Source organism: Spirillospora sp. NPDC000708 (assembly GCF_040299565.1).
In the GTDB taxonomy this organism is placed as follows: Bacteria; Actinomycetota; Actinomycetes; order Streptosporangiales; family Streptosporangiaceae; genus Spirillospora.
This window is the reverse complement of sequence record NZ_JBEPCJ010000029.1, coordinates 54678-109934: the sequence shown is the minus strand read 5'-3', so window position 1 is coordinate 109934 and position 55257 is coordinate 54678. Positions and strand designations below refer to the sequence as shown.

General features: G+C 73.7%; 57 protein-coding genes (2 of these 57 running past the window's edge). 15 read left to right on the top strand and 42 right to left on the bottom strand.

Translation table 11 applies throughout. The features are described 5' to 3' along the window. The 15 genes from secD to pgsA form a co-directional block, all read right to left on the bottom strand. Nucleotides 1-1400, bottom strand: partial view of a protein translocase subunit SecD gene (gene secD / locus ABT299_RS21950; RefSeq protein ID WP_387030529.1) — the 5' portion only. 397 nt of this gene lie to the left of the window's left edge; only the first 1400 of its 1797 coding nucleotides appear in the window; its start codon is at nucleotides 1398-1400; the stop codon falls past the left edge of the window. Nucleotides 1401-1448: 48 nt separating this feature from the next. Further along, entirely contained in the window at nucleotides 1449-1952 is a 504-nt protein-coding gene (gene yajC / locus ABT299_RS21945; RefSeq protein WP_190856553.1) for a preprotein translocase subunit YajC, read from the bottom strand. A 175-nt stretch (nucleotides 1953-2127) separates the two neighbouring features. Then, the gene (gene ruvB / locus ABT299_RS21940) at nucleotides 2128-3198 is read right to left on the bottom strand and encodes a Holliday junction branch migration DNA helicase RuvB (RefSeq protein ID WP_190856552.1); all 1071 of its coding nucleotides are present in this window, start codon (nucleotides 3196-3198) and stop codon (nucleotides 2128-2130) included. A gap of 115 nt (nucleotides 3199-3313) precedes the next feature. Further along, nucleotides 3314-3919, bottom strand: a complete 606-nt coding sequence (gene ruvA, locus ABT299_RS21935; protein ID WP_500251816.1) for a Holliday junction branch migration protein RuvA — start codon at nucleotides 3917-3919, stop codon at nucleotides 3314-3316. Then, nucleotides 3916-4551 carry a crossover junction endodeoxyribonuclease RuvC gene (ruvC, locus tag ABT299_RS21930; RefSeq protein WP_190856609.1) on the bottom strand — a complete coding sequence of 212 codons (636 nt, stop codon included), beginning with the start codon at nucleotides 4549-4551 and terminating at the stop codon, nucleotides 3916-3918. The genes ruvA and ruvC overlap by 4 nt, the downstream gene beginning before the upstream one ends. Nucleotides 4552-4632: 81 nt before the next feature. After that, the gene (locus tag ABT299_RS21925) at nucleotides 4633-5787 is read right to left on the bottom strand and encodes a GNAT family N-acetyltransferase (protein WP_500251815.1); all 1155 of its coding nucleotides are present in this window, start codon (nucleotides 5785-5787) and stop codon (nucleotides 4633-4635) included. Between the two features lie 173 nt (nucleotides 5788-5960). Further along, nucleotides 5961-6713 (bottom strand): YebC/PmpR family DNA-binding transcriptional regulator, encoded by a 753-nt coding sequence (locus tag ABT299_RS21920; protein ID WP_500251814.1) that lies wholly within the window; start codon nucleotides 6711-6713, stop codon nucleotides 5961-5963. A 4-nt stretch (nucleotides 6714-6717) separates the two neighbouring features. Then, complete coding sequence (gene pdxT, locus ABT299_RS21915; RefSeq protein WP_190856548.1) at nucleotides 6718-7341, bottom strand: pyridoxal 5'-phosphate synthase glutaminase subunit PdxT; 624 nt, start codon at nucleotides 7339-7341, stop codon at nucleotides 6718-6720. Between the two features lie 130 nt (nucleotides 7342-7471). Next, nucleotides 7472-8086 carry a DUF6928 family protein gene (locus ABT299_RS21910; RefSeq protein WP_500251813.1) on the bottom strand — a complete coding sequence of 205 codons (615 nt, stop codon included), beginning with the start codon at nucleotides 8084-8086 and terminating at the stop codon, nucleotides 7472-7474. Between the two features lie 195 nt (nucleotides 8087-8281). Further along, nucleotides 8282-9202: a pyridoxal 5'-phosphate synthase lyase subunit PdxS gene (pdxS, locus tag ABT299_RS21905; protein WP_151539464.1), complete on the bottom strand. Its 921-nt coding sequence runs from the start codon at nucleotides 9200-9202 to the stop codon at nucleotides 8282-8284. A gap of 120 nt (nucleotides 9203-9322) precedes the next feature. Beyond that, nucleotides 9323-10354, bottom strand: a complete 1032-nt coding sequence (locus ABT299_RS21900; protein WP_500251812.1) for a DUF3048 domain-containing protein — start codon at nucleotides 10352-10354, stop codon at nucleotides 9323-9325. A gap of 170 nt (nucleotides 10355-10524) precedes the next feature. Continuing rightward, nucleotides 10525-11064 (bottom strand): hypothetical protein, encoded by a 540-nt coding sequence (locus ABT299_RS21895; RefSeq protein WP_500251811.1) that lies wholly within the window; start codon nucleotides 11062-11064, stop codon nucleotides 10525-10527. An 11-nt stretch (nucleotides 11065-11075) separates the two neighbouring features. Beyond that, a complete protein-coding gene (locus tag ABT299_RS21890; protein WP_190856544.1) occupies nucleotides 11076-12248 on the bottom strand; it encodes a glycosyltransferase in 1173 nt (390 codons plus the stop codon). Next, the gene (locus ABT299_RS21885; protein ID WP_190856608.1) at nucleotides 12245-13138 is read right to left on the bottom strand and encodes a phosphatidylinositol mannoside acyltransferase; all 894 of its coding nucleotides are present in this window, start codon (nucleotides 13136-13138) and stop codon (nucleotides 12245-12247) included. The genes ABT299_RS21890 and ABT299_RS21885 overlap by 4 nt, the downstream gene beginning before the upstream one ends. A 127-nt stretch (nucleotides 13139-13265) precedes the next feature. Beyond that, complete coding sequence (gene pgsA, locus ABT299_RS21880) at nucleotides 13266-13988, bottom strand: phosphatidylinositol phosphate synthase (RefSeq protein ID WP_387030543.1); 723 nt, start codon at nucleotides 13986-13988, stop codon at nucleotides 13266-13268. Between the two features lie 320 nt (nucleotides 13989-14308). On the opposite strand from pgsA, the gene ABT299_RS21875 reads away from it, so the two are divergent. From ABT299_RS21875 to ABT299_RS21860, 4 genes are all read left to right on the top strand, one after another. Beyond that, nucleotides 14309-16477 carry an elongation factor G-like protein EF-G2 gene (locus ABT299_RS21875; RefSeq protein ID WP_387030546.1) on the top strand — a complete coding sequence of 723 codons (2169 nt, stop codon included), beginning with the start codon at nucleotides 14309-14311 and terminating at the stop codon, nucleotides 16475-16477. Between the two features lie 201 nt (nucleotides 16478-16678). Continuing rightward, the gene (locus ABT299_RS21870; protein WP_433136564.1) at nucleotides 16679-17485 is read left to right on the top strand and encodes a polysaccharide deacetylase family protein; all 807 of its coding nucleotides are present in this window, start codon (nucleotides 16679-16681) and stop codon (nucleotides 17483-17485) included. A 9-nt stretch (nucleotides 17486-17494) separates the two neighbouring features. Further along, on the top strand, nucleotides 17495-17950 hold the full coding sequence (locus ABT299_RS21865) for a hypothetical protein (RefSeq protein WP_190856540.1): 456 nt from the start codon (nucleotides 17495-17497) through the stop codon (nucleotides 17948-17950). After that, nucleotides 17947-18891: an HTTM domain-containing protein gene (locus ABT299_RS21860; protein WP_500251810.1), complete on the top strand. Its 945-nt coding sequence runs from the start codon at nucleotides 17947-17949 to the stop codon at nucleotides 18889-18891. Before ABT299_RS21865 ends, ABT299_RS21860 begins: the two co-directional genes overlap by 4 nt. Before the next feature lie 40 nt (nucleotides 18892-18931). Here ABT299_RS21860 and ABT299_RS21855 read toward each other — a convergent pair whose 3' ends face one another. After that, nucleotides 18932-19348 carry a thiol-disulfide oxidoreductase DCC family protein gene (locus tag ABT299_RS21855; RefSeq protein ID WP_500251809.1) on the bottom strand — a complete coding sequence of 139 codons (417 nt, stop codon included), beginning with the start codon at nucleotides 19346-19348 and terminating at the stop codon, nucleotides 18932-18934. A gap of 48 nt (nucleotides 19349-19396) precedes the next feature. Beyond that, on the bottom strand, nucleotides 19397-20020 hold the full coding sequence (locus tag ABT299_RS21850) for an HIT family protein (protein ID WP_387030552.1): 624 nt from the start codon (nucleotides 20018-20020) through the stop codon (nucleotides 19397-19399). A gap of 171 nt (nucleotides 20021-20191) precedes the next feature. On the opposite strand from ABT299_RS21850, the gene ABT299_RS21845 reads away from it, so the two are divergent. Beyond that, complete coding sequence (locus ABT299_RS21845; protein WP_387030555.1) at nucleotides 20192-20758, top strand: Asp23/Gls24 family envelope stress response protein; 567 nt, start codon at nucleotides 20192-20194, stop codon at nucleotides 20756-20758. A gap of 35 nt (nucleotides 20759-20793) precedes the next feature. Here the strand turns inward: ABT299_RS21845 and ABT299_RS21840 are convergent, their stop codons facing one another. Continuing rightward, entirely contained in the window at nucleotides 20794-21417 is a 624-nt protein-coding gene (locus ABT299_RS21840) for a hypothetical protein (RefSeq protein ID WP_387030558.1), read from the bottom strand. Between the two features lie 92 nt (nucleotides 21418-21509). Further along, entirely contained in the window at nucleotides 21510-22076 is a 567-nt protein-coding gene (locus ABT299_RS21835) for a TetR/AcrR family transcriptional regulator (protein WP_500251808.1), read from the bottom strand. A gap of 96 nt (nucleotides 22077-22172) precedes the next feature. Here ABT299_RS21835 and ABT299_RS21830 point away from each other — a divergent pair, with 96 nt between their 5' ends. Further along, nucleotides 22173-23315, top strand: a complete 1143-nt coding sequence (locus ABT299_RS21830) for a hypothetical protein (protein ID WP_500251807.1) — start codon at nucleotides 22173-22175, stop codon at nucleotides 23313-23315. A 54-nt stretch (nucleotides 23316-23369) separates the two neighbouring features. On the opposite strand, the gene thrS is transcribed toward ABT299_RS21830, so the two are convergent. The 3 genes from thrS to ABT299_RS21815 all read right to left on the bottom strand — a co-directional run bounded on the left by thrS (nucleotide 23370) and on the right by ABT299_RS21815 (nucleotide 27782). After that, nucleotides 23370-25355, bottom strand: coding sequence for a threonine--tRNA ligase (gene thrS / locus ABT299_RS21825; protein WP_387030564.1), 1986 nt, complete (start codon nucleotides 25353-25355; stop codon nucleotides 23370-23372). 302 nt (nucleotides 25356-25657) lie between these two features. After that, entirely contained in the window at nucleotides 25658-27127 is a 1470-nt protein-coding gene (locus ABT299_RS21820) for a sugar porter family MFS transporter (RefSeq protein WP_500251806.1), read from the bottom strand. Nucleotides 27128-27266: 139 nt separating this feature from the next. Next, nucleotides 27267-27782: a cysteine dioxygenase gene (locus ABT299_RS21815; protein WP_190856533.1), complete on the bottom strand. Its 516-nt coding sequence runs from the start codon at nucleotides 27780-27782 to the stop codon at nucleotides 27267-27269. 304 nt (nucleotides 27783-28086) lie between these two features. Between ABT299_RS21815 and ABT299_RS21810 the strand changes: the two genes are divergently transcribed. Together ABT299_RS21810 and ABT299_RS21805 are read left to right on the top strand one after the other, a co-directional pair. Then, entirely contained in the window at nucleotides 28087-29334 is a 1248-nt protein-coding gene (locus ABT299_RS21810; protein ID WP_190856532.1) for a sensor histidine kinase, read from the top strand. 22 nt (nucleotides 29335-29356) lie between these two features. Beyond that, entirely contained in the window at nucleotides 29357-30037 is a 681-nt protein-coding gene (locus tag ABT299_RS21805) for a response regulator (protein ID WP_190856531.1), read from the top strand. Between the two features lie 32 nt (nucleotides 30038-30069). On the opposite strand, the gene ABT299_RS21800 is transcribed toward ABT299_RS21805, so the two are convergent. Next, nucleotides 30070-31026: a quinone oxidoreductase family protein gene (locus ABT299_RS21800; RefSeq protein ID WP_500251805.1), complete on the bottom strand. Its 957-nt coding sequence runs from the start codon at nucleotides 31024-31026 to the stop codon at nucleotides 30070-30072. Nucleotides 31027-31073: 47 nt separating this feature from the next. Next, complete coding sequence (locus tag ABT299_RS21795) at nucleotides 31074-31820, bottom strand: SDR family oxidoreductase (RefSeq protein ID WP_190856529.1); 747 nt, start codon at nucleotides 31818-31820, stop codon at nucleotides 31074-31076. A gap of 45 nt (nucleotides 31821-31865) precedes the next feature. Between ABT299_RS21795 and ABT299_RS21790 the strand changes: the two genes are divergently transcribed. Next, nucleotides 31866-33089, top strand: coding sequence for an acyl-CoA dehydrogenase family protein (locus ABT299_RS21790; protein ID WP_500251804.1), 1224 nt, complete (start codon nucleotides 31866-31868; stop codon nucleotides 33087-33089). Continuing rightward, a complete protein-coding gene (locus ABT299_RS21785; protein WP_500251803.1) occupies nucleotides 33086-33871 on the top strand; it encodes a TetR/AcrR family transcriptional regulator in 786 nt (261 codons plus the stop codon). Before ABT299_RS21790 ends, ABT299_RS21785 begins: the two co-directional genes overlap by 4 nt. Nucleotides 33872-33930: 59 nt before the next feature. Here the strand turns inward: ABT299_RS21785 and ABT299_RS21780 are convergent, their stop codons facing one another. Further along, nucleotides 33931-34971, bottom strand: coding sequence for an ROK family transcriptional regulator (locus ABT299_RS21780; protein ID WP_500251802.1), 1041 nt, complete (start codon nucleotides 34969-34971; stop codon nucleotides 33931-33933). A 73-nt stretch (nucleotides 34972-35044) separates the two neighbouring features. Here ABT299_RS21780 and ABT299_RS21775 point away from each other — a divergent pair, with 73 nt between their 5' ends. Then, on the top strand, nucleotides 35045-36223 hold the full coding sequence (locus ABT299_RS21775; protein WP_500251801.1) for an MFS transporter: 1179 nt from the start codon (nucleotides 35045-35047) through the stop codon (nucleotides 36221-36223). On the opposite strand, the gene ABT299_RS21770 is transcribed toward ABT299_RS21775, so the two are convergent. Then, nucleotides 36212-37048 (bottom strand): helix-turn-helix transcriptional regulator, encoded by an 837-nt coding sequence (locus ABT299_RS21770; RefSeq protein ID WP_500251800.1) that lies wholly within the window; start codon nucleotides 37046-37048, stop codon nucleotides 36212-36214. The two genes, ABT299_RS21775 and ABT299_RS21770, sit on opposite strands and share 12 nt — an antisense overlap. A 95-nt stretch (nucleotides 37049-37143) precedes the next feature. Here ABT299_RS21770 and ABT299_RS21765 point away from each other — a divergent pair, with 95 nt between their 5' ends. Beyond that, on the top strand, nucleotides 37144-37989 hold the full coding sequence (locus tag ABT299_RS21765) for an SDR family NAD(P)-dependent oxidoreductase (protein WP_500251799.1): 846 nt from the start codon (nucleotides 37144-37146) through the stop codon (nucleotides 37987-37989). 60 nt (nucleotides 37990-38049) lie between these two features. On the opposite strand, the gene ABT299_RS21760 is transcribed toward ABT299_RS21765, so the two are convergent. The 8 genes from ABT299_RS21760 to ABT299_RS21725 form a co-directional block, all read right to left on the bottom strand. Continuing rightward, nucleotides 38050-38253 (bottom strand): cold-shock protein, encoded by a 204-nt coding sequence (locus tag ABT299_RS21760; RefSeq protein ID WP_067639228.1) that lies wholly within the window; start codon nucleotides 38251-38253, stop codon nucleotides 38050-38052. Between the two features lie 236 nt (nucleotides 38254-38489). Further along, complete coding sequence (gene kynU, locus ABT299_RS21755) at nucleotides 38490-39758, bottom strand: kynureninase (RefSeq protein WP_500251798.1); 1269 nt, start codon at nucleotides 39756-39758, stop codon at nucleotides 38490-38492. Then, nucleotides 39755-40861, bottom strand: coding sequence for an amidohydrolase family protein (locus ABT299_RS21750; protein WP_500251797.1), 1107 nt, complete (start codon nucleotides 40859-40861; stop codon nucleotides 39755-39757). The genes kynU and ABT299_RS21750 overlap by 4 nt, the downstream gene beginning before the upstream one ends. Before the next feature lie 25 nt (nucleotides 40862-40886). After that, on the bottom strand, nucleotides 40887-41459 hold the full coding sequence (locus ABT299_RS21745) for a 3-hydroxyanthranilate 3,4-dioxygenase (protein WP_190856521.1): 573 nt from the start codon (nucleotides 41457-41459) through the stop codon (nucleotides 40887-40889). Continuing rightward, nucleotides 41456-41890: a Rid family hydrolase gene (locus ABT299_RS21740; RefSeq protein WP_190856520.1), complete on the bottom strand. Its 435-nt coding sequence runs from the start codon at nucleotides 41888-41890 to the stop codon at nucleotides 41456-41458. The genes ABT299_RS21745 and ABT299_RS21740 overlap by 4 nt, the downstream gene beginning before the upstream one ends. Continuing rightward, nucleotides 41887-42633, bottom strand: a complete 747-nt coding sequence (locus ABT299_RS21735) for a 2-keto-4-pentenoate hydratase (RefSeq protein WP_500251796.1) — start codon at nucleotides 42631-42633, stop codon at nucleotides 41887-41889. The genes ABT299_RS21740 and ABT299_RS21735 overlap by 4 nt, the downstream gene beginning before the upstream one ends. Further along, nucleotides 42633-43448 (bottom strand): fumarylacetoacetate hydrolase family protein, encoded by an 816-nt coding sequence (locus tag ABT299_RS21730; RefSeq protein WP_190856518.1) that lies wholly within the window; start codon nucleotides 43446-43448, stop codon nucleotides 42633-42635. The genes ABT299_RS21735 and ABT299_RS21730 overlap by 1 nt, the downstream gene beginning before the upstream one ends. Nucleotides 43449-43458: 10 nt before the next feature. Further along, complete coding sequence (locus ABT299_RS21725) at nucleotides 43459-44895, bottom strand: 2-hydroxymuconic semialdehyde dehydrogenase (RefSeq protein ID WP_500251795.1); 1437 nt, start codon at nucleotides 44893-44895, stop codon at nucleotides 43459-43461. 115 nt (nucleotides 44896-45010) lie between these two features. Here ABT299_RS21725 and ABT299_RS21720 point away from each other — a divergent pair, with 115 nt between their 5' ends. Continuing rightward, complete coding sequence (locus ABT299_RS21720) at nucleotides 45011-45940, top strand: LysR substrate-binding domain-containing protein (protein WP_190856516.1); 930 nt, start codon at nucleotides 45011-45013, stop codon at nucleotides 45938-45940. On the opposite strand, the gene ABT299_RS21715 is transcribed toward ABT299_RS21720, so the two are convergent. Continuing rightward, nucleotides 45941-46819, bottom strand: a complete 879-nt coding sequence (locus ABT299_RS21715; RefSeq protein WP_500251794.1) for an alpha/beta hydrolase — start codon at nucleotides 46817-46819, stop codon at nucleotides 45941-45943. 84 nt (nucleotides 46820-46903) lie between these two features. Further along, a complete protein-coding gene (locus ABT299_RS21710; protein ID WP_500251793.1) occupies nucleotides 46904-48481 on the bottom strand; it encodes an ABC-F family ATP-binding cassette domain-containing protein in 1578 nt (525 codons plus the stop codon). 73 nt (nucleotides 48482-48554) lie between these two features. On the opposite strand from ABT299_RS21710, the gene ABT299_RS21705 reads away from it, so the two are divergent. Beyond that, complete coding sequence (locus ABT299_RS21705) at nucleotides 48555-49223, top strand: TetR/AcrR family transcriptional regulator (protein ID WP_500251792.1); 669 nt, start codon at nucleotides 48555-48557, stop codon at nucleotides 49221-49223. Between the two features lie 79 nt (nucleotides 49224-49302). On the opposite strand, the gene ABT299_RS21700 is transcribed toward ABT299_RS21705, so the two are convergent. From ABT299_RS21700 to ABT299_RS21680, 5 genes are read right to left on the bottom strand one after another with little or no spacing between them, the layout of a single operon-like run. Further along, nucleotides 49303-50055, bottom strand: coding sequence for an amino acid ABC transporter ATP-binding protein (locus tag ABT299_RS21700; protein ID WP_190856602.1), 753 nt, complete (start codon nucleotides 50053-50055; stop codon nucleotides 49303-49305). Nucleotides 50056-50111: 56 nt separating this feature from the next. Next, complete coding sequence (locus ABT299_RS21695; RefSeq protein ID WP_500251817.1) at nucleotides 50112-51050, bottom strand: amino acid ABC transporter permease; 939 nt, start codon at nucleotides 51048-51050, stop codon at nucleotides 50112-50114. Nucleotides 51051-51063: 13 nt separating this feature from the next. After that, nucleotides 51064-52014 (bottom strand): ABC transporter substrate-binding protein, encoded by a 951-nt coding sequence (locus ABT299_RS21690; protein ID WP_500251791.1) that lies wholly within the window; start codon nucleotides 52012-52014, stop codon nucleotides 51064-51066. Further along, entirely contained in the window at nucleotides 52011-52820 is an 810-nt protein-coding gene (locus tag ABT299_RS21685) for a nitrilase-related carbon-nitrogen hydrolase (RefSeq protein WP_500251790.1), read from the bottom strand. Before ABT299_RS21685 ends, ABT299_RS21690 begins: the two co-directional genes overlap by 4 nt. Then, on the bottom strand, nucleotides 52817-53755 hold the full coding sequence (locus ABT299_RS21680) for a substrate-binding domain-containing protein (RefSeq protein ID WP_387030607.1): 939 nt from the start codon (nucleotides 53753-53755) through the stop codon (nucleotides 52817-52819). The genes ABT299_RS21685 and ABT299_RS21680 overlap by 4 nt, the downstream gene beginning before the upstream one ends. A gap of 129 nt (nucleotides 53756-53884) precedes the next feature. Between ABT299_RS21680 and ABT299_RS21675 the strand changes: the two genes are divergently transcribed. Further along, the gene (locus ABT299_RS21675) at nucleotides 53885-55219 is read left to right on the top strand and encodes an aminotransferase class I/II-fold pyridoxal phosphate-dependent enzyme (RefSeq protein WP_387030609.1); all 1335 of its coding nucleotides are present in this window, start codon (nucleotides 53885-53887) and stop codon (nucleotides 55217-55219) included. Here the strand turns inward: ABT299_RS21675 and ABT299_RS21670 are convergent. Continuing rightward, a protein-coding gene (locus ABT299_RS21670; protein WP_500251789.1) for an NUDIX domain-containing protein crosses the window boundary here: on the bottom strand, nucleotides 55167-55257 show its 3' portion. Its footprint extends 446 nt past the window's final position; only the last 91 of its 537 coding nucleotides appear in the window; its start codon lies beyond the right edge, outside the window; its stop codon occupies nucleotides 55167-55169. The two genes, ABT299_RS21675 and ABT299_RS21670, sit on opposite strands and share 53 nt — an antisense overlap.

Sequence of the window (55257 nt, the reverse complement as noted above, 5' to 3'; positions counted from 1 at the left end):
ACGATCAGGCCGATGATGTGCGGCAGCGACAGCCGGAAGCCCATCCCCTCGCCGAGGATCACCACCGCCTCATAGGTGATCACGGAGGCGACGATCAGGCTGGACACCGCCACGAGGCCGAGGCCCCGGTAGTACAGCATGCAGTAGAGGACGACCAGGCCGAGGCCGATCGCGCCGGCGATCAGGCCGCCGGTCAGCTGGTCGGAGCCCAGCGTGGACGACACCTCGTCGATGGAGCTCTGCTTGAACTCCAGCGGCAGCGCCCCGTACTTCAGCACGTTGGCGAGGTCGGTCGCGTACTGCTGGGTGAAGCTGTCGGCGGGGCCGTCGATGCTGGCGCTGCCGCCGGTGATCGCGCCCTGGTTGATCTGCGGCGCGGAGACCACCTGGCCGTCCAGGACGATCGCGACCTGCGACTGCGGCGAGGACGAGTCGCTCTGGTACGCCTTGGACGCGTCGGTGGTGACGTCGCCGAACTGGCGGGCGCCCTTGCCGTCGAACTTCAGCGCCACCGACCAGCTCGCCTGGCCCTGCTGGGAGTTCGGCGGCATCGCGGTCGCGCTCTTGACGTTCTCGCCGAGCACCCGGACCGGGCCGAGGATGTACTTGCCGACCTGGCCGTTCTCGACCTTCTGCGCGCACGCCGCGACGAACTTGCGGTTCGGGTCGTTCGCGCCCGGGGCGTGGCGGTCGCCGCTGTAGCAGTTCAGCGACTCGAACTGCTGAATGACCGCCTTGTCGGTGACGCCCGGGTAGGTCTGGGTGCCGGTGGACGGCGCCGGCGACACCAGCGGCGACGACGGCGACGCGGACGGGGACGCCGTGGGGGACGGCGAGCCCGAGCCGGACGGGTTCGGCGTCGGCGCCGCCAGCGCGTCCGACACCGCGCGCTTGCGCGGCGTGGCGGACGCGGACGGGGACGCCGACCCCGAGGGCTTCGCGGTCGGCTTGCCGGACGGGCTCGCCGTGCCGGACGGGCTCGCGGACGGGGAGGGCGTGGCCCCGCCCGCCGTGGGCTTGCCGTCGGTGTAGGCGAACACCTGCCGGAACTGGAGCTTCGCGGTCGTGCCGATCAGCCCCACGACGCGGCCCTGCCCCTCGCCGGGCACGTTCACCACGATGTTGTTGCTGCCCTGCTTGGCGACCTCGGCGTCGGACACGCCCAGACCGTTGACCCGCTGCGTCATGATCTTGACGGCCTGGTCCATCAGGTCCGCCGGCGGGTTCTTGCCCTTCTCGGTCTTGGCGGTGAGCGTGACGGTCGTCCCGCCCGCCAGGTCCAGGCCGAGTTTCGGCTTGGTCTGCCCTTGCAGGAGCGCGACGCCGGCCAGGATCGCGATGACCGCGAAGAGCGCGAAGAGCGTGCGCCCGGGCTTGGGAACGTTGCTAGGCGAGGCCACTGGTCGTTTTCTTCCCGTCCTTGAGTCGTTGCCGGAGGCGTGTCAGGCCTAGGGCTTCTCCCCGGCCTTGGCCTTCGCCTTGGGCTTGGACTCCTCGGCCTCGTCCTCGTCGCCGAGGTCCGCGTCCTCGACGCGGTCGGCGTCCTTGGACAGGTCCACCTCGGACGGCTCGTCCTTGGACAGGTCGACGCGCTCGTCGTCCTCGTCCGCCTCGAGCTCGTCGTCGTCGGCCTCGTCGTCCAGCTCCTCCGGCTCGTCGTCCTTGAGGACCTGCATGACGGCCTGCTTGACGAAGTGGACCTCGACGCCCGGCGCGATCTCCAGCAGGAGACCGTCGTCGTCGACGGAGACCACGGTGGCGCGGATGCCACTGGTCGTCAGCACCCGGGCTCCCGGTTCCATGGCGCTCTGCATGTTCATCTGCTCCTTGCGCCGCTTGCTCTGCGGCCGGATGAGCAGGAAGTAGAAGACCACGGGGACGGCGAGGAGCAGCAGCAGGTTGAAGCCCCCGCTGCCGCCGGACGAAGCCGCCAAAATCATGTCGCTGCCCATTACTGGGGCATCCTTCCGATGTGGTTTGCCCAGCCTGTGACCGGATCGGCCACCCCATGGGGAACGCGGGCTGGAGACGGTGGAACCAAGTCCCGGAGTCTAGAGAGTACGCGAGACCCCGGCAACGACGTGACGATCCGCGACGCCGGGAAGTTCCCATCCCGTTACAACATGATCACTGTTCGGGCCGATCGGCGTCGTCGTCCACCTCGAACAGCGTACCGGCCATCGGCGACGAGGGCGGCTGCGCGACGCCGAGATGCGCCCACGCGGCGGGCGTCGCGATGCGCCCGCGAGGCGTCCTGGCCAGCAGGCCCTGCCGGACGAGGAACGGCTCGGCGACGACCTCGACCGTCTCGGGCTCCTCCCCCACCGACACCGCGAGCGTCGACAGCCCCACCGGCCCCCCGCCGAACTTGCGCAACAGGGACCCCAGGACGGCGCGGTCGAGCCGGTCCAGACCACGCTCGTCCACCTCGTAGAGTCGCAGGGCGGCCTCGGCCAGGTCCCGCGTGATCACGCCGTCCGCGCGGACCTCGGCGTAGTCGCGGACGCGGCGCAGCAGCCGGTTGGCGATCCGGGGGGTCCCCCGCGACCTCCCGGCGACCTCGGCGGCGCCGTCGTCGGTGATCTCCACGTCCAGCAGCCGCGCCGACCGCCGGACGATCACCTCCAGCTCGGCGGGCTCGTAGAAGTCCATGTGCGCGACGAACCCGAACCGGTCGCGCAGCGGCCCCGGCAGCATGCCCGCCCGGGTCGTCGCGCCGACCAGCGTGAACGGCGCGATGTCCAGCGGGATCGCGGTCGCGCCCGGCCCCTTGCCCACGACGACGTCGACCCGGAAGTCCTCCATCGCCATGTAGAGCATCTCCTCGGCGGGCCGCGCCAGCCGGTGGATCTCGTCCAGGAACAGCACCTCGCCCTCGGCGAGGGTGGACAGCACCGCCGCGAGGTCGCCGGCGCGCTCGATCGCGGGCCCCGAGGAGATCCGCAGCGGCTGCCCCAGCTCCGCCGCGATGATCATGGCGAGGGTCGTCTTGCCGAGCCCCGGGCCGCCGGACAGCAGCACGTGGTCGGGCGTGCGGCCGCGCCGCAGCGCCCCGTGCAGCACCAGCGACAGCTGCTCGCGGACCCGCTCCTGGCCGACGAAGTCCTCGAGCCGCTTCGGCCGCAGCGCCGCCTCGATCACCTGCTCCTCGGCGCCGTCCGCGTCCGCCGAGACCAGCCGGTCCGCCTCGCCGCTCATCGCCTCGCCTCCGCTCGGCGGCGAACGGCCTTTCCACGCCGCCGCTTCCCTCGTCGCTCCGGGCGCACGCTCCCCGCGCTCCTCGGTCCGGCGACGACGCGGCCGTTCGCGCGCATCACTTGGCGAGCTTCTTCAGCGCGGACTTCAGCAGCGCCGCGACCGGGGGCGCCTCGGCGCCGTCGAGGTCGGCGGCGACGGCGTCGACGGCCGCGTCGGCGTCCTTGGCGGACCAGCCGAGGTTGATCAGGCCCATCTGGACCTGCGTGCGCCACGCCTCGGCCGCGGCGGGCGCCCGCACCTCCGCGGCGCCGTCGCCGACGGGGCCGCCGAGCCGGTCCTTCAGCTCTAGGACGATCCGCTGGGCGCCCTTCTTGCCGATCCCCGGCACCTTGGTCAGCGCGGTCAGGTCCTCGGCGGCGACGGCGCGGCGCAGCGCGTTCGGGGTGTGCACGGCGAGCATCGCCAGCGCGAGGCGGGGGCCGACGCCGCTGGCGGTCTGCAGCAGCTCGAAGACCGCCCGCTCGTCGTCGTCGGCGAACCCGAACAGGGTCAGCGAGTCCTCCCGGACGACCAGCGAGGTCGGCACCTTCGCCTGGTCGCCGACCCGCAGCCCGGCGAGGGTGGCGGGCGTGCACTGCACGGCCAGGCCGACGCCGTGCACGTCGATCACCGCGCCGTCCGGCCCGGCGGCGGCCACCTGGCCGCTGACGAAGGCGATCACTGGGCACTTCCTCCTCTGCTCGGGTCCTTCGGACGAGAGCCCCGGGGCGCCGGGGGGCCTCCCGCGGGGGCGGCGGCGTTCCGGGCGGCGAGCCGCTCGCGCTCGGCCCGCGCCAGATCCTCGATACGCGAGACGCGCGCCCGCGCCAGCCGCCGCTGCGCGCTACCCCGCCACACGTGGCAGATGGCGAGGGCGAGCGCGTCGGCCGCGTCCGCGGGCTTCGGCGCCGTGTCGAGGTGCAGCAGGCGGGTGACCATGGCGGTCACCTGCGCCTTGTCGGCGCGGCCGTTGCCGGTGACGGCGGCCTTGGCCTCGCTCGGGGTGTGCAGGGCGACCGGCAGGCCGCGGCGGGCGGCGGCGAGCATCGCGATTCCGGCGGCCTGCGCGGTGCCCATCACGGTGCGGACGTTGTGCTGGGAGAACACCCGCTCGACGGCGACGGCGTCGGGGCGCAACTCGTCCATCAGCGCCTCGATCCCCCGCTCGACGCCGAGGAGGCGCAGCGCGTGGTCCTCGTCGGCGTCGGTCCGCACCACCGACACGTGCACCAGGTGCAGCCGCTTGCCGGGCGCGCCCTCGACGACCCCGACCCCGCACCGGGTGAGGCCGGGGTCCACCCCCATCACCCGCACGGCCGCTCCTTCGATCATGTGTTCGGCCGAACACGCTACCAACTCAGGATGACATCGTTCACGTGCGCCGGGCGTGTCCCGCTAGAAGTAGTCGAGGGAGAACGGCGTGGCCGCGAACGCGGCGGAGAGCGCCCCCGCGTCCCCGCCGCCGAGCAGGCCGGCGCGGCGGAGGGTCGCCACCGGGACGCCGGCGTAGAGGGCGGACAGGCCCCGCACGTCCAAGCGGACGGCGGCGGCGTCCTCGCGGGAGCGTTCCAGGCGCCCCGCGCCGTCCTTGATCTCCAGGCGCCAGTGGCCGGAGTTCCCCGGCCGCTGCGGGTCGTCGATCTCCAGCGGGACCGCGGCGGCGACGCCCTCCGGGTACCCGCGCGCCTCGATCGCGGCGGGCGCGTCCACCACCCGCAGCATCCACTGGCTGCGCCGGACGATCTCCTTCTCCCGCTCCCCCGGCAGCCACAGGACCGGGTCCATGGGCGAGACACAGGCCTTCACCGTAGGAGCCGTCGAGGAGCCGGACCCCACGATGGCCCAGAGCGCGCGCAGCGTCCGCTCGGAGGCGGCCACCGCCCGGATCACCTCCAGCGCCGCGTTCCCCTCGGCCCAGCGGTAGGCGAGGAACCCGTCCTCGGCCAGGTAGCAGTACTCGTCGGGGGTGTCGAGGAACGCCGGCCACATGGACTCGTGCCAGCCGATCGGCCCGCAGTCCCCGGCGGACGCGTGGACGCGGCCGATCACCGCCGCGACCTCGGCGGCGTCGCCGGGCCCGGCGCGGCGCACCGGCACCCGGTCGGCGGCGATGCCGCGCAGCGCCTCCGCCGGGATCTCGATCGTGTGCTGGGCGCCCGCGTGCTCCCAGCCGAGCGACCGGTAGATCCGCGTCGTCGCCGGGTACAGCATCGCCAGGGCGTGCCCGAAACCGGCGCAGCGTTCGAGGACCTCGGTCATCAGGCGGCGCCCGAGGCCCCGCCCGCGCTCCTCCGGCGCGACGGTGACGCCGCCGATGCCGCCCGTGGACACGGCCCGGCCGTGCCACCACTGGGTCATGTCGTGGATGCGGGCCGTCGCCACGATCCGCTCGCCGTCGAAGCCCGCGAACTGCCGTCCCGCCGCCAGCACCGGCGCGGTGCGGCGCAGCGTGGCCTCCCATTCGGCGTCCGGCAGCGGCCCGAAGGCGCGGGCGCGGATGTCGCGGGTGGTGGCCATCTCCTCGGCGGTGGCGAGTACGCGGATCTCCATGATCCCCGACCGTAGACCATGGCGCGGACCGCCCGGGAGGCCGAACGCCGCCGCGCCCTTCCGGGCGGCGGCGGCGTTCACGGCATGCGGCACGGCTCAGGCGTCGAGCTTCTCCATCACGTCGTCGGCCACGTCATTGCGATCCTCGCCCCAGTGGGCGCCACGCCACGACGCTAGTCCAGCGAAGCGAGAACGTCGTCCGAGACGTCGAAGTTGGCGTAGACGTCCTGGACGTCGTCGGAGTCCTCCAGGGCGTCCAGCAGCCGGAAGACCTTCCTGGCGTTGTCCTCGTCCAGCGGGACGGTCACGCTCGGCAGGAACTTGCTCTCGGCCGACTCGTAGTCGATGCCGGCGTCCTGCAGGGCCTTGCGGACGGCGACGAGGTCGCCGGCCTCGCTGACGACCTCGAAGTTCTCGTCGTCGAGCTCGTTGACCTCCTCGGCGCCGGCGTCCAGGACGGCCATCATCAGGTCGTCCTCGGAGGTGCCCGCCTTCGGGACGATCACGACGCCCTTGCGGTTGAACATGTACGACACCGAGCCGGGGTCGGCGAGGGAACCGCCGTTGCGGGTGAGGGCCACCCGGACCTCGGACGCGGCGCGGTTGCGGTTGTCGGTCAGGCACTCGATCAGCACGGCGACACCGCCCGGGGCGTAGCCCTCGTAGGTGATGTTCTGCCAGTCGGCGCCCCCGGCCTCCTCACCGGCGCCGCGCTTGCGCGCGCGCTCGATGTTGTCGTTGGGGACGGAGTTCTTCTTCGCCTTGTAGATGGCGTCATAGAGGGTGGGGTTGGCGTCGGGGTCGCCGCCGCCCGTGCGGGCCGCCACCTCGATGTTCTTGATCAGCTTGGCGAAGAGCTTGCCCCGCTTGGCGTCGAGGGCCGCCTTCTTGTGCTTGGTCGTCGCCCATTTGGAATGGCCGGACATTCAGTCAATCCTCCTTGCGCATCGCCCGGCGCACCAGATCGGCGAAGTAGTGGTGCACGCGGAAGTCGCCCGTCAGCTCCGGGTGGAAGGAGGTCGCCATGAGACGACCCTGGCGGACGGCGACGATCCTACCGGCGTTCGGCCCGCTCTCGGCGCGTCCGAGGACCTCGACGGCGTCGCCGACGGACTCCACCCAGGGCGCGCGGATGAAAACGGCGTGGTACGGCGTGTCCCCCATACCGGTCAGCGGGACGTCGGACTCGAAGGAGTCGACCTGCCGTCCGAAGGCGTTGCGCCGCACGGTCATGTCGATGCCGCCGACGGTCTCCTGCCCCGCCACGCCGTCCCTGATCCGGTCCGCCAGCATGATCATGCCGGCGCAGGACCCGTAGGCGGGCAGGCCCCCCTCGATCCGCTTGCGCAGCGGCTCCAGCAGCTCGAACGCGCGCGCCAGCCGCCACATGGTGGTGGACTCCCCGCCGGGCAGGACGAGCCCGTCGATCCGGTCGAGCTCCTCGGCGCGCCGCACGTTCAGGGTGCGCGCGCCGGCCTGCTCGAGGGCGCGGGCGTGCTCGCGCACGTCGCCCTGGAGGGCGAGGACGCCGATCGTCGGTACGGCAGCAGTCACGTGGGTGAACACCTCTCGGGGTCGCGCTGGCGCGGTATGGGCAAAACCCTGGACGTTCCTTACAACGTGGCAGGGCGCGGTGGATCTTCCCCGGGGCGCTCCGGGCACCCTGGGGCGGGCTCGCGTGAGATCACGCGTGCTTGAAGCGGCGGAGCGGGAGCTCCAGCGGCAGGAAGCCGTCCTTGCCCCGGTCGGCGATGCCGCGCCCGAACATGTGGGCCGCGGCGAGGGCGAGCCCGAACTCCTCGTGGTCGAACGGGAGCGGGACGTCCGGGGCGCCCGCGTCGATGGCCCGCCAGAACGGGCGCTCCGCGGCGAGCCGCTCGCCCTGGTCGACGACGACGCCGTCCTCGGCGGTAACGAACACGTCGCGGCGCAGCTCGCCGGCGGTGTACCAGCGGAACCAGCAGCCGCGGATGACCGTGTGCAGGACGAGCACGCCGCAGGACGCGCCGGGCAGCGCGGCGGCGGCGGTGTCGGCGATCCGGCGGGCGTCGTCGTCCAGGCAGAACAGCCGCCGGTCGCACAGCAGCAGCGCCCGCTCGAACGCGCCGACGAACAGCTCGTCCTCGTACGGCCAGAGCGCGAAGTCCAGGACCGTGTCGCCGGTCTCGGTGAGGGTGTCCGCCGGGTAGAGGCCGCGTGCGATCCGCGCGGCCGCGTCGGGGTCGGGCACGAGGCCCGGCCGGAACACCTCGGTGGGTTCACCCGCGCTCGCGCACGCCAGCGCGACGGACCAAGCCATGCTCTCCCCTCCCGCGGCCGGGCACCGCGCAGGGGCGCCCGGTCTCCGGGGGGCCCGCCCCGGCGACCCGGTCCCTCACCGGCCGCGCCGCAAGCGTAATCCCTCCGGCGCCGCGGCGGGGAGGGGGCCACCCGGCTGACCGCCCGGTCATCGGACCGGGCGGCCGGACCCGCGGTCGGCGCCCCGCCGGGGCGTTCACCAGCCGCGGTGGGCGAACTTCTGGTCCTCGCCGAGGGAGGCGACGTTGATGCCGACCATGGCGTCGCCGAGGCCCCGGGACACCTTGGCGATCACGCCGGGGTCGTCGTGGAAGGTGGTGGCCTTGACGATCGCCTCGGCGCGCTGCGCCGGGTTGCCGGACTTGAAGATCCCGGAGCCGACGAACACGCCCTCGGCGCCGAGCTGCATCATCATCGCGGCGTCGGCGGGCGTGGCGATGCCGCCGGCGGTGAACAGCACCACGGGCAGCTTGCCGGCCTGCGCGACCTCCTTGACCAGCTCGTACGGGGCCTGGAGCTCCTTGGCCGCGACGTACAGCTCGTCCTCGGGCAGCGACTGGAGCCGGCGGATCTCCTGCCGGATCTGCCGCATGTGCGTGGTGGCGTTGGAGACGTCGCCGGTGCCGGCCTCGCCCTTGGAGCGGATCATCGCCGCGCCCTCGGTGATGCGGCGCAGCGCCTCGCCGAGGTTGGTGGCGCCGCAGACGAACGGGACGGTGAACGCCCACTTGTCGATGTGGTTCTCGTAGTCGGCCGGGGTGAGCACCTCGGACTCGTCGACGTAGTCGACGCCGAGGGCCTGCAGCACCTGGGCCTCGACGAAGTGGCCGATGCGGGCCTTGGCCATCACGGGGATGGACACGGCGGAGATGATGCCGTCGATCATGTCGGGGTCGCTCATCCGGGAGATGCCGCCCTCGGCGCGGATGTCGGCGGGCACCCGCTCCAGGGCCATCACCGCGACGGCGCCGGCGTCCTCGGCGATCTTCGCCTGCTCGGGGGTGACGACGTCCATGATCACGCCGCCCTTGAGCATCTCCGCCATGCCGCGCTTGACGCGGGCGGTGCCGGTCTCGGGCGCGTTCTCCGGGGCGGAATTCAAAGTGGACACGGGCATTCCTCACGTGCGCGGACGACAGGTCGCTCTCCATGATATTGCCTGCTAGCGGGGCTTTTCGACGCCCCTCCGGGGCAGGCCAATGGCCGGAAATTGGCCGTTGACCGGCCGCCCCCGGCGCTATGGAATGTGGGGCTTGCCGTCGTTCAGCAGGACGACCCAGACCTGTCCGCGCGCGAAGGTCATCGGCTTGCCGTCGGCGGTGGTGTAGGTGGTCCCAGCGGTCTCCGAGGGGCGCGACCACTTGGCGTCATAGGACTTCCCGTCGCGCAGCACGACGGCGCGGCCGGTGCCGGTCGTCTGGATGAGCGGGGTGTAGCTGCCGAGGAAGTCGTGGAACCGGGAGCGGGTCGTCTTCGCGTACTGGACGACGACCGTGGCACCGCCGAGCCGTCCGCCTTCGGCCGCGGTGTCGGGCCTGCCGCCCCAGCTCGCGAGCCAGCGCTTCTGCTTGGCCGACCACGCGAACCCCATGGTCGCCGCCGGCCATTTCGCGGTGAACGAACTCGTCGGCCTGCCGCCTTCGGGCGCCGGGCCGAAGCGGAAGCCGATGTCGTGCGGCGCGGACGCCTTGGGCGCCTTCTTGAGCAGGGCCTTCGGGTCGCCGTAGAGGTTGTAGGGGATCTGCCGCGCGCTGGAGCGGGAGTAGGCGGAACCCGCGTTCTCCTGTGAGATGTCGTACACCGGCGCCTTGCGGATGTACTTCTTCATCTTGCTCTGCACGCCGGAGAACGCGAAGGCGGGATGCCCGAACTGCGGAAGGATGTGCAGGTCGGAGATGCGGGCGCTGCGGACCGGTCCGACGCGCTTGGGCAGCTTGGACGAGAAGACCGCCATCAGCCGGGTCTCGCCGCCCTCCACCTGCTCGACGTAGACGATGTCGGCGGCCGACACCCCGGCCTGCGGCAGCGCGGGCTTGGTGTTCTCGATCTTCACCGCGAGGACGGGGTTGGCCAGCCCGGTGGTGCCGCCGTTGAACGGGTGCGTCGTCGGCGCCGGGGTCCCGGACGCCGTCCCGCCGTGCGCGCTCGGCGGCGCCGCGGTGCCCGGTCCGTGCGAGTCGGAGCAGGCCGCGAGCGCGGTGCCGAGCACGGCGGCACCGAGCCCCACGGCCGCCCGGCCTCGTACCGTCCTGTGCCACGCGTGTCGCATAACCCTCCCTTTGCGGCGATCTGCCCGAGGGTAGCGAACGGAAATGACGCGTTCGCCCGGTCCGCTGTACGCGGGGACGGCCTCCGGGCGATCAACTCGGCGGCGAGGGCGCGACGGACGGCGCGGCGGAAGGCGCGCCGGGGGCTCCGCGGCGGGCTCCTCGGCCGGCGTCAGATCCCCGGCGGGTCGTCGTCGATCTCGAAGAAGTCCGGCAGCGGCGCGCGGCCGGCCAGCGGCAGGACGCGGATCAGCGGCTTGCGGCGCGCGGCCCGCGCCTGCGCGACGGCGTCGTTGTAGAAGCGGCGGGCGTAGGCGACCTTCGCGGCCGACGAGGACAGCTCCTCAAGGACGTCGGTGCCGTCGCCGCCCTCCCCCGCGACCGTCCCGGCGAAGTCGGGCTGGTCCGCCACGGCCCTGAGCGCGCGGGACAGATCGCTCTCGGCGAACTCGCGGTTGTCGGCGTCGGCCGGCCGGGCCTCGTGCGCGGCGGTGGCCAGCACGAGGCTCGCGGCCGGGTCCAGCAGCCGGGACGCGGCGAGCTCCAGCGCGGCCGCGGCCCGCCGGACCAGCGCGGCGTCCAGCGCGGCGCGGGCGGTCTCGACGCGGACGTGCAGCCGGTCCAGCCGGGTGGCGCGCCACGACACGTACACCCCGACGAGGAACACGACGGCGACCCAGAACAGCACGTCGACGATCCAGTGGTAGAGCATGGGACCGTCCCTCAGGCGCCGGAGCCGGACTCGACGACGCCCGCGCCCGCGTAGGCGACCGTCTCGTAGACCCGCAGCACGTCGCGGGCCACCGACGACCAGTCGTAGGCGCGGACGGCGGCGCGGGCCTCCGCGGACAGCTGCTTGCGCCGGGCCGGGTCGTCGAGCAGGGCGGCGGCAGCGGCGGCGAGGGCCTCGTGGTCGCCGGCGGGGAACAGCACCCCGGCGCGGCCGCCGAGCAGCACCCGGTCGAACGCCTCGATGTCGCTGGCGAGGATCGGGGCGCCCGCCGACATCGCCTCGGCGAGCACGATGCCGAAGCTCTCGCCGCCGAGGTTGGGCGCGACGAACGCGTCCACCGAGTGGTAGGCGCGGATCTTGTCCTCCTCGCTCACCATGCCGAGCACGATCACCCGGTCGCGCAGCTCCGGCGAGACGCGGGCGGCCACGTCGTCGGCGTCGCCGGGCCCGGCGAGGAGCAGCCGCAGACCCGGCCGGCGGCGCCCGAGGATCTCGAAGGCGCGCAGCAGCACCGGCAGGCCCTTGCGGGGCTCGTCCATCCGGCCGAGGAAGCCGAGCGCCTCGCCGCCGTCCCGGGCCCGCCCGGCGCTCCCGGCGCCCTCCCGGCCCCGCCAGCCCGGCAGCGGGTCGGCCATCGCGTACCGCTCGGTGGCGACCCCGTTCGGGATCAGCACCGCGTCGCCGCCGAGGTGCTCGACCAGGCTGGTGCGGGCCGCCTCGGACACCGCGATCCGGCCGTTGATCTTCTCCAGCGCGCTGCGCAGGATCGGCGCGGTCACCGACAGCGCGCGGGACCGCTCGTAGGAGGCGTGGAAGGTGCCGACGATCGGCCCGTCCGCCGCCCAGCAGGCCAGCAGGCCGAGCGACGGCGCGGCGGGCTCGTGCACGTGCAGGACGTCGAAGCCGCCCTCGTTGATCCAGCGGCGCACCCGCGCGGAGGACAGGAACCCGAACGCCAGCCGCGCCACCGAGCCGTTGTAGGGGACGGGGACGGCGCGCCCCGCCGGCACGGCGTAGGGCGGCAGGTCGGCGTCGTCGTCGGCGGGCGTCATCACCGACACCCGGTGCCCGAGCGCGATCAGCGCCTCGGCGAGGTCGCGGATGTGCTGCTGGACGCCGCCCGGGACGTTCCAGGTGTAGGGGCAGACGATGCCGACGTTCACCGGGGCGCCTTCCCCGGCCCGGCCGGGTCCAGGTCGTCCACCCAGACCTTCTGCAGCATGTGCCAGTCCTCCGGGTGGGCGGCGATGCCCGCCTCGAAGACCCGCGCGATCTCCTGCGTCATGGTCTGGATCTTCTCCCGCCTGGCGCCCCCGTCCGGGACCCGGACCTCCTCGTGGACGCGCGCTCCCCAGTACTTCCCCTCGTACCAGAGTGTCACGGGAATGAGAGCGGCGCCCGTCTGGAGCGCCAGCGCGGCGGAAACGGCGGGCATCCGCGCGGTGGCGCCGAAGAACTCCACGTCGACGCCGCTCGCGGTGAGGTCGCGGTCGACGACCAGGCAGACGGGCCGCCCGGCGCGCAGCCGCTGCGCCATCCGGCCGAACGCGGACGCGCCGGTGTGCGCGAGGACCTCCATGCCGAGGCTCTCGCGGAACTCCACGAACCGGTCGAACAGCGACTCGGGCCTGAGCCGCTCGGCGACCGTGGTGAACGGGTGCCCGCAGGCGGCGAGCCAGGCGCCCGCGTGCTCGTAGTTGCCCATGTGCGGCAGCGCGAGGACCACGCCGCGGCCGGCCTCCAGGTTCGCGAAGATCTTCTTCTCGCCGGTGACCCGCATCCGGCCGACGATCCGCTCCCGCCCGTACTCGGGCAGCCGGAACACCTCCAGCCAGTACCGGGCGTAGGAGCGCAGCACGCGCTTGCTGAGGACGCGGACCTCGTCGTCCACGGCGTCCTTGCCGAGGACGCGGCACAGGTTGCGCTCCAGCTGCCGGACGCCGCCGCCGTGCGCCTGCCAGGCGCGGTCGGCGACCGCGGTGAACACGAGCCGGGCGGCGCCCTCGGGCATCTTGCGGACGACCGTCCAGCCCAGCGCGTAGGCGGCGTCCATCACCTCGTCGCGCAGCGACGCGGGCGCGGAGCCGCCTGCGGGCGCGGTCACGGGCACGGCTCCCTCCTGGGCGCGGCCTGGTCGTCGGCGCGGCCCGGTCACGGGTACGGCGTTAGGCGCGGCGGGGTCACCGGCGCGGCTGCGGGCCCGCCTTCGCGTGCGCCCTCTCGCCGTTCTCCTCGTCCTCTTCGTTCCCGGCGGCGGACGCCCCCGATCCCGGCGCGGGACCGGACGCGGCGGGCTTCGGCGCGGGGTCGTCCTTCGCCTGGGCGTAGACCGTCGCGAACCGCTGCCCGACCGTGACGGTGCTGAGCACCGCCAGCGCCCACAGCGCGACCGCCAGGATGTAGGGGACGCCGAGGCCGTCGAACCCGGCCGCCACGAGGGCGACGATCAGGCGTTCGGCGCGCTCGGCGATGCCCACGTTGCAGGTGTACCCGAGGCCCTCGGCGCGGGCCTTGGCGTACGACACCACGACGCCGGCGACGAGGCAGTACAGGGCGACGCCGGCGAGGCCGTGCTGCCCGTCCCGGTACAGCCCGATCATCAGCCCGGAGAAGATCGCGGCGTCCGCGACCCGGTCCATGGTGGAGTCGAGGAACGCGCCGAACTTGGAGATCTTGCCGGTGACCCGGGCGACCGCGCCGTCGAGCATGTCGAACAGCACGAACGCGGTGATCACCATCGTGCCCCAGAAGAACTCCCCGCGCGGGAACAGCACGAGCGCGCCCGCGGCGACGCCGGCGGTGCCGATGACGGTGATGGCGTTGGGCGACACCCCGGTCCGCGCGACCGTCCGTCCGATGGGCGTCAGGACGCGCCCCAGCGCGGGCCTGATTCTGTTGAGCATCGCCGTCCGTTCTCCTGCTGCCGGAAGTGGGGCCGCCGGCATCGGCCAGGGGGCCGCCGTTGGCGCGCCCAATCGTAGTGCCGCCGCCGACCCGGCGCGGTCAGGCCCGAGTTTGCGGTTCCGCGCGGCGGACAGAAGCAGGTTGTTTGCCGTTCACCCCTTGTGATCCCGCCGCGCACGGGAAAGGGTGTTGACACGGGTGTGACGTCGGTCACGCACGTTGGACGAGGACGCCGCACTCGGACGTCAGGGCCGGTCCCTCCGGGCCGGGCCCCAGCCGACGCGGGCCCCCGCGAGGAGGCCCGTCCGAGGAGGTAGTCATGGCGGACAAGGGAGGACATCCGGGAGCCCCCGGCAGGGCACCGGAGGCCGGCGGCTGCGACAGGGTGCGCAACGTCGCGCTGGTCGGCCATTCGGGGGCGGGAAAGACCACGCTCGTGGAGGCGCTGCTGACCGCGGCGGGCACGCTGCAGCGGGCCGGCCGGGTCGAGGAGGGCACCACCGTCAGCGACTTCGACGACGTCGAGGTCCGCCAGCAGCGCTCGGTCAACCTCGCGCTCGCCCCGCTCACGCACGGCGACATCAAGGTCAACCTCATCGACACCCCCGGCTACGCCGACTTCGTCGGCGACCTGCGGGCCGGGCTGCGGGCCGCCGACGCGGCGCTGTTCGTGATCTCCGCGGTGGACGGGATCGACGGCCTCACCCGGATGATCTGGGAGGAGTGCGCGCGGGTCGGGATGCCCCGCGCGGTCGTCATCACCAAGATCGACCAGCAGCGCGGCGACTTCGACGACGTGGTGCTCGGCTGCCAGGACGCCTTCGGCGAGGGCGTGCTCCCGCTGTACTTCCCGGCGGCGGACGGCGACGGGCTCAAGGGCCTGATCGGGCTGCTCACGCAGCGCTGCCTGGACTACTCCACCGGCAAGCGCACCGAGTGCGCGCCCGACCCGCGGTACCTGGAGCAGATCGCCGAGCAGCGCGCGTCGCTGATCGAGGGGATCATCCAGGAGAGCGAGGACGAGACCCTCATGGACCGGTACCTGTCCGGTGAGGAGATCGACGTCAAGGCGCTCATCGAGGACCTGGAGACCGCGGTGGCGCGCGGCAGCTTCTACCCGGTCCTCGCCACGTCGGTGCCGCACGGCGACCACCCCGGCCCGGTCGTCGGCATGCTGGAGCTGCTGGAGGTCATCACCCAGGCGTTCCCCTCGCCCCTCGAACACGGCATCCCCCAGGTGACGCCCGTCAAGGGCGGGCCGCCGGTGGAGATCGGCTGTGACCCCGACGGGCCGCTGGTCGCCGAGGTGGTCAAGACCACGTCCGACCCGTACGTCGGGCGGATCTCCCTGGTCCGGGTGTTCTCCGGGACGCTGCGCCCCGACTCCACCGTGCACGTCTCGGGGCACGGCATGGAGGAGCGCGGGCACGAGGACCACGACGTCGACGAACGGGTGGGCGCCCTCACCTCCCCGCTCGGCAAGACCCAGCGGACGGTCGCCTCGTGCGGCGCCGGCGACATCTGCGCGGTGGCGAAGCTGTCGCGCGCCGAGACCGGCGACACCCTGTCGGACCCGTCGTCGCCGATGGTGATGGCGCCGTGGACGATGCCGGACCCGCTGCTGCCCGTCGCGATCCGCGCCCAGTCCAAGGCCGACGAGGACAAGCTCAGCCAGGCGCTCGGCCGGCTCGTCGCCGAGGACCCGACGCTGCGGCTGGAGAACAACGCCGAGACGCGGCAGCTGGTCCTGTGGTGCATGGGCGAGGCGCACGCCGACGTGCTGATCGACCGGCTCAGCGCCCGGTACGGCGTCGAGGTCGAGCGGGTCGAGCTGCGGGTGCCGCTGCGCGAGACGTTCGGCGGGTCCGCCAAGGGGCTCGGCCGGCACGTCAAGCAGAGCGGCGGCCACGGCCAGTACGGCATCTGCCACATCGAGGTGGAGCCGCTGCCGTCCGGCGAGGGCTTCGAGTTCGTCGACAAGATCGTCGGCGGGGTCGTGCCGCGGCAGTTCATCCCGTCGGTCGAGAAGGGCGTCCGGCAGCAGATGGAGCGCGGCGTCTCCGCCGGGTACCCGCTGGTCGACATCAAGGTCACGCTGTACGACGGCAAGGCGCACTCGGTGGACTCCTCCGACATGGCCTTCCAGGCCGCCGGGGCGCTCGCGCTGAAGGACGCCGCCGGGCAGGTGCCGGTGCTGCTGCTGGAGCCGGTGGACGAGGTGAGCGTGCTGATCGCCGACGAGTACGTCGGCGCGGTGATGTCCGACCTGACCTCGCGGCGCGGCCGGGTGCTCGGGTCGCAGGCGGTGCCGGGCGGCCGCACGATGATCAAGGCCGAGGTGCCGCAGCTGGAGATCGTCCGGTACGCGATCGACCTGCGGTCGATGTCGCAGGGCACCGGGACGTTCGACCGGGCGTTCCTGCGGTACGAGCCGCTCCCCTCGCACCTGGCCGACAAGGTCGCCAAGGCCGAGGCGGTGCACGACTAGGTCGCCGGCGGGCGGGACGGGCCCGCTTCCCCGCCCCGCCCGCCGCTCGGCCCCCTGGGACCGCTTGGTCCCCCTTGGACACCTCCCTTGATCCTTCCGGAGTCGTCCAAATGGCGGCGCGGACTCATCCCTGAGGGTGACTCCGATTTCGGCATCTGGGGCGATGGCGGGCGGTTCGCGGCGTGAAACTCTTACTGCGCCATGAAAGACACGGGGGAAGACCGGCGGCCCGCCCGGCCCGGGCGCCGCAACATCATCCGGGGCCTCGGCCTCGCGGCCGGCGGGCTGCTCGCCGGCGGCGCCGGGTTCGCCACCGAGCAGGCGTGGCGCCGGGAGGACCCGCCGACCCCCGCGTCCGCGGCGTCGGTCGACTCCTGGCAGCCGCCCGACCGGCAGGTCGACGTCGTCTGGGCGGTGAACACCCGCCGCCGGCTGGTCGCGCTGACCTTCGACGACGGGCCGATGGAGCGGTGGACCCCGCAGGCCCTCGACGCGCTCGACGAGGCGAAGGCGCCGGCGACGTTCTTCATGGTGGGCAGCCGGCTCGCCCGCAACGCCCGCCTCGTCGAGGGCCGGCTCGACCGGCACGAGGTCGGCAACCACACCTGGAAGCACGACGACCTGTCCAAGCTGAGCCTCGCGCACGCCCGCCGCTCCATCCACCGCACGCACCGGACGATCGAGGAGGTCACCGGGCGGGCCCCGACGCTGCTGCGGCCGCCGTGGGGCCGGCTCGGCGGCACCACCCTGCACGTCGCCGCGGAGCACGGCTACGACCTCGTGCTGTGGTCATTGCTGGTGCAGGACCGGCGGCTCGGCCACGAGCCGGCGGAGATGGTCGCCGCCGTCGTCGACAACGCCCGGCCCGGCACCATCGTCCTCGGCCACGACGTCGGCGCCGCCAGCCGGGAGACCGCCGTCGCGCAGCTGCCCGCGATGATCCGCGGGCTGCGCGGCCGCGGTTTCGAGTTCGTCACCGTGTCGCAGCTGCGACGCGCAGCGATCTAGGCTTGTCCGGTGAGCCTCCCCCCACTCCGCCTGGGCGCCCGCGCGCGCCTCTGGCGATCGCTCGCGGGCGCGGTGTTCGTCGCCGCGCTGCTATTCACGAGCGCGTTCGGAAGCAACGACGACTTCCCCATCGGGCCGATGACGCAGTTCGCGTTCTCGGTGAAGAACGACGGCGGGACCATCGGCTCGTTCTGGCTCGAGGCCGACACCGCCGAGGGCCGGCACGTCGAGCTGTCCCGGGACGCCGTCGGGACGGGCATGAAGCGCGCCGAGATCGAGGGGCAGATGGGCCGGATCGTCCGCGACCCGTCGCTGCTGCAGGGCATCGCCGAAGGGCAGCACCGGCTGCACCCCGGCGACCCGCGGCTCACCCGGGTCTACGTCGTGGAGGAGATCAAGAGGCTGGAGCACGGCAAGGTCGTGTCGACCAAGCGCGTCAACCGCGTCGTCTGGGACGTGCGGTGACCGCCGCCGCGACGCCGGAGGCGCCCCGGCCCGTGGCACCGGCGGACCCCGGACCGGACCTCGCCCGCACGCCGTGGGGCCGGTGGTGGTTCGGGCCGGTCCCCCGCGCCCGGATCGCCTGGCTGCGGCTCCTCGGGTACGTGTTCCTGCCGTTCGACATGCTGCTGCTGACCGGCAGCTCGCTTGCGCACGCCCGGCTGCCCGCCGACCTGTACCAGCCGGTGCTTCTCGGGCGGATGTTGCATCTGCCCGCGCCGACGCCCGCCGCGATGTACGCGCTGCTGGCCGTGACGCTCGCGGCCGGGTTCGCCGCGGCGACGGGCCGGTTCCTGCCGCGCCTGACGGGCTACGTCTGCGCCTGCGGGTACCTGTGGTGGGTCACGATCAGCATGTCGTACGGGAAGGTCGACCACGACCACCTCGCGCTCGTGGTGGCGCTGTTCGTCCTGCCGAGCGTGGGACGGGCCCGGATCGACGACGAGCGCGGGTGCGAGGCGTCCGCGTGGGCGGTGCGCGGGATCCAGGTCTCGGTGGTGGCCGCCTACTTCCTGTCCATGTGGGCGAAGGTGAAGATCGGCGGGTTCCCCGAGTGGCCGAACGGGGCGACGGTCCAGTGGGCGCTGAGCCGCCGCGGGACGGCGTTCGGGCGCAGCCTCATCGACTACCCGGTGCTGCTGAAGGCCAGCCAGTGGTTCATGTTCACGGCGGAGGCGATCTCACCGGCGCTGCTGTTCCTGCGCGGGCGGCCGCTGTACCTGTTCGTGCTGTTCTTCGCCGGGTTCCACGCCGTCACCTACGCGCTGATGAGCATCCACTTCCTGCCGCACGCGATCTGGCTGGCGGCGTTCCTGCCGCTGGAGCGGCTCACCGGGCACGTGCCGGTGCGGCTCCGCCGGGTGCTCGGCGGCCGGGCGGGCGCGACCGCGCCCGAGGCGGCCTGAAGGCCCGCACCGCGCGGGGGGTCAGTCCCGGGCGCCGCGGTCAGCCCTGGGCGCCGGGGCGCTGCGCGGCGGGGCGCTGCGCGGCGGGCAGCATGCAGGCGGCCGTACCGCCCGGCATCCGCTGCCGGTTGTTCGCGACGAGCCGGTACACGGCGTGCGCGAGCCAGCTCACCGGCGGCGTCCGCATGACCACGCCCGGGACGCGCCAGATCCCGCCGGCGGCCGTGAGCAGCCGCCCGATCGCGTCCGCGCCGCCGCTGACCCGTCCCGCCCGGTCGACCCACAGCACCTCGTGCTCGGCGCGCTCCTGGGTGGTGCCGAGCGCACCGAGGTCGGTGAACTGGAACGCGACGACCTCGGCGTCCACGGGCACATGGCGTTCCAGGAACCGCACCGAGGTGGTGCAGAACCCGCAGTCTCCGTCGTAGACCAGCACCGGCCGCTCGCGTCGCGTCATGGCGTCCATCATGCCGTGGCCCGCGGCCGCCCGCGCGCGAGGGGACCGTCAGTCCTGCGGCCAGGCGTCGGCGAGGATCTGCCGGGTGTCGCGCAGCAGCTGCGGCAGCACCCGCGTGTGCCCGACGACCGGCATGAAGTTGGTGTCCCCGCCCCAGCGCGGCACCACGTGCTGGTGCAGGTGGGCGGCGATGCCGGCGCCGGCGACCAGGCCGAGGTTCATGCCGACGTTGAAGCCCTGCGCGCCGCTGGCCTTGCGCAGCGCGGCGAGCGAGCGGCGGGTGAACACGGCCAGCTCGGTGTACTCCGCCTCGTCGAGCTCGCCGTAGTCGGCGACGTGCCGGTACGGGACGACCATGAGGTGCCCGGAGTTGTACGGGTAGAGGTTGAGCACGGTGTACACCGACCGGCCGCGGGCGACGACGAGGCCGTCCTCGTCGCTCATCGCCGGGATCTCGCAGAACGGGCAGCCCTCCCCGGCCCCCGGCCCGGTGGGCTTGTTCTCGCCCTTGATGTAGGCCATCCGGTGCGGAGTCCACAGCCGCTGGAAGTTGTCGGGCACGCCCGCGCCGCCCCTCTCCTCCTCGAGGCGGGACTGGTGCTCCGCGGCGCCCTCGCCGGACGCCTCGTCGCGCCCCTGCTGCTCCACGGGCTTCTCCGGCTCTGTGGTCAAGGCGGCGGTCTCCTTTTGTTCACGGCCTGACCAGCAGCATAGAGAGACCCACGCGCCGGCACGTAGCCGGGATGCCCCCGCCGAACGCCGGACGCGCCCGCGGGAGGGGGCGTGACGTCCCGCCCGGCTCTCCGACACCATGGGTCGTCCAGCCGAACAGTGGGAGCGATCATGACCGAGCTCGACAAGGGCCGCGCCGGAGACGGCGCCGAGCCGCGCCCGGGAGCGGGTTCGACGCCGTTCTTCCCGGGAGCGCCGGGAATGCCGGGCCCGGTGCCGCCGCCGGGCGCGCCGCTGCCCGCGCCCCCCGCCGGGGGCCCGCCGGGCGGCGCGCATGCGGCGCCGCCCGCCGCGCCGCCCGCCGCGCCGCCCCGGGTGGAGGGACGGATCACGGTCGGCGACGAGGTGGCCGAGAAGGTCGCCGTGCTCGCCGCGCTGGAGGTCGGCGGGGTCTGCGCGCTCGGGTCGGGGGTGCGGGTGCGGTCCGCCGGCGACGCGGTGACGGTCGACGTCGGCATCGCCGTCGAGTACGGCCACGTGATCAGGGACGTGGCGGCGGCGGTGCAGGCCGGGGTCGCGCGGATGGCCGGGCTGATGCTGGGCGCCCGGGTCGCCGCGGTCAACGTGACGGTCGAGGACGTCCGCCGCACGTCGGGGCCCGGCTCCGGCGAGGCGGGCGCCGCGTCCGCTCCCCTCCCGCCCATGGGAACGGGCCTGGACGCAGGACACGCGCGCTAGGCGGACTCCGCCCGCGTACCGGGCGGCCTCGGTCGTCAGGCGGGCCGTGCGTAGCAGGTCTGCATCGCCACGCCGACCGAGACGGTCGTCACCTTCACCCGCCGCACCAACTGCGCGGCCACGCCCTTGAACCGGAACGTGTGCGGCCTGCCGCCCGACACCGTCGTCTGCTGCGCCTGCGGCGCGTGCCCCTTGATCGACAACTCGGCGCGGATCGCGCCACTGGACGAGACCGTGATGGTGACGTCGACGCCGCCCTTGGCGGCGCGGTAGAACGCCGTCCCCTGCGGGCACCACCCGGTGCCGCCCGTGCCGTTCTGGTCGGGGATCTGCATGCCGCCGCCCTGTCCGCCGCTCTGCCCGCCCCCTTGGCCGCCGCCCGTGTAGGGCGAGCCGCCGGTGTTCTGCGGGACGGGGTTGGTCGGGTTCACCGGCCCGCCGGAGGCGCCCGGGACGCCGCCCAGGCCCGCCGTGGGCGACGCGCCGGGACTCGTCGTCCCCGCGGCGCCGGTGCCGTCCTTGTCCTTGTCGAGCAGCGGGACCAGGAGCACCACGATGGCGGCGGCCACGAGCAGCGCGGCGCCCCCGTAGCCGGCGATCCGGCCCCAGACCGAGCGCGCCCGCCGCGGCCCCGGCCGCCGCGGCCTCGTGGACTTCATCTCGCTCGTCTCCCCGGTCCGTGAACGTGACCGTTGAGGCTACCAACTCCGCGCATCCCGCACGTCCGCTCACGGGCGGCGGGCCGCCGCGCTCAGGCCAGCAGCCGCCGGGTCAGCTCCGCCAGGCTCCGCGCCACCTCGGCGGGGGCGTGCAGCGGCGCGACCGCGTGGCTGACGGTGACCCGCATCAGCGTCTCGACCAGCAGGTCCTTGACGTCGGCGGGGACGTCCGGCCAGGTCGCGTCGGCGTAGCCGCGGAAGGCCGCGACCACGTGCCCGACCACCGGGTCCCGGCCGCGGGTCGCCAGCGCGATCAGCTCGTCGTCGCGGGACCGCCCGGCCCCGAAGATGTTCTTCAGCAGGGACCGCCGCTCCGCCTCGGTGAGCGCGAACAGCACGGCCGCCTCCACCGCCGCCGGGACGTCGTCGGCGTGCCGCTCCATCCGCTCCTGGACGCCGCCGAGGAAGACGTCGACCTCCCGTTCGACGAGCGCGCGGCCGAGCCCGACCTTGGACCCGAACGCGTTGTAGGCGGTCTGCCGGCTGACCCCGGCGGCCCGCGCGACGCGGGCGAGGCGCAGCGCGCCCCAGTCCCCGTCCTCCACGATCGCGGAAGTGGCGTCGAGCATCCGCTCACGGGGCCCGTTGCGTGGACACATCCCGCGATTGTGCCCAGTGCGGATCACGCCGCGCACGGAGAACTTGTCACGCTCCGGACAAGAGAGTCACCGGCGCGTTGTCACATATTGCGTGACATGACGATCGCCAGAACGACACGCGCCCGTGCCCTGCGCGCCGGGCTCGCCGCCGTGGCGGCGGGCGCGGTCGTCGCCGCCGTCCTCGCGGTGCCCGCCAACACGGCGCGCGCCTCCGGCGAATGGACGGTGCAACCCGCGCCCCCCACGGTCGGCGATAGCGCCCTCCTCGCCGTCGCCGCCGCCTCACCCGGCGCCGTCTGGACCGGTGGGTACCAGTTCGAGCGCCCCAACGACCATCCGTGCCTCGGCGTCGTGTGCTGGTCGCTCCCGGCGCTCCTCAATCCGACCCTTCAGCGGTGGGACGGAGCCGCATGGCACTGGCTGAACACACCGGGGATGCCCGACCTCGGCCGGATCCTCCGCCTGGACGCCGTCTCGGTGAGCGATCTGTGGGCGGTCGGCATGCGGTACAGCGAGTACAGCGACGAGGGCCCTGACTACATCGCCCATTTCACCGGCACCACGTCGACCGAACTGCAAGCACCAACGGGACTCGACCACATCGCCGCCCTTGCTGCCGACCAGCAGGGCGCGTGGCTCGCGGGAACCGCGAACGCCCGGTACAACGGCTCGCCGGTGTACCGGTGGAACGGGCTCGCCTGGATCCCCTATTCGCTCGCCGCGACGGTCAGCGGCCTCAGCGAACGCACCCCGGACGACGTCTGGGCCGTCGGCGCGGATGCGGACGGCGCCCCGTACGCCGCGCGCTACGACGGCTCGTCCTGGCGCACCGTGACGCCCCCGCAGCTCGCCAACGCGCGCGGGACCCTCCTCAGCGTCCTCCCGCTCGGCCCCGACGACGTCTGGGCGACCGGGTACACCACGGCCGGTGAGCAGCGCGTGGACCGCTCGTACCACTGGGACGGGACCGCCTGGCAGGAGGCGGCGGCACCGGGCGGCGCTCACTTCGGCGGCGCACTCGCCGACGACAGGACAGGCGGCCTCTGGGCGACCGTGGACAGCGGCACGCTCGCGGGCACGTCCGACCTGCTGCACTACGCGGACGGCACCTGGCGCAGGGAGGCGACCGTGTCCGGCTCCAAGACGTCCATCACCGCGCTGGCGCACGTCCCCGGCACAGGAACGGTGTGGGCGGTCGGCGCGCGGGACGGCGCGCCTTTCGCGATCTCGAGGGGATGACCGCCCTCGGGCCGCGCCCGCGCGGGGGCGGGCGCGGCCCGGGACGGGCGGGTGTCAGATCTGGACGCGGGCCTCGACGGCCTTCACGATCTCCTCGACGGCCTCGTCGATCGGCACGCCGTTCTTCTGCTCCCCGTTGCGGTACCGGAACGACACCGCGTCCTTGGCGACGTCCTCGTCGCCGGCGAGCAGCATGTAGGGGATCTTCTGCTTCTGCGCGTTGCGGATCTTCTTCTGCATCCGGTCGGAGGAGGAGTCGACCTCCACCCGGATCCCGCGCTCGCGCAGCCGCGCGGCCACCTGGTCCAGGTGCGCGACGTGCGCGTCACCGATCGGGATGCCGACCGCCTGCACCGGCGACAGCCACGGCGGCATGGCGCCGGCGTAGTGCTCCAGCAGCACGCCGAAGAACCGCTCGATCGACCCGAACAGCGCCCGGTGGATCATGACGGGCTGCTTGCGGGTGCCGTCGGCCGCCTGGTACTCCAGCTCGAACCGCTTCGGCTGGTTGAAGTCGACCTGGATGGTGGACAGCTGCCAGGTCCGGCCGATCGCGTCCCTGGCCTGGACGGAGATCTTCGGCCCGTAGAAGGCCGCGCCGCCCGGGTCGGGCACGAGGTCGAGCCCCGAGTCGCCCGCCGCCTCCTCCAGCGCCGCGGTGGCCTCGGCCCAGTCCTCCTCGGAGCCGATGAACTTCTCCGACTCGTCGCGGGTGGACAGCTCCAGGTAGAACTCGTTGAGGCCGTAGTCGCGCAGCAGGTCGAGCACGAAGGTGAGCAGGTTCTTCAGCTCGCCGACCATCTGCTCGCGGGTGCAGTAGATGTGCGCGTCGTCCTGGGTCATGCCGCGGACGCGGGTGAGGCCGTGCACCACGCCGGACTTCTCGTACCGGTACACCGACCCGAACTCGAACAGCCGCAGCGGCAGCTCCCGGTAGGACCGCCCGCGCGCCCGGAAGATCAGGTTGTGCATCGGGCAGTTCATCGGCTTGAGGTAGTAGTCCCCGCCGTCCACCTCCATGGGCGGGAACATGTCGTCCTTGTACCAGCCGAGGTGTCCGGAGATCTCGAACAGGTTGCCCTTGGTGATGTGCGGGGTGTTGACGAACTCGTACCCGGCGTCCTCGTGGCGGCGCCGCGAGTAGTCCTCCATGACGCGGCGGACGACGCCGCCCTTCGGGTGGAAGACGGCGAGGCCGCTGCCGATCTCGTTGGGGAAGGAGAACAGGTCGAGCTCGGCGCCGAGGCGGCGGTGGTCGCGCTTCTCGGCCTCCTCCAGGAACTTCAGGTACTCGTCCTGCTTCTCCCGGGACTCCCATGCGGTGCCGTAGATGCGCTGCAGCTGCGGGTTCTTCTCGCTGCCGCGCCAGTACGCGCCGCCGGACCGCATCAGCTTGAACGCGGGGATGACGCGGGTGGACGGCAGGTGCGGGCCGCGGCAGAGATCCTTCCAGCGCAGCTCGCCGGACTTGGCGTCGAGGTTGTCGTAGATGGTCAGCTCGGCGCCGCCCACCTCCACGTTCGCGCCGTCCGCCGCGTCCTCGACCGGGCCCGAGCCCTTGAGGCCGATGAGCTCCAGCTTGTACGGCTCGGCGGCCAGCTCGGCGCGGGCGTCCTCGTCGGAGACGGGACGGCGGGAGAACCGCTGGCCCTGCTTGACGATCTCGCGCATCCGCTTCTCGATGCGCTTGAGGTCGTCGGGGGTGAACGGCTCGGCGACGTCGAAGTCGTAGTAGAAGCCGTTCTCGACCGGCGGGCCGATGCCGAGCTTGGCCTCGGGGAACAGCTCCTGCACGGCCTGCGCCATGACGTGCGCGGCGGAGTGCCGCATGATCGCCCGGCCGTCGTCGGAGCCGATCTCGACCGGCTCGACGGCGTCGCCGTCGTGCAGCTCCCCGGCCAGGTCGCGCAGCTCGCCGTTGACCCGGGCGGCGATCACGGTGCGGCCGTCGGCGTCCAGTGCCTGCCCCGCGGTGGTGCCCGCCGGCACCGCCCGCTCGCTCCCGTCGAGGGTGATGCGCAGCTCAGACACGGTGGACACGGGTACTCCTCGGGATGGTGGGTTGGGATCAACGGGTTCCGATGCTATCGACTCGGGGTGTGCCCCGGACGCATCCGGCTCCATCGGACTGCTCCTGTCCTCCTCTGGGAGGCCCCGGAACGACCCCGGAAAGCTGTGAAGGCCCCGGGATCGCTCCCGGGGCCTTCACAGCGTGCGATGTCAGTGCATGCGGCCGTGGCGCCGGGGGCGACCCGGCGTCGTCGTCTCGAGCACGAGCGATACAGCCTGCATGGATCTATCGTAACCGACGCGGGCGGCGCCCGGCAGGGCGGTTCGCGCGGTCATGCACGGGCCTCCCGCCTCGGCCGTTCGAGCCGGTCCATGTCCTCCAGCTCGCGCCCCCGCGTCTCCGGGACGGCCCGGATCACGAAGATGAACGCCAGCACGGAGAACGCGGTGTACAGGCCGTAGGCCAGGCTGAGCGAGAAGCCGGAGATGCCGGGGAAGGTCGTGGTGACCAGCCAGTTGGCGATCCACTGCGCGGCGGCGGCGACGGCCAGCGCCGACGCGCGGATGAAGTTGTTGAACATCTCGCCGAGCATCACCCACACGACCGGGCCCCAGGTCGCGGCGAACGCGGCGACGAAGACGTTGGCGGCGACGAGCGCGATCGGCCCGGCGGCGCCGCTCAGCTCCGGCTTGCCGTCCACCACGTGGGCGGTCGAGAAGCAGGCCGTCAGCGTGCCGAGCGACAGCGCCATGCCCGCCGCGCCGCCGAGCAGCAGCGGGCGCCGCCCGACCCGGTCGACGAGCGCGATCGCGACCAGCGTGAACGCCACGTTCACCACCGAGTTGATCACGGAGGTGAGCATCGCGTTGCTCTCGGAGAACCCGACCGCCTGCCACAGCGAGGACGAGTAGTAGAAGATCACGTTGATGCCGACGAACTGCTGGAAGACCGACAGCAGGATGCCGACCCACACGATCGGCAGCAGCCCGAGCCGGGAGCCGCGCAGGTCCCGCAGGTGCACGGCGCGGTCCTCGGCGATCGACCGGACGATGTCCTTGATCTTGCCGTCCACGTCGCCGCGGCCCATGACCCGCGCGAGCACCCGCTTCGCGTCGGTCATCTTGTGCTTCTTCACCAGGTAGCGGGGCGACTCGGGGATCGTCGTGGCGATGACGCCCCAGAACACCGCGGGCACGGCCGCGCTGGCGAACATCCAGCGCCAGGCTCCGCCGCCCCAGGGGAACGTCCCGGTCGCGCCGCCCTTGGACACCTGGGCGATGACGTAGTCGACGACCAGCGCCGCGAAGATGCCGAGGACGATCGCCATCTGCTGGAGGGAGCCGAGCCTGCCGCGCAGCTCGGCGGGCGCGATCTCGGCGATGTAGGCGGGCGCGATGACGGACGCGGCGCCGATCGCCAGGCCGCCGACCAGCCGCCACGCGGTGAGGTCGGCGGCGCTGAACGCGAACGCCGAGCCGAGCGAGCTGATCACGAACAGGGCGGACGCGGCCAGCATCACCTTCACCCGGCCGATCCGGTCGCCGAGCGGGCCGGCGAACCAGGCGCCCACGGCGCAGCCGAGCAGCGCGGCCGAGACCACGAAGCCGACGACGAAGCCGCTGAGGTGGAAGGTGTCCTTGAGCGCGTCGACGGTGCCGTTGATGACCGAGGAGTCGTAACCGAACAGGAACCCGCCGAGCGCCGCGGCTCCCGCCAGGAGGGCGGCGGTGGCGGCCGAGTGGGAAGGGCCGCCGTGCTCCTCGCCTACCGTGGTCTTCGATCCGCTTCCCGGTGTGCTCATGGAGCCGGATCTTCCCCGTAGAAAAGACCTTATGCGGCTGCGTTGCCCGTGCCCCACCCGCGAATGGCGATTCCGCGACCGTGCCCTGGGACGGAGTTGGGCCGCGTTCCGGGAACGCGCTCCATGGCGGGCCCCCGCGTCACCAGTCCTCGGCGGACTCCGCGGTGAGGCGGACGAGTTCGCCGCCCGCGTCCAGGTCGTAGCGGCGCATGGTCGACAGCGGCGGCGAGTACACGTGCACGCTGACCGCGGGCGCGTCCGAGGTGTTGCGGACGTCGTGGACGTAGTCGGGTCCGAACGAGCGCACCTGCCCGGCGCCGACCTCGCGCCGGTCGTGCACGCGGTGCTCCTCGAGCGTGCCGAGGGCGACGGCGAAGGCGCCGGCGGAGCCGCCGTGGTCGTGGAAGCCGGTGGCCTGGCCGGGCAGCCAGCTGATCAGCCAGATCTCGTGGTCGGCGTCCTGGTGGAGGCGCTCGTACCAGCGGCCCTGCGGGTCGAGCCGGACCCGGTGGACCCACTCCTCCGGGTGGTCGGCCAGCGCGCGGGCGCGCTCGGCGAGCCGGGCCGGCGCGAACGGCGCACCCGCCTCCTGCGGTGCGGTCTGCGCGGGCGTGCCGGACTCGGGCGCGCCGGACTCGGTGGCGGTGACGGTCATCTGTCGCTCTCCTCGGCTGTGCTGTGGAACGTGCGGGAACGCGGCCGCGAGCGGGTGTCCGCTAGCGGAGCGTCCGGCGACACAGCGCGCTGGCCTGGAGGCGCAGATCGACGTGCAGGCGTTCGTGCAGTGCGGCGGAGATCGTCACACCACGAGGATGGGCCACAATCCCTATAAAGTCAATCGGGAAAGGCTGGAAGACGCCGTCCCGGCCCTGGGCAGCGGTGATACCAGCGGGGGCGGCCCGATCTCCCTCCCCGGAGGCAGGCGGGCGCGGCGCCGGGCGCTCTAGGCTCGCAGCGAGATGAACGAACCACACCGCCCCGGCGCCGGCGCGCGGCCCCGGCTGCTCGCCGGGGTCGCCTCCGCCGTCGTGCCCGGCCACGACGACCCCGCCGTCCCCCTGCTCCCCGGCCGGCTCCTGCTGCGCGCGCCGATCCTCGCCGTCCTGCTCGCCATGACGATCGGCTTCACGGCCGGGTCCATCGCGATCTCCATCTCGGCGTACCACGTGGACGCCGAGGCGGCCTGGCCGCTCGGGGTGCTGATGGCGACCCCGCTGATCTTCGCGGCCCGCTGGCCGCTCGCCGCCTGGCGCATCGCGGCCATCGGGCTGCTGGCCACCGTGTTCGTCCGGCACGGCACCGGCTTCATGCCGTGGCCGGTCACCGCGATCCTCGCGCTGGTCGTCATCCTGTTCTTCGCCGGGATCGGCTGCGACCGGCAGACGACCGTCGGGGTCGGCGCGGTGACGATCGTGGCGGTGCTGCTGCCCGCCGTGCTGTTCGGCATGCCGGGCTGGTTCGGCATCATCCTCGCCGGGATCACCGCGCTCGCGCTGACCTTCGGCGACGCGGTCGGCGGCCGCAGGTCCGCGGAGGAGGAGCTGCGCCGCCGCGAGGAGCAGCACCGGCAGGACCTGGCCCGGCAGGCGGTGCTGGAGGAGCGCGCCCGCATCGCCCGCGAGCTGCACGACGTCGTCGCCCACCACATGTCGGTGATCGCCATGCAGGCCGAGGCCGCCCCGTTCAAGATCCCCGACCTGCCGGACGCCGCCCGCGAGACGTTCGGGGTCGTGCGGGACGCCGCCCGCGAGGCGCTCACCGAGACCCGCCGCGTGGTCGGGCTGCTGCGCTCGGACGACGAGGGCGCCGAGCGCGCCCCGAGCCCGGGCCTGGACCGGCTCGACGAGCTGGCCGCGGCGGCCCGCAACTCGGGGCTGTCGGTCGCCACCGTGGTCGTCGGCATGCCGCGCCAGCTGGACGCCGGGGTCGACCTGTCGGCCTTCCGGATCGTCCAGGAGTCGCTCAGCAACGCGGCCCGGTACGCGCCGGGCTCGCGCGTCCACGTGGAGATCAAGTACGGCCCCGAGGCGCTCGCGGTGACCGTCGACGACGACGGCCCGCGCGGGGTCCCGGACGGGTCGCAGGGCGGCGGGCACGGCCTGGTCGGGATGCGCGAGCGCGTCACCATGCTCGGCGGGACGCTGTCGGCCGGCCCGCGCCCGCCCGCCGGCTGGACGGTCGCGGCCGAGCTGCCGTACGGGGACTGATCGTTCCCCGTAGGGTGGCATCGTGACGATTCGGGTGCTGATCGCCGACGACCAGGTGATGATCCGCGACGGGCTCGCGGCGCTGCTGTCCTCCGATCCGGAGATCGAGGTGATCGGGCAGGCGGGGAACGGGCGCGAGGCCGTGGACATGGCCCGCGCGCTGGATCCGGACGTCGTGGTGATGGACATCCGGATGCCGGAGATGGACGGCCTGGCCGCGACCGCCGAGCTGATCGGCGCGCCCGCCGGGACCGACGGCGGGGACCCCGCCGACGTGCGGCCGAAGGTCCTGGTGCTCACCACGTTCGACCTGGACGAGTACGTCTACGAGGCGCTCGGCGCGGGGGCCAGCGGGTTCCTGCTGAAGGACGCCTCGGCGGCCGACCTGGTGACCGGGGTGCGGGTGGTGGCGGCGGGCGACGCGCTGCTCGCGCCGTCGATCACGCGGCGGCTGATCGGCGACTTCGCGCGCCGGCGCCGCCACCAGCGGCCGAGCCCGACGGCGACGGCGGGCCTCACCCCGCGCGAGATGGACGTGCTGCGGCTCATCGCGCGGGGCCTGTCCAACGCCGAGATCGCCGCCGAGCTGGTGCTCGCCGAGCAGACGATCAAGACGCACGTCGGGCACGTGCTGACCAAGCTGGCGCTGCGGGACCGGACCCAGGCCGTGGTGTTCGCCTACGAGAACGGCCTCGTCGGCTAGCGCGGCCGTTCCGGGTCCGGTCCCGGCGGGGCTCAGCGGGACGGGTCGAGGACGAGCTTGCCGGTGGTGCGGCGGGCGCGCAGGTCCTCGTGGGCGCGGCGGACCTCCGACAGGCCGTACTCGCCGCCGCCGACCACGCGCAGCCGTCCGTCGGCGGCCAGGCCGAACAGCTCGTCCAGCGCGGCGCGCATGACGTCGCCGGGCAGCTGGAAGACGTGCGCCAGCCACATGCCGGCGATCGTCGTGGAGTGCGACATCAGCGTGGCGGGCCGCACCGGCGACGGCTCCTTGCGGGAGGCCATGCCGTAGAAGGCGAGCCGGCCGAACGGCGCGAGCGCCTTCAGGCTCTGGTCGGTGACGGTGCCGCCGGTCATCTCCAGCACGGTGTCGACGCGGCGGCCGCCGTTGGCCTCGATGAGCGCGTCCTTCAGGTCGGGCTCGTTGGCGTCGATCGCGACGTCCGCGCCGAGCTCCAGGGCGAGGTCGCGCTTGTCCTTGGACGAGGCGGTCGCGATGACGCGCCCGGCGCCCCAGGCCTTGGCGAGCTGGACGGCGAGGGTGCCGACCCCGCCGGCGGCGGCGTGCACGACGACCGACTCCCCCGGCGCCAGGTGCACGCTGCGCCGCAGCAGCACCCACGCCGACGCGCCCTGCACGATCATGCCGAGTGCGGTGACGTCGTCGACGGCGTCCGGGACGTCCCAGGCCAGCGCCTCGGGCGCGACGGCCTTCTCGGCGTACCCGCCGGTGCCGACGAGCGCGACGACGCGGCGGCCGTCCGGGGCGGTGCCGACGACCTCGCCGCCCGGCACCATCGGCAGCGTCGACTCCGACAGGTAGCTGTTCTCGGCCTGGTGGGTGTCGGCGTAGTTGATGCCGGCCCGGGAGACGTCGACGAGCAGGTGCCCGGGCCCGGCGACCGGGTCGGGCAGCTCGGTGACGGTCAGCACCTCGGGACCGCCGAACTCGGTGATCTGGATCGCGCGCATGACTCTCCTGTTCGGTGCGTGGGCGCCTTCGTGCGGGGCGGGCGGGCTCAGCGCGGGCCCGGGACGCCGCGGAACTTGAACGGCTCGGACGGGCGGCCCGGAACGACGTACCACGCCTCGCCGGCGCCGTCGGCCTCCAGGATCCGCATGAACGCCTCGACGACGTCGTCCACCTGGAGGATCGGGAACCCGCTCTCCTGGAGCCGCCCCTTCATCTCGCCGAGGATCGCGGTGTCGGCGAACGACGGGCACAGCGCGTTCACCCGGATGCCCTCGGGCAGGTAGGTGGGGCCGAGCGCGCGGACGAGGCCGACGACCGCGGCCTTGTTCGCGCCGTAGACGGGGTCGAAGGGCGTCGCGGTGAGCGCGGCCATGCTGGCGGTCGCGATGATGTTCCCGCCGCCGCGGGCGCGGATCGCGGGCAGCGCGGCGTGCACGCCGTAGACGACGCCGTCGAGATTGATGCCCATGGCGCGGCGGTACACCGCGGGGTCGAAGTCCTCGCCGAGGTCGCCCCCGCCGGCGACGCCCGCGTTGAGGAACGCGACGTCCAGGCCGCCGAAGCGCTCGACGGCGGCGGCGACGGCGGCCTCGCTGTCGGCGGGCTCGCGGACGTCGCAGCGGACGAACGCGCCGTCGAGCTCCTTGGCGAGCGCGCCGCCGGCCTCGGCGTCGACGTCGGCGAGCACGACCCGGGCGCCCTCGCGGGCCAGCCGGCGCGCGACCGACGCGCCGATGCCGTTGGATCCGCCCGTGATCAGCGCGACCTTGCCCGTGCCGTCGAAGGCTGCCATGGGGACTCCCTCCCAAGTAACTGACTCGTCAGTTACTCTAGCGGAATGGACTTCGGTTTGAGCGAGCGGGCCCAGGAGCACCTCGGCCGCCTCCAGGAATTCATGGACTCCCACGTCTACCCCGCGGAGCCGGTGTACGCGGCCCAGCGGGCGGAGCTGCGCGAGCAGGGCCGCGAGCACTACGTCCCGCAGGTCGTCGAGGACCTCAAGGTCGAGGCCCGCAAGCGCGGCCTGTGGAACCTGTTCCTACCCGACAGCGAGGACCCGGCGCACGGCCTGAGCGTCACCGACTACGCCTCGCTCGCCGAGGTGACGGGCCGCTCCCCCGGCCTCGCGCCCGAGGCGACCAACTGCGCGGCGCCCGACACCGGCAACATGGAGGTCCTGCACCTGTTCGGCACGCCCGAGCAGAAGGAGCGCTGGCTGAGGCCGCTGCTGGACGGCGAGGTCCGCAGCGCGTTCGCGATGACGGAGCCGGACGTGGCGAGCTCGGACGCCACCAACATCTCCACCCGCATCGAGCGCGACGGCGACCACTACGTGATCAACGGCCGCAAGTGGTGGATCAGCGGCACCGCCGACCCGCGCTGCAAGATCATGATCGTGATGGGCAAGACCGACCCGGAGGGCCACCCGTACCGGCAGCAGTCGATGGTGCTGGTGCCGATCGACGCCCCTGGCGTCGAGGTCGTCCGGCCGCTGCCCGTGTTCGGCTACCAGGACCAGCACGGCCACTGCGAGATCACCTTCACCGACGTCCGCGTCCCGGTGGAGAACCTCGTCGGCGAGGAGGGCGGCGGCTTCGCGATCGCGCAGGCGCGCCTCGGGCCCGGCCGCATCCACCACTGCATGCGCGCGATCGGGATGGCCGAGCGGGCGCTGGAGCTGATGTGCGAGCGGGCGGCGTCCCGCGTGGCGTTCGGCGGGCCGCTCGCCAAGCAGGGCGTGGTGCGCCAGCAGATCGCCGAGTCGCGGATGGCGATCGAGCAGGCCCGGCTGCTCACGCTGAAGACCGCGTGGCTGATCGACAAGCAGGGCGTGCAGGCCGCGCGGTCCGAGGTCGCGGCGATCAAGGTGATCGCGCCGCGGGTCGCGCTGGAGGTCGTCGACCGGGCGATCCAGGTGCACGGCGGCGCCGGCGTCAGCGACGACACCCCACTCGCCGCCATGTGGGCGGGCCTGCGCACGCTGCGCCTCGCCGACGGGCCCGACGAGGTCCACGTGCGCTCGGTCGCGCGCGCCGAACTGGGCAAGTACCTCGGGAAATGACCGGAGGCACGGGGGACGCGGGAACGCGCGGGACGGTGCCCGCCGGCACGGAACCGGCGGGCACCGAGCCTGCGGAAACCGGGCCGGCGGGCGCGGAGCCGGCCGGTACGCGGCCGGCGGACACCGGGACCGCGGGAACCGGGCCGGTCGTGCGGCGGCGGATGCCGTACGCCCGGCGGCGCGAGCAGCTGCTCCAGGTGGCGCTGGCCGAGTTCGGCCGGCGCGGCTACCACCTCACGCAGATGGAGCACGTCGCCGCGGCGGCGCAGGTGTCCAAGGCACTGCTGTACCAGCACTTCGTGTCCAAGGAGGAGCTGTTCGCCGAGGTCACGGAGGCGATCGTCGGCGAGCTGACGGCGCGGCTCAACGAGGCGGTGCCCGCCGCGCACGGCACGGCGGGCGGCATCCGGGCGATGATCCGGGTGCTGTTCGACTACGCCACCGAGGAGCCGGACGCGTGGTCGCTGGTGGTCCGGCACCTGGACAAGCCGGAGGTCGGGCTGGAGCTGCGGGAGCTGCGCGACCGGCTCGGCACCGCGTTCGCCGACCTGCTGCTGCGCCGCCGCCGCGCCGACCCGAAGCTGTCGCCGGCCGCACTCGCGGTGAACGAGCGGCGGGCGCGGCTGCTCGTCCCGCTGATGTACGGGTCGATGCTGTCGATGGTGTCGTGGTGGCTGGAGCATCCCGACACGCCGCGCGAGCGCGCCGAGCAGATGGCGCTGGAGTTCATCTGGCTCGGCCTGGACCGGCTGCGCACCGGCGAGCGGCTGCCCCGGGAGTGACGGCCGGACCGCGGCGGTAGGCCGGGGCCCGCGGCGGCGGCGCGGACGCGGGCGGGCGGTCAGCCCGCGGCGACCGGGCGGCCGAAGACGTCGTCGCGGGCGAGGTCCAGCGCGGTGAGGACGGCGCCGCGCAGCACCGCGTCCCCCTCGGGCACGGCGGCCGGGCGCACCACCGTGGCGGCCGGGCTCAGCTCGGCGAGCCGGTCGGCGACCAGCCCGGCGAGGCGGTCGCCGCCGCCGCGCCCGAGCGCGCCGCCGAGCACGACGAGGCCGGGGTCCAGGACCGCGACGAGGGCGAACACGCCTTCGGTGACCCGGTCAGCGAGCGCCTCGGTGTCCAGGTGCCCGGCGGACGCGACCTCGACCGCGTGGCAGAGGTCGCTGCCGCCGAAGCGCAGCATCCCCACCTCGCCCGCGCCGCCGGACGCGCCGCGCCGCAGCCGCCCGTCCAGCACGATCGCGGCGCCGACGCCGTCGTCCAGCCACAGCAGCGCGAAGTCGTCGTGGCCGGGGGCCGCGCCGTCGCGGTGCTCGGCGACGGCCGCGAGGTTGACCTCGTTCTCCACGACGACGCGCGCGGACGTCCGGTCCTGAAGGGCCCGGCGCAGGTCGGGGCGCCAGCCGGGCATGTCGCCGTCGGTCACCAGGCCGGTGCCCGGATGGATCAGGCCGGGGGTGCCGACGACGACGGCGTGCAGGGCGGTGCCTCCGGCGGCCTCGGCGACCGCCTCCGAGATCAGGCCGGGCAGGTCCGGGGCGTCGGGCAGCGGACGCGACGACGAGCCGGCCGGGTTCTCGGCGAGGTCCGCGACGGTGACGTGTACGGCGTCGCGCCGCAGGTCGACGCCCGCGACGTGGGCGCGGCCGGCGACCAGGCCGTAGAGCCGGGCGTTCGGCCCGCGCCGGTCGGCGCCGGTCTCCCCGGCCACCTCGATCAGCCCGTCCGCGCGGAGCCGCTCGACCAGGTCGGAGACCGTCGGCCGGGACAGCCCGGTCAGCGCGCGCAGCTGCGGGGCGGTCAGCGGGCCGCGTTCCAGCAGCAGGTCGAGGGCGAGCCGGTCGTTGATCGCGCGGGCCATCGTCGGGTCGGCGGTCTTCACGAGCCCCATGGTAGTGAGCGGGGCCGCCCGTGGCCGCTTTTCATCAGGAAGCCTGCCTGTTAGTTTATCGGGCATGAGCCGTCCCCATCGCGCCATCGCCGCCGTCTTCGCCGTGCACGGCGCCGTCGCGGGCACCCTGGCGACCCGCATCCCCTGGATCCAGGACCGCCTCGGCCTCGGCGCCACCGTCCTCGGGCTCGCCCTGCTCTGCCCGTCCATCGGCGCGTTCGCGACGATGCCGACCGCGAGCCGGATCGCGCACCGCATCGGGGAGCGCACCGCCACCCGGCTGCTGATCGCGTACTGGGCGGCGGTCCTCGCGCTGCCCGCCCTGTCGCCCGCGCCCGGCTGGCTGTTCGCCGCGATGCTCCTGTACGGCATGGGCGCCGGCATGTCGGACGTGGTGATGAACGGGCACGCCGTGTCGGTGGAACGGCACCTGAAGAAGCCGATCATGTCGGGGCTGCACGGGCTGTGGGCCGTCGGGAGCCTCGCCGCGGGCGGCGCCGGCATCCTCGCCGCGCACGCCGGAGTGGACGCCCGGATCCATCTCGGGGCGGTCGCGCTCGTCCTGCTCGCCGCGGGCGCCGCGGCGGGCCGCGGCCTCCTGCCCGACCGGGCGGGCGCGGCGGACGCCCCGCCGCCGCGCCGGTTCGCGCTGCCGAACCGGGCGGTCGCGGCGATCGGCGTCGTCGGGTTCTGCGCGACGTTCGCCGAGGGCGCGAGCGCCGACTGGTCGGCCGTCTACCTCACCAAGGTCGCCGGCGCCGGCCCCGGGCTCGCCGCCGCCAGCTTCACGGTCTTCATGTCGTGCATGGCCGGGACGCGGCTCGCCGGCGACCGCCTCGTCCGCCGGTTCGGCCCCGCCGCGGTCGTCCGCTGCGGCGGGTCCGTCGCGGTGCTCGGCGGCGTCCTGGTGGTGGCGGCGCGGGACGCGGTGCCGGGCATCGCCGGATTCGCGCTGATCGGCGCGGGCGTCGCGACCGTCGTGCCGCTGGTGTTCGCGGCGGCCGGCAACGCCGGGAACACGCCGGGCGAGGGCGTCGCGGGTGTCGCGACGATCACCTACCTGTCCGGGCTGACCGCGCCGGCGGTGACCGGCTGGGCGGCGGGCGCGCTGTCCTACCCGGCCGCGTTCGCGCTGATCACCTGCATCTGCGCGCCGACGGTCCTGCTGGCCGGCGCGCTGCGTCCGCGGCCCGCCCGGCTGCCCGAGTCCGCCGCGCCGCCCGTCCGGGAGCTACGCGCGTGAGAGGCGGGTGAGGGCCTCGGCGGCAGGCGACCCTGGCGTCGCGTAGTGCACCAGGACGCTCTGGTCCGGGTCGTTCTCGACGTTGATCTTCATGTAGCGGAGCGTGACCTCGCCGAGGTCCGGGTGCCGGAACCGCCGCTCGGACGGGGTGAACGGCGTGATGTCGTGCGACTCCCAGAACGCGCGGAACCGCGGGCTGGTCGCGGTCAGCCGCGCCACGAGCCGCTCGAAGCCGGGATTGCCGACCTGCCGCCCGGCCTCGTTGCGCAGCAGCGCCGTCAGCCAGCGGGCCTCGGCCTCCCAGTCGACGAACCGCTCGCGCATCCAGGCGCTGTGGAACATCAGCCAGACGACGTTGAGGTCCTCGCCGGACGGCCGCTCGGGCATGCTGCGCAGCAGCGCGTCCAGCGGGGCGTTCCAGGCCACGAGGTCGAAGCGGCGCGTCACCACGTGGGCGAGGTTCGGCTCGACCATCGCCAGCAGGTCGCGGACCTCGCGGGTCACCGTCGCCGGGCCCGGCGGCTCGGCGGCGGGCTCGCCGGCCAGCTCCAGCAGGTGCCGGTGCTCGGCGTCGCCGAGCCGCAGCGCCCGGGCGAGGCTGTCGAGGACCTGCCGCGACACCCCGTTGACGCGGCCCTGCTCCAGCCACGTGTACCAGGTGAGGCTGACGCCGGCGGCGGCCGCGACCTCCTCGCGCCGCAGCCCGGGCGTCCGGCGCCGCGGTCCGGGCACGATGCCCGCCTCCCGCGGCGTCACCCGGCCGCGCCGGGACCGCAGGAAGTCGCCGAGTTCCCGGCGGCGTGCGTCGGCGGTCGGTGCGGGCACGACCGGTCACCTCGCTTCGTGTATGCCTGTTAGCCGCGTTAATAGCGTTAACAGTAGTCTTGTCCGGCCCGGCCGGGGGGCCCAGCATCGGCTCCATGAGCACTCGAACCGTACTGATCACCGGGGCGGCCGGCGGCGTCGGCGGCGCGGCCGTCCGCAGGCTCGCCGGACTCGGCTGGGACGTGTACGCCGGGATCCGGCGCCCGTCCGACGCCGGCCGGCTGCCCGCCGGGGTCCACGCCCTGACCATCGACCTGATCGACGAGGAGACCGTCGAGGCCGCCGCCAAGGAGATCGCCGCCCGCACCGGCGGGCGGCTTGACGCGCTGGTCAACAACGCCGGCGTCATCGTCGAGGGACCGGTCGAGCTGGTGCCGCTGGAGGACTGGCGGCGGCAGTTCGACGTCAACGTGGTCGGCCAGGTCGCGATGGCCCAGGCGGTGCTGCCGATGCTGCGCGCCACGAAGGGGCGGGTCGTCAACGTGGGCGCCGTGAGCTCCCGGATGAGCGGGCCCGCGTTCGGGCCGATCGCGGCGTCGAAGGCGGCGCTGGCGTCGGTCACCGAGGCGCTGCGGGTGGAGATGCGCCCGCTGGGGGTGAAGGTCAGCGTGATCGAGCCCGGCCTGCTGGACACCGAGATCTTCGACAAGTCCGGCGCCTCGCGGCGGGCGACCGGCTGGCGCGGCGACGCGGACGCCCAGCGCCTCTACGAGGGCGTCACCGCGAAGATGGCCGAGTTCGGCGCCCGCGCGAAACCGGGGCCGGTCGACTCCGCCGTGAAGGCGATCGTCAAGGCGCTGACGGCGCGCCGCCCGAAGGCGCGCTACCTGGTCGGCCGCGACGCCCGCATGATGGCGACCCTCGCCCGGCTCCCCGACCACACGAGGGACCGGCTGCTCCTCCGCACGGTCGGCATCAACGCCGCGACCTACCGCGCCTAGGCATGCGAAAGGCCGGGGACGCCGTGCGTCCCCGGCCTGTTCACGCGTTGAGCGCGGGCCTTAGAGCGGGTAGACGCCCTCGGCCTGCGGGCCCTTCTGGCCCTGGGTGATCTCGAAGCCGACGCGCTGGTTCTCGTCGAGGCTGCGGTAGCCGTTCGTGGTGATCGCCGAGTAGTGGACGAACACGTCCGGGCCGCCGCCGTCGGGGGCGATGAACCCGAAGCCCTTTTCGGCGTTGAACCACTTCACGGTGCCTTCGGCCATGGTCTTTCTCCTCTGGGTGTGACCACCGGGCCGCCGGGCGGCGGACCGGGCTGCAAGCGGACTCATCTCACGTCCGCCGGTCACCCGGAGAAACGGAGAACGCCCGTCGTCTTGAACTTCTACGGGCGTTTCGTAGAGCAAACGTTCGAGACTGCCTGACTGGCCGCCGCGCCTGGCCGGTCGCGGCGACAGGATCGAACCTACCCCATACGGGGCCGCCCCGAACCCCGACACACCTAAGTCAGATCATCCAGTGCCACGGCCGCGCGATGGCAGTCGTGGAACGTGCAGTAGAGCGGGACGGGCGCGAACCGCACGACGTCCGGTTCGCGGGCGTCGGCGACCACGCCGTGGACCCGCGCGAGCCGCCGGACCAGCCCCCCGGCGTCGGCCACCCGCAGCGACAGCTGGCTGCCGCGCGCCGCCGGGTCGTCCGGGGTGATCACCTGGACGCCGCGCAGCGGGGCGAGCCGCGCCGCGAGGTAGCCGGTGAGCCGCTCGCTGCGGGCGCGCAGCGCGTCCATCCCGACCCGGTCGAAGATCTCCAGGGAGGCCAGCACCGGCGCCAGGGCGAGGATCGGCGGGTTGGACAGCTGCCAGGCGTCGGCGGACGCGGGCGGCGCGATGTCGGGGTCCATCCGGAACCGGACGGACGGCTCGGTCCCCCACCAGCCCGACAGCTTCGGCACCGACGGGTCGGCGACGTGCCGCTCGTGGACGAAGCAGCCGGCGACCGCGCCGGGCCCGCTGTTGAGGTACTTGTAGGTGCACCAGGCGGCGAAGTCGACGTCCCAGTCGTGCAGCCGCAGCGGGACGTTCCCGGCGGCGTGCGCCAGGTCCCAGCCGACGACGGCGCCGGCGGCGCGGCCCGCCTTGGTGATCGCGGCCATGTCCATGAGCTGGCCGGTCAGGTAGTTGACGCCGCCGAGCATCAGCAGCGCGACCGTGCCGCCCTCGCGCTCGAGGAACGCCAGGACGTCCTCGGTGCGCAGGGTGTCCTCGCCGGGCCGGGGGGGCAGCCGCACGACGGTGTCCGCCGGGTCGAGGCCGTGGTGGACCGCCTGGCTGGCGACCGCGTACGAGTCGGACGGGAACGCCGAGTCCTCGATGACGATGCGGGTGCGCGCCCCGGACGGCCGGTAGAAGCTCGCCATCATCAGGTGGAGGTTGACCGTCAGCGAGTTCATCGCGACGACCTCGTGCGGCAGGGCGCCGACGAGGCGGGCGGCGGGCTCGCGGAGCAGCTCGTGGTAGTCGACCCACGGGCGGCGCGCCTGCGTGTGGCCCTCGACGGCGAGCCGGGCCCAGTCGTCGAGCTCCTCGCGCAGGCGGCCCGCGACGGCCTTCGGCTGGAGGCCGAGCGAGTTTCCGGCGAAGTACGCCGCCTCCGGGTACGCGCCGCCGGGCGCGGGCGGCACGAGGAACTCCTCGCGCAGCGAGGGCACCGGGTCGGTCTCGTCGAGCCGGAGCGCCTCGCGCTCCGCGGCCTCCTGTGCGGCGCTCACGACGCGCTCCCGGTGACGGCGGTGCCGGTGACGTCGGTACTGCCGACGTCCGTACTGCCGACGTCCGCGGCCTCGGCGGAAGGGGCGGGAACGGCGGCCTCCGCCGGGGCGGCGGTCGCGAAGAACGCCCGCGCGTTGCCGCCGAGCAGCTTTGCGCGGTCGGCGTCGTCAAGGCCGGGGCACTCGCGGATCGTCGCACCGGGGTCCTGCTCCCCCAGCGGGAACGGGTAGTCGGTGCCGAGCATGACGCGCTCGGCGCCCATCACCTCGACCAGCAGCCGGAGCGCGCGCGGGTCGAACACCGCCGAGTCGACGAAGAACCGGTCGGTGTACTCCGACGGCGGACGCGGCGAGTCGGCGCGGACGATGTCGCGCCGGTGCCAGGCGTTGTCGGCGCGGCCGAGCGTGAACGCGAAACTGCCGCCGCCGTGGCAGAAGCACAGCCGCAGCGACTCGGGGATCCGCTCGAAGGCGCCGGACAGCATCAGCGCGAGGATGCTCAGCTGCGTCTCGGCGGGCATGCCGGACAGCCACGGCAGCATGTGGCCCTGCATCCGGTCGGCGCCGAGCATGTCCCATGGATGCGCCAGCACGGGCAGGCCGATCCGGGCGCAGTGCGCGAGGAACTCGGTGATGCCGGGGTCGTCCAGGTTCCGGTCGCCGACGTGGTTGCCGATGTGCACGCCCCGGTGCCCGGCCGCCGCCGCCCGCGTCGCGACCTCGCAGGCCAGCGCCGGGTCCTGCAGCGGGACCTGGCACAGCGGCAGCAGCCGGTCCGGCGCGTCCGCGCAGTAGGCGAGGATGCGGTCGTTGACCAGGTCGCACCAGTCGGCGGCGCGGGACGGCTCGGCCGCGTACCCGAACATCAGCGGGGTGGACGAGACGGCCTGGACGTCGACGCCGGCGGCGTCCATGTCGGCCACCCGCCGCGCGGGGTCCCACAGCCCCTCCTCGACCGGGCGGTACTCCCGGTCGCCGCTCATCATCATGCCGGTGCCGTCGCCGTGGACGCGCAGCCACGGCTCGTCCCGGTCGGCGAGCGTGCGGCCCTCGGCGCGGCCGAGCCGGGGGAAGACATGGGCGTGGACGTCGATGACTGTCACTGGAGCTCCGTCGGACGGGAAGGGGTCAGGCGCGGGGCGCCGTCGTGGGGACCATGTGCGCGGGCCACTGCCGGCCCGGGTGGACGGCGCCGCAGTTCGGGCACTCGCGGTCGCCGCCGTAGAAGCCCTCGAAGGCGGGCGGCAGGTCGTCCACGATGGAACGGACCTGCAGCTCGGCGCGGTGCACGAGGTGGTGGCACTCGGTGCAGTACCACTCGAACGCCTCCTTGAGCCCCTCGGGCCGCGGGATCTCCACCACGAGGCCGATCGACCCCTCCTCGGGCCGCTGCGGGGAGTGCCGCACGTGCGGCGGCAGCAGGAACACGTCGCCCTCGTTGATCTGCAGGTCGGTGGGCGGCTTGCCCTCCTCCTCCATGACCCGCAGGACCATGTTTCCCTTGAGCTGGTAGAAGAACTCCTCGGTCGGGTCGTCGTGGAAGTCGGTGCGCTGGTTGGGGCCGCCGACCACCATCACAATCAGTCCGGCGTCGTCGAACACCTGGACGTTCCCGACCGGCGGCTTGAGCAGGTCGCGGTGCTCGTCGATCCACGCCTGGAAGTTGAACGGGCGTCCGAACGTCAGCTGCGGCAGGGTCATGCTCCGGCCTCCTCGCCGTTGCGTGGGATGTGGGCGATGCACGAGATCTCGATGAGCAGGTGCGGGTGGGGGAGCTGGTGGACCGCGACGGTGGTGCGGGCCGGTCCGGTCTCGTCGAAGTACTCGCCGTAGACCTCGTTGTAGCCGCCGAAGTCGTTCATGCTCACCAGGTAGGTGGTGACGCTGACGACGTCGGACAGCCCTCCCCCGGCGGCCTCCAGCAGGTCGGCGATGTTCTCGATGACGGCGCGGGTCTGCGCGCGGATGTCGAGGTCGGTGACGCCCATCGGGTCGGCGCTCGCGCCGGCGAACGTGCCGTCGGGCCGCCGCGAGCTGGTGCCGGACACGAACACGAAGTCGCCGGCCCGCTTCACGTGCGGGAACCGCCCGCGCGGTTTCGCCTTGCCCTCGACGAGGATCGCGTCGCTCACCGGGTCGTCACCTCCGCGCTGCCGAGGCCGGCGCCGGTGACGCGGACGTGCGCGTCCTTCGGCAGCGGGACGGCGGCCGTCGCGGCGCCCGCCAGCACCACCCAGCCGGGTTCGAGGGGCATTCCGGCGCCGAGCGCGAGCCGCGCGGCGGCGCGCAGCGACCGGGCCGGGTCGCCGAGGATCGCGGCGGACGACCCGGTCTGCACCGGCCGCCCGTCGATCTCCATCAGCAGCCCGACGTTGGACAGGTCGCGCGGCTCGTGCCAGGCGCCGAACCCGTAGAGGGCGGCGGAGGCGTTGTCCGCGATCACGTCCGGGAGGGTGAACTTGAAGTCCTCGTAGCGCGAGTCGAGGATCTCGAACCCGACGGCGACGCCGGCCACGGCCGACTCGGCCTCGGCGACGGAGCGGACCTCGCGGCCGATCAGGTACACGATCTCCGGCTCGATCCGCGGGTGGATGAGGCCCGACAGGTCCGCCGACGCCCCGGCCTGCATCCGGTCGGTGAGCAGGCCCCAGATGACGTCGTCGACGCCCATCTGGACCATCTTCGCGCGGCTGGTGAAGCCCATCTTGACGCCGGAGAGCCGCTCCCCGCGCCCGATCCGGTGCTCGATCAGCTCGCGCTGCACCGCGTACGCGGTCGGCACGTCGAACGGCGCGGCGTCGGTGAGCTTCGGGACCGCGCGGACGTCCCGGACGGCGCCGTCCAGCGTCGCGGCGAGCGCCTGCACGTCCACCATCAGGAGTCCTCCTTACCGAAGGCGACCCGGACGTCGCCGAGGCCGTCGATGCGGGCTTCGAACACGTCGCCGGGCGCGGCGGGCACGACCGGGCCGAGCGCGCCGGTCAGCACCGTGTCGCCGGCGCGCAGCGGCCGCCCGACGCGGACCAGCGTGTCGGCGAGCCACAGCGCGGCGTTCAGCGGATGGCCGAGGCACGCGGCGCCGGTGCCGCTGGACAGCTGCTCGCCGCGCCGCTCCAGCACCATGCCGCACAGCCGCAGGTCGGCGTCCTCCAGCCGGACGGGCCGGTTGCCGAGCGCGTACATGCCGGACGAGGCGTTGTCGGCGACGGTGTCGGCGAGCGTGATGTCCCAGTCGCGGATGCGGCTGCCGACGATCTCGATGGCCGGGAGCGCGAACGCGGTCGCGCGGATGAGGTCGGCGACGGTGTGCCGCTCGTGGGTCAGGTCGTGCTCCAGGACGAGCGCGACCTCCGCCTCGACGCGCGGCTGCAGGACGGCGCCGGCGGGGATCTCGTCGCCGTCCGGGACGGCCATGTCGGCGTACAGCATCCCGAAGTCGGGGCTGTCGACGCGCATCTGCTGCTGCACGGCGCGGGACGTCAGGCCGATCTTGCGGCCGGACAGCCGCCGCCCCTCCCCCAGCCACCTCTCGGTCATCCGGTCCTGGACGGCGTAGGCGTCGTCGGCCGTCGCGATGAGGTCGCGGACGGGCTCGCACGGGACGCCGGAGGCGTGGGCGCCGAGAAGCCTCTCGGCCGCCGCGCCGATCGCCGCGGCGTCCGCCGTGTTCTCGTTGGTCGGTTCGGTCACTGGCTCGCTCTCAGATCTGGATGCACACGTTGACGGGCTCGGAGAAGAAGTCCAGTGAGTACTCTCCCCCTTCGCGGCCGATCCCGGACGCCTTGACGCCGCCGAAGGGGGTGCGGAGGTCGCGCAGGTTCCAGCAGTTCACCCACACGATGCCGGTCTCCACCTTCGGCGCGACGCGGTGCGCCCTGGACAGGTCGCGGGTCCACACGGTCGAGGCGAGGCCGTAGGGGCTGTCGTTGGCGAGCCGGAGCGCCTCGTCCTCGGTGTCGAACGGCGCGACGTGGCAGACCGGCCCGAAGATCTCCTCGCGGACGGTGCGGGCCGTCTCGGGGAGCCCGGTGAGGACGGTGGGCTCGACGTGGAAGCCGCCGTCGCGGTCGTCGCCGAACGACGGCGCGCCGCCGCCCGCGACGACGGTGGCGCCCTCCTCGCGGGCGAGCCGGTAGTACGACAGGACCTTGTCGCGGTGCGCGGCGGAGATCATCGGCCCGTAGTCCGCGAGTTCCCGTGCGCGCGCGCCGAGCCGTTCGACGAACTCGTCGAAGACGGGGCGCTCGACGTAGACGCGCTCGGTGCACAGGCAGATCTGCCCGGAGTGGGTGAAGGACGAGCGGACCGTGCCCTCGACGGCGGCGTCGAGGTCGGCGTCGGCGAACACCAGCGCCGGGTTCTTGCCGCCGAGCTCGAACGAGACCGGCGTGACGTGGTCGGCGGCGTTGCGCATGATCGCCGAGCCGGTCGCGGACTCGCCGGTGAAGGCGATGGCGTCGACGCCCGGGTGCCCGGTGAGGAACTCGCCGGCCGCGCCGGGGCCGTGCCCGTGCACCAGGTTGAACGCGCCGGACGGCAGCCCCGCCTGGTCGACGACCCGGGCGAGCAGCGTCGCTGTGGACGGCGTCTCCTCCGACGGCTTGACGACGACCGCGTTCCCGGCCGCGAGCGCCGGCGCGACCTTCCAGGTCATCAGCAGCAGCGGCAGGTTCCACGGCGAGATGATCGCGACGACGCCGAGCGGGCGCCGCACCGTGTAGTTCAGGGCCTGCCCGCCGCCGGCGCTCCAGCCGGGGACCTGCGTGGTGTAGGCGCGCTCGGGGCGCCCGTAGAGCAGGTCGGCGTAGGCGCGGAAGTTGCCGATGGCGCGGGGCACGTCGACCGTCTCGGCGAACGCGCGGGGGCGGCCGGTGTCGGCGACCTCGGCGTCCACGAACTCGGCGAACCGCGCCTCGATCCCGTCGGCGATGCGGCGCAGCGCCGCGGCCCTCTCCTCGGCGCCGCCGGCGCCCCAGGGGCCGCCCAGCGCCGCGCGGGCCGCCGCGACCGCGTCGTCGACGGCCTCGCGCGGCGCCTCCGGGACGGCACCGATCTCCGCGCCGTCCGCGGGCGAGATCAGCGGGAAGGCCGGTCCGTCCGAACGGAACACCCCGCCGACGTAGTGCTCAGCCTTCATTCCGCTCCTCCACGACGCGATCTGCCCTGACGTACCGATCCTCTGCCCACGGAGCTATGCCGTGCAAATACCAAAGATCCGCAGAGCTATCACGATGCTGTGATATCAAAGCGGTATGCGCGCGATCGACCTGCTCAACGGGCGGCTCAAGCTGCGGCACCTCGTCCTCGTGGTCGCCATCGCCGACCAGGGCAGCGTGCTGCGCGCCGCCGAGCACCTGCGGCTGGCGCAGCCCGCCGTGACGCGCAGCCTGCGCGAGGTCGAGCACATCCTCGGCGTCGAGCTGTTCACCCGCGGCCCGCGCGGCGTGACGCCGACGATGTTCGGGGACGCGTTCGTCGAGCACGCCCGGGCCGTGCTGGCCGAGCTGCGCCGCGCCGGCGAGCGGATCACCGGGCTGGCCGACGGCGAGGTCGGCACCGTCACCATCGGCACCCTGCTGGCGGGCTCGAACGTGCTGCTGCCGCGCGCGATCGCGGCGCTGAAGAAGGACCGCCCCGGCATCACCGTGATCGTCCAGGAGGCCACGTTCGACGCGCAGGTGCCGCGACTGCTGGACGGCGAGATCGACCTGATCCTCGGCCGCCTCAACCCGATCGGCGACCTGCGCGGGCTGCGCCAGATCACCCTGTACGGCGAGCCGGTCCGGCTGGTGGCGCGGCACGGCCATCCGGCCCGGTCCCGCGCCGGCCTCTCGCTCGCCGACCTGCTCGACTACCCGTGGGTGCTGCCGCTGGAGCAGACCGCGCTGCGCGCCGAGCTGGAGCAGGTGTTCCGCGCCGAGGGCCTGGAGCCGCCCGGCGACCTGGTGGAGTGCACGTCGGTGCTGACCGTCCGGACGCTGGTCCGCGACACCGACATGATCGCCGCGCTGCCGCAGCTGGTCGCGCGGACCGACGACGACATCGCGCCGCTGCCGGTGCCGCTGGAGACCGTCCGCCGGCAGGTCGGGGTCACGCTGCCCGCGCACCGCGCGCCGACCCCGTCGGCCCGGCTGATGCTCGACCACCTGCGCCGCGAGGCCGCGGAGATCGCGGAGGACTGATCACAGCGAGCGGACCAGGCCGAGCAGCGCCTCGAAGGGCGCCGACGCCGGGTCGCCGAGGTCGAGCACCACGTCGAAGTGGTCGCGGTCCGGCACCACCATCGCCTCGCCCGCGCCCCACAGCGGCGCGAACCTCCGCGACTGCTCCACGAAGCCGGTGCCGTCATGCTCGGCGACCGCGACGACCGCCGGGCAGCGCCGCTCGCGCGGCAGCAGCGCCGGGCTGAGCGCCGCGGCCCGCGGCACGTCCAGCTTCACGTACTCGTTGACGTAGACGCGGGTGATCGGGCGGATGTCGAACAGCCCGCTGAACGGCATGGCCGCCTTCACCACGTCGGCGGGCAGCCCGAGCTCCTCCTGCCATCCGCCGACCATCGTCATGCCGGTGAGGTGCCCGCCGGCGGAGCTGCCGCCGACCACGATCCGCTCGGGGTCGAGGCCGTGCTCGCGGCCGTGCCGGTGGACCCAGGCGATGGACGCCCGCACCTGCCGGACGATCTCCTCCAGCGTCGCCTTCGGCGCGAGGGTGTAGTCAGGGACGACGGTGGCGATCCCCTGTTCGTAGAGCGCACGCGCCATGAACGAGGACTCGGCGCGCGACAGCGCCATCCAGTAGCCGCCGTGCAGGAACACGAACACCGGGCGCAGGCCGTCGTCGCCGACGCCCCACACGTCCAGCCGCTCGCCGCTCGGCTCGTCGTAGACGATCCCGGGGTGACCGGGCAGCCCGTCCACGGCCGCCTCCGACTCGGCCCGGTACCGGGCCATGTGCCGCTCGAACAGCTCCGGCCCGGCCTTGCGCCGCACGTTGTAGGCGACGTCCAGTTCCTCGTCGCTCAGCCCGCTGCCCGGCCAGTCGTCCAGGTCGACCACGACCACCCACCCCTCCCGGTCCGCTCCAGCCTCCCCCCGCGGCGCCGGGTCGATCAAATACCCGTCTCGTCCGCCGCTATCACCATCGCGCTATGCCCACACCGGCTCGTCCGACTCCGTGACCCGTCCGTCGGCGCCGAACACCAGGTACCGGTCGAAGTCGGCGGCGAACCAGCGGTCGTGCGTGACGGCCAGGACGGTCCCGGAGTAGGACGCGAGCCCGTCCTGCAGCGCCTCGGCGCTCGCGAGGTCGAGGTTGTCGGTCGGTTCGTCGAGCAGCAGGAGCGTCGCGCCGGACAGCTCCAGCAGCAGGATCTGCAGCCGCGCCTGCTGCCCGCCCGACAGCGTCTCGAACGGCCGGGCCCCGGTGGGCGCCAGCTCGTAGCGGGCGAGCGCCGCCATCGCGTCGTTGCGGGTCAGGGCGTGCCCGGTCATGACGATCTCGGCGGGCGTCCGGCCGCGTAGGTCGGGCCGCGCGTGCGTCTGGACGAAGTGGCCGGGGACGACCCGCGCGCCGAGCCGCGCCTCGCCGCGGTGGGGCACGTCCGCCCCGGCGAGCAGGCGCAGGAACGTCGACTTGCCCGACCCGTTCGAGCCCAGGACCGCGACCCGCTCCCCGTACCGGACCTCCAGGTCGAAGGGGCGGGCGAGGCCGGTCAGCTCCAGCGACGCGCACACCAGGGCGCGCTTGCCCGTGCGGCCGCCGCGCAGCCGCATCCGCACGTTCTGCTCCTTCGGCGCGCTCCGCGGCGGCCCCGCCTCCTCGAACCTGCGCAGCCGGGTGCGCGCCGCCTGGTACGACGAGGCGACCGCGTCGTTGTTCGCCGCCCGCTGCCGCAGCGTGTGGACCAGGCGTTTCAGCCGCGCGTGCTCCTCGTCCCACCGGCGGCGCCGCTCGTGCAGCCGTCCGGTGCGCTCCCGCCGCGCCGCCGCGTACCCGGCGAACCCGCCGCCGTGCACCCAGAGGTCGCGGGACTCGACCGTGACGATCCGGTCGGCGGTGTCGGCGAGGAGCCGCCGGTCGTGCGAGACCAGCAGGACGGTCTTGCCCGTGGCGCGCAGCCGTCCCGCCAGCCACTCCTTGCCGGGCACGTCCAGGTAGTTGTCGGGCTCGTCGAGCAGGAGCACCTCGTCGGGGCCGCGCAGCAGCGCCTCCAGGACGAGCCGCTTCTGCTCGCCTCCCGACAGCGTGGCCACCCCGCGCGCCGCGGCCTGGTCGAAGGGCAGGCCGAGCGCGGCGGTCGTGCAGGTGTCCCAGACGACCTCGATGTCGTAGCCGCCCGCGTCGGTGTAGTCGGCGATGGCCCGCGCGTAGGCGAGCTGGCTCTCCTCGCTCTCGCCCAGGTCCCGCTCCGCCCTCGCCAGCGCCGCCGCGGCGGCGCGGACCGGTGCGGGCGCCACCGACAGCAGCAGGTCGCGGACGGTGCGGTCGTCCCGGACGCCGCCGATGAACTGCCGCATCACCCCGAGCCCGCCGGTGCTCGTCACGGTCCCCGCCGACGGCGCGACGTCCCCGGCGATCAGGCGCAGCAGCGTGGTCTTGCCCGCGCCGTTCGGGCCGACGAGCGCGCCCTTCGCCCCCTCGCCGATCCGGAAGGAGACGTCGTCCAGCAGCGGCCGGCCGTCCGGGAGCCGGTACGTCAGGCGGCTCACGTCGATGTGCCCCATCACGCCTCCTCGTACAGTGTTCGACGAACCGGATCGTTGATCTAGTGCCCGCCCAATGTACTAGCCTGGTCGCATGACCGAGAGCGTGTGGCTGCGGGAGAACCGCGCACGGCGCGAGGCTCCGCCGCTGAGCCGCGGGCGGATCGTCGCGGAGGCCGTCGCGCTGCTGGACGAGGAGGGGGCGGACCGGCTGACGATGCGCCGCCTCGCCGAGCGTCTGGGCACCGGGTCCACGACGCTGTACTGGCATGTCAAGACCAAGGACGACGTGCTGGACCTCGCGCTCGACACGATCTTCGGCGAGGTGGCGGTGCCGTCCGGCGGATCCTCGGGCGGGCGGGGCGGCTGGCGCGCGGACGCGGCCTCGCTGGTGCACGGCTGGCGGGCGGCGATGCTCCGCCACCCCTGGTCGGTCGCCGTGCTCGGGCGTCCGCTGCTGGGCCCGAACGTCCTGGCGCGCACCGAGTTCCTGCACTCCGCGCTCGCCGGCGCGGGCCTCACCGGACCCGACCTGGTCGCGGCGGCCTACGCGCTCGCCAACTTCGTCATCGGCTCCGCGCTGATGCAGGTCGCCTCCGGCGGCGCCGACGAGGCGCGCGAGGCGGCGGACGGCCTCCTCGCCCGGGAGCGGGACCGCTACCCGAGCCTGGCCGAGCACGGGCATCTCAGCGGCCACGCCTGGGACGACGCGTTCGCGCGCGGCCTCGACTGCCTCCTGGACGGGATCGCCCAGCGCCTCTGATCCGGCGGTCCCGCGTTCGGTGCCGCACAACGCGTCGCGCCCGGCCCCGGAAGGCGGGGCCGGGCGCGGGCGGCGGTTCTCAGAGGACCTTGCTGAGGAACGCCTTCGTGCGCTCGTTGGACGGGTGGTCGAGCACGTCGGCGGGCCGTCCGGACTCGACGACGACGCCTCCGTCCATGAACACCACCCGGTCGGCCACCTCGCGCGCGAAGCCGATCTCGTGCGTGACGACGATCATGGTGAGGCCCTCCTCGGCGAGGGTCTTCATCGTCTCCAGCACGTCGCCGACCAGCTCGGGGTCCAGCGCGCTCGTCGGCTCGTCGAACAGCATCAGCTTCGGCCGCATCGCCAGCGCGCGGGCGATCGCGACGCGCTGCTGCTGGCCGCCGGACAGCTGCCGCGGGTAACCGTCCGCCTTGTCGGCCAGGCCGACCTTGGCGAGCAGCTCGCGGGCCCGCTCGCGGGCCTTGGCGCGCGGCTCCCCGCGCACGCCGGTGGGCGCCTCGATGACGTTCTGCAGGACGGTCAGGTGCGGGAACAGGTTGAACTGCTGGAACACCATGCCGATCTCGCGGCGCTGCCGGGTGACGTCCCGCTTTCGCAGGTGCCGCACCTTCCCGCCGGACGCGCTGAACCCGATCAGCTCGCCGTCCACGTGCACCGAGCCGCCGTCGATGGTCTCCAGGTGGTTGACGCACCGCAGGAACGTCGACTTGCCGGACCCGGACGGCCCGAGGATCACCACGACCTCGCCGGGGTCCACGTCCAGGTCGACGCCCTTCAGCACCTCCAGGTGCCCGAACCTCTTGCGGACGTCGCGGGCGCGGACCATCGGGACGCCGGTGCGCGGCGCCTCCTTCTCCCGCGGCGCGTCCTTCTCCAGCGTGCTCAAGCGGTCACCTCCGGGGGCGGGACGGGGCGGCGGCGCCGCATCAGGACGAAGTCCCAGAAGCCCTGCCGGGCGTTGCGGATGGCGCCGCGCGCGTAGTGGTGCTCGATGAACGACTGCCCGACGTACAGGATCGAGGTGATCACCAGGTACCAGAGGCAGGCGACGAGCAGCAGCGGGATGGTCTGGAACGTCCGGTTGTAGATGGACTGGACGGTGTAGAGCAGGTCGGCGAGCGCGATCACGCTGACCAGCGAGGTCGCCTTCAGCATGTTGATCACCTGGCTGCCGGTGGGCGGCACGATGAACCGCATCGCCTGCGGCAGCACGATCCGGCGGAACGTGCGGACGCCGCCCATCCCGAGCGCCTGCGCGGCCTCGGTCTGGCCCGGGTCGACGGCGAGCAGCCCGCCGCGGATGATCTCGGCCATGTAGGCGGCCTCGTTCAGGCCGAGCCCGAGGATGGCCGCGACCAGCGGGGTGATGAGCTGGTTGGTGCTGCCGTGCGCGAACTCCGGGCCGAACGGGATCCCGACCGAGATGCGCGGCAGCAGCGCCGACAGGTTGTACCAGATCACCAGCTGCACCAGCACGGGGATGCCGCGGAAGAACCACACGTACAGCCCGCACGCGGCGCGCAGCAGCGGGTTGTCCGACAGCCGGCCGACCGCGAGCAGGATCCCGCCCGCGATGCCGACGGCCATCGCGATGACGGTCAGCTCCAGCGTGATCGCGATGCCGTCCCCGATGAGGGAGGCGTTGACGTAGCGGCCGACGACGTCCCACTGGAAGTTGTCGTTGGTCCACAGCAGGTGCGCGAACTGGGCCGCGAGGACCAGCACGACCAGCGAGGCCACCCACCGCAGCGGGTGCCGGACGTGCGCGGCGCCCGCCACGTCGACGTCGGCGACGGTGTCGCCGGAGCGCTTCTCGGTCATGGTCACCGCCGGTTCACCCCTCCCTGGGCGCCAGGTTCACGCCCGGCGCGTCGAGCATGTTCGCGGTCAGGCCCCATTCGGTCATGACCTTCTTGTAGGTGCCGTTCTCCACGAGCTTGCGCAGCGCCCGCAGCAGGACGTCCTTGAGCGGCGAGTCCTTGGCCACGACGGCGCCCTGGTACAGGTCGCCGAAGCCGTTGGCCTTGCCGGTGCCCGCGAGCTGCAGGTCGTCGCCGGACTGCTTGACGAAGTAGCCGAGCGGCGCCTGCGAGGAGAAGAAGGCGTCGGCGCGGTGCGAGCGGACGGCGAGGGTCGCGGTCGGCTGGTCCTTGTACGACTGGACCTGCACGGCCGGCCTGCCCTGCTGGACGCACGTCCCCGACTGCTTCTTGACGACGTCCTCGGCCGAGCCGCCCGCCATCACCGAGATCTTCAGCCCGCAGGTGTCGGCGATGGACCCGATGTGCTTCGGGTTGCCCTTCGGGACGGCGAAGACGACGAACTCGCGCACCCAGTCGACGAAGACGTTGTCGCCCTCCCGCTCGGGGAAGTCGCCGATCGGGCCGAGCGCGAAGTCGTACCGGCCGGCCTTGATGCCGGTCAGCTCGCTCGGCAGCCCGTCCACGGTGACGTGCTCGATCTTCACGCCGAGCAGCTGGCTGAGCGCGGTGGCGAGGTCGGCGGACGCCCCCGACAGCGAGCGGCCGTCCGACCCGGCGATCTCGTACGGCGGGAACGAGCCGTTGTTGACCGAGACCAGCTTGCCGGACGCCTTGTTCTTGGCGGGCAGCGCGTCGTGCAACGCATGGTCGACGGTCTGGCGGAGGTCGGCCTCCTTGACGCCCTGCGCGGACTTGCCGCCGCCGAGGATCCCCTCGGCCTCGGGCGGGTTCGCGCCGCACGCGGCCGTCGCGGCGAGCAGCGCGCCCGCGAGAGCGGTGGAGAGCGCAATGCGGCCCCTCATGCCGTCTCCTCTCTGGGCCGGATGGACGGGTCGACGCGGAAGCGCCGGTTCGCGAGCACCGGCAGCCTGCGCCGGGCCTCGTCGAGCTCCTCGCGGTCGGCGACCGCCCACAGCAGCCCGGGCCGGTCGGCGAGCCGGTCGCGGACGGTGCCGAGCGGGTCGACGACCATGCTCGCGCCGATGTTGCGGCGGCCGCACTCGCCGGAGGCCGCCACGTAGCAGGTGTTCTCCAGCGCCCGGGCGGCGACCATGACCTCCCAGTGCCGCTCCTTGGCGGGGCCGCGCACCCAGGCCGCCGGCAGGGCGAGCACCTCGGCGCCCGCGTCGACCAGCAGCCTGGCCGTTTCCGGGAATCTTACGTCGTAGCAGGTCATGAGCCCCACCCGCCAGCCGGCGCAGTCGAACACGACCGGCTCGCCGTCGCCGGGGCGGACCCGGTCGGACTCCCGCGCGCCGAACGCGTCGTACAGGTGGACCTTCCGGTAGACGGCGACGATCCCGCCGTCGCGGATCGCGGCGAGGGTGTTGTGCACCTTGCCGTCCCCGGCGGGCTCGTGGACGCCGACGACGACGGTGGTGCGCGAGCCGGCGGTGTGCTCCAGCAGGCCCGTGACGAACGGGCCGTCGAGCGGCTGCGCGGCCTCGGCGATCCGGTCCGGCTCGTCGATGAACAGGGCGAGGGAGTCCTCGGGCAGGACGAGGAGGTCCGCGCCGCCCTCCACGGCGCCGTCGATGAGCGTCATGCAGGTCTTGAGGTTGGTCTGCCAGTCCTCGGTGGAGGCGAACTGGCCCACGGCGATCCTCACGCGAAGACCTCCTCGGCCTTGATGGGGCGGGGCGCGATGCCCTGCTCGTACAGTTCTTCGCAGAACGCCGCGACCATCGCGGCGTTGGCGCCGGCGCCGTACGGCATCCAGTCGTCGCCGAAGAGGCGCGCCTGGGTCTCCAGCTCGTCCAGCAGCCAGGGCGTGGTGTCGGTGAGCAGCCGGCGGCGCTGGAGCCACACCCGCTTGGACTCCTCGAAGGCGTCCTGCAGCACCTCGGGGAGCCACGGGTGCTCGTCCGCGACCTCCCGCTTGAGCGCGAGGATGTGGATGCCGGGGACGAAGCCGGTGCGGGCGAAGTACTCCTTCTCGGCCCGGCGGTGGTCCTCGTACAGGTGCCGGAACCGGCTGTGCCCGGTGAACATCTCCGGCGGCATGAACGGGGTGAACACGGCATCGAAGGCGCCATCGGCGAGGCCGTCGATCAGCGACCGGTCCGCGACCCGCACGTTGGCGGGCAGCGGGCGCGCGCCGAGCCGGTCCTTGCCGGTCTCGCCGGCGGCGAGCGGCCCGACGCGCCACCGGATCGCCGACAGGTCGACGCCCTCGGCGCGCAGCAGCGCCCGGGTCCAGGTGTTGCCGGAGTCGGGCCAGCCGGTCAGCCCGATCGTCGCCCCGGCCAGGTCGCGCGGCGCGGCGAGGTCGCTGTCGTTCCGGACGAGCACGCAGCGCTGCCGGAAGCCGCGCATCACGAACACCGGCAGCCCGGCGAGCCGCTCGTCGCCGTCACCGCGCCCGAGGGCGTAGCGGCTGAAGGACGTCTCGCCGCCGTCGAGCCCGGGTTCGGCGAGGACGTCCGGGGTGATCTCCCGGGTCTCGATCTCCAGCGCCACGCCGCGGGCGCGCACCCGGCCGGTGAGCAGCGGGACGAGATGGTCCCAGTCCCGCAGCGCCAGGCGAATACGTGGAATCGGCACAACGCTCCATTTCCGCATGTAACAGGGGGTTTGTCGCGCTCGGGGCGCGATGGGACCCGACTTTAGGGCGCGTTTGTACCGCGTACAATGGGTGTTTTGTTACTACACAAAGCTTTGCGCGAGGGTAACGTGATCGACGCGGCATGGCTGGCCGAGCGCATCGGCGACCGCACGGCCCGGGGCATCGCCGCCTCGATGACCACCCTGATCCGCAGCGGGGAGCTCCCCGCCGGGACGCGGCTGCCGACCGTGCGGGGGCTGGCCGCCGAGCTCGGGGTCAGCCCGGGCACGGTCGCCGACGCCTGGTCGACGCTGCGCCGGCACCGCGTCGTCAGCGCGCAGCGGCGCCGCGGCACGGTCGTGATCGGCCCGCCCAACATCCCGCACCCCGCCCGCTACGAGCGCATCGGCGAGTTCGGCAACCGGCTGGCCGTCGACCTCGCGATCGCCGCGCCCGACCCCGCGCTGCTGCCGCCGCTGGACGCCGCGCTCGCCGCGGGCGCCCGCACCGCGCGGCTGAACGACTACACCCGGGAGACGATCACCCCGGCACTGCGCGCGGCCGTCGAACCCGCCTGGCCGTTCCCGCCCGCGGGGATGCTCGCCGTCGGCGGCGGCTACGAGGGCGTCCAGCTCGTCTGCCAGACCGTCGCCGTGCCCGGCGACCGCGTCGCCGTCGAGGACCCGACCGGCGCCCGCCTGCTCGACATCCTGGAGGCGCAGGGCGCCGAGGTCGTGCCGGTCGCCTGCGACGACGAGGGCCCCGAGCCGGACGCGCTCGCCGAGGCGCTCGCCACCGGGCCCGCCGCGTTCGTCTACCAGCCCCGCGCCCACACCCCGCGCGGGCACGCGCTGACCCCGGCCCGCGCGGCGGCCCTCGCCGAGCTGCTCGCCCCGACCAACACGCTCGCCGTCGAGGACGACGGCACCGGCGAGGTGTCGTCGTCGCCGGCGGTCAGCGTCGGCGCGCACCTGCCCGAGCGCACCGTGCTCGTCCGCTCCTACTCCAAGTCCCACGGCCCGGACCTGCGCCTCGCCGTGATCGGCGGCGCGGCGGAGCCGGTGGAGCGCGTCCGCGTCCTGCGCAGCTTCGGGACGGGCTGGACGAGCCGCATCCTCCAGGACGCGCTGGCGCACCTGCTGACCGATCCCGCGGCCGTCGCGGCCGTCGACCGGGCCCGCGCCGCCTACGCCGAACGGCGCGAGGGCCTCGCGTCCGCGCTCGCCGAGCGCGGCGTCCGGACCGGCAACCGGGACGGGCTGATGCTGTGGGTCCCGGTCGCCGACGAGTCCGCGGCCCTGGTCACGCTCGCGGCGCACGGGGTCGCGGCCGTCCCGGGCAGCCGGTACCAGATCGTCCCGGCGGGCGCCCACGTCCGGATCGCGACCGGCCGCCTCCCCGACGCCCCGCTCAGCGTCGCGGAGCTGGCCGACCTCGTGGCGCTGGCGGCGCGTCCGCACTGACCGGGGCGGCGCCGGGGACCAGGCCCGGAAGGTCCTCG

Excerpts from the sequence above, each read along its gene's own strand:
- ABT299_RS21835 (WP_500251808.1), bottom strand. The coding sequence starts at position 22,076 with ATGTGTCCACGCAACGGGCCCCGTGAGCGGATGCTCGACGCCACTTCC.
- ABT299_RS21845 (WP_387030555.1), top strand. The coding sequence starts at position 20,192 with ATGACCGAGCTCGACAAGGGCCGCGCCGGAGACGGCGCCGAGCCGCGC.
- ABT299_RS21800 (WP_500251805.1), bottom strand. The coding sequence starts at position 31,026 with ATGCGCGCGATCCAGATCACCGAGTTCGGCGGTCCCGAGGTGCTGACC.
- ABT299_RS21790 (WP_500251804.1), top strand. The coding sequence starts at position 31,866 with ATGGACTTCGGTTTGAGCGAGCGGGCCCAGGAGCACCTCGGCCGCCTC.
- ABT299_RS21810 (WP_190856532.1), top strand. The coding sequence starts at position 28,087 with ATGAACGAACCACACCGCCCCGGCGCCGGCGCGCGGCCCCGGCTGCTC.
- ABT299_RS21785 (WP_500251803.1), top strand. The coding sequence starts at position 33,086 with ATGACCGGAGGCACGGGGGACGCGGGAACGCGCGGGACGGTGCCCGCC.
- ABT299_RS21725 (WP_500251795.1), bottom strand. The coding sequence starts at position 44,895 with ATGAAGGCTGAGCACTACGTCGGCGGGGTGTTCCGTTCGGACGGACCG.
- ABT299_RS21720 (WP_190856516.1), top strand. The coding sequence starts at position 45,011 with ATGCGCGCGATCGACCTGCTCAACGGGCGGCTCAAGCTGCGGCACCTC.
- ABT299_RS21710 (WP_500251793.1), bottom strand. The coding sequence starts at position 48,481 with ATGGGGCACATCGACGTGAGCCGCCTGACGTACCGGCTCCCGGACGGC.
- pdxS (WP_151539464.1), bottom strand. The coding sequence starts at position 9,202 with ATGCCCGTGTCCACTTTGAATTCCGCCCCGGAGAACGCGCCCGAGACC.
- ABT299_RS21820 (WP_500251806.1), bottom strand. The coding sequence starts at position 27,127 with ATGAGCACACCGGGAAGCGGATCGAAGACCACGGTAGGCGAGGAGCAC.
- pgsA (WP_387030543.1), bottom strand. The coding sequence starts at position 13,988 with ATGCTCAACAGAATCAGGCCCGCGCTGGGGCGCGTCCTGACGCCCATC.
- ABT299_RS21765 (WP_500251799.1), top strand. The coding sequence starts at position 37,144 with ATGAGCACTCGAACCGTACTGATCACCGGGGCGGCCGGCGGCGTCGGC.
- ABT299_RS21700 (WP_190856602.1), bottom strand. The coding sequence starts at position 50,055 with ATGGTCCGCGCCCGCGACGTCCGCAAGAGGTTCGGGCACCTGGAGGTG.
- ruvB (WP_190856552.1), bottom strand. The coding sequence starts at position 3,198 with ATGAGCGGCGAGGCGGACCGGCTGGTCTCGGCGGACGCGGACGGCGCC.
- ABT299_RS21815 (WP_190856533.1), bottom strand. The coding sequence starts at position 27,782 with ATGACCGTCACCGCCACCGAGTCCGGCGCGCCCGAGTCCGGCACGCCC.
- ABT299_RS21830 (WP_500251807.1), top strand. The coding sequence starts at position 22,173 with ATGACGATCGCCAGAACGACACGCGCCCGTGCCCTGCGCGCCGGGCTC.
- ABT299_RS21870 (WP_433136564.1), top strand. The coding sequence starts at position 16,679 with ATGAAAGACACGGGGGAAGACCGGCGGCCCGCCCGGCCCGGGCGCCGC.
- ABT299_RS21795 (WP_190856529.1), bottom strand. The coding sequence starts at position 31,820 with ATGGCAGCCTTCGACGGCACGGGCAAGGTCGCGCTGATCACGGGCGGA.
- ABT299_RS21925 (WP_500251815.1), bottom strand. The coding sequence starts at position 5,787 with ATGGAGATCCGCGTACTCGCCACCGCCGAGGAGATGGCCACCACCCGC.
- ABT299_RS21900 (WP_500251812.1), bottom strand. The coding sequence starts at position 10,354 with ATGCGACACGCGTGGCACAGGACGGTACGAGGCCGGGCGGCCGTGGGG.
- ABT299_RS21910 (WP_500251813.1), bottom strand. The coding sequence starts at position 8,086 with ATGGCTTGGTCCGTCGCGCTGGCGTGCGCGAGCGCGGGTGAACCCACC.
- ABT299_RS21875 (WP_387030546.1), top strand. The coding sequence starts at position 14,309 with ATGGCGGACAAGGGAGGACATCCGGGAGCCCCCGGCAGGGCACCGGAG.
- ABT299_RS21920 (WP_500251814.1), bottom strand. The coding sequence starts at position 6,713 with ATGTCCGGCCATTCCAAATGGGCGACGACCAAGCACAAGAAGGCGGCC.
- ABT299_RS21695 (WP_500251817.1), bottom strand. The coding sequence starts at position 51,050 with ATGACCGAGAAGCGCTCCGGCGACACCGTCGCCGACGTCGACGTGGCG.
- ABT299_RS21840 (WP_387030558.1), bottom strand. The coding sequence starts at position 21,417 with ATGAAGTCCACGAGGCCGCGGCGGCCGGGGCCGCGGCGGGCGCGCTCG.
- ABT299_RS21895 (WP_500251811.1), bottom strand. The coding sequence starts at position 11,064 with ATGCTCTACCACTGGATCGTCGACGTGCTGTTCTGGGTCGCCGTCGTG.
- ABT299_RS21775 (WP_500251801.1), top strand. The coding sequence starts at position 35,045 with ATGAGCCGTCCCCATCGCGCCATCGCCGCCGTCTTCGCCGTGCACGGC.
- ABT299_RS21735 (WP_500251796.1), bottom strand. The coding sequence starts at position 42,633 with ATGGTGGACGTGCAGGCGCTCGCCGCGACGCTGGACGGCGCCGTCCGG.
- ABT299_RS21760 (WP_067639228.1), bottom strand. The coding sequence starts at position 38,253 with ATGGCCGAAGGCACCGTGAAGTGGTTCAACGCCGAAAAGGGCTTCGGG.
- ABT299_RS21885 (WP_190856608.1), bottom strand. The coding sequence starts at position 13,138 with ATGGACGCCGCCTACGCGCTGGGCTGGACGGTCGTCCGCAAGATGCCC.
- ABT299_RS21855 (WP_500251809.1), bottom strand. The coding sequence starts at position 19,348 with ATGACGCGACGCGAGCGGCCGGTGCTGGTCTACGACGGAGACTGCGGG.
- ABT299_RS21745 (WP_190856521.1), bottom strand. The coding sequence starts at position 41,459 with ATGACCCTGCCGCAGCTGACGTTCGGACGCCCGTTCAACTTCCAGGCG.
- ABT299_RS21705 (WP_500251792.1), top strand. The coding sequence starts at position 48,555 with ATGACCGAGAGCGTGTGGCTGCGGGAGAACCGCGCACGGCGCGAGGCT.
- yajC (WP_190856553.1), bottom strand. The coding sequence starts at position 1,952 with ATGGGCAGCGACATGATTTTGGCGGCTTCGTCCGGCGGCAGCGGGGGC.
- ABT299_RS21690 (WP_500251791.1), bottom strand. The coding sequence starts at position 52,014 with ATGAGGGGCCGCATTGCGCTCTCCACCGCTCTCGCGGGCGCGCTGCTC.